This window comes from Algoriphagus sediminis (assembly GCF_030403435.1).
Lineage (GTDB): Bacteria > Bacteroidota > Bacteroidia > Cytophagales > Cyclobacteriaceae > Algoriphagus > Algoriphagus sediminis.
In genome coordinates, this window is sequence record NZ_JAUEPH010000004.1 from 288358 (window position 1) to 346028 (window position 57671).

The window sequence follows — 57671 nt, forward strand, 5'->3', positions numbered from 1 at the left end:
CAGCAAAAAATTGTTCGAAAAATGAGAATTTTCTCGTCCGATTGTCACGTAAGCGAACAAATCGATTCAAAAATGAGGAAAGAAAAAGTTGCCAGAGCGACCCATGATTTTCAACTTTTAACTTTAAATTTTTTCTATCCCTTTTTATTTAACCAGATGGGCCAAAAAAAACCTGTACGATTGTGTACAGGTTTGTTCCATTTAAGCACAGAGTTTTGATAAAAATCAAGAATTCTTCAGAGCATTTGAGATCTCCTTGACTCTGGATTTAATATCCATTGATTCAAAATCCAAATTAAGTGAGGTAGCTTCAAGGAAATCTGCAACAGCTCCCTGATGATCTGTGGATTTTCCTTCAGCCAAAGTAACATATCGCATTGTGGACCATAGGACAGTTTTCAATTGCTTCTCAGAATCATCAGTCATAATATACTCGACCACAATGGTATTATGATTATGCCAGATAACTCGACTGAAAATTCTAACCCACTCTCCTACCATGGCAGACCTTACATAGCTGATATTATGATTGTATACCACCCATGCGGCTTTGAAAGTTCGAATTAAATCAATGATTTCCAGCCCATACAGCTTTGGTACCTGATCTTCACGTGCATTGAAGAAGTAATCGAAGTACTTGGCATTATTTAAATGTCTTAAAGGATCACAGTCCTGAAACCGTATAACCACTCGGCTTTCCGTCTGTTTAGGGTAACTTTTCTTTGGATCGTAGTCAAACATATTTTATTCGATTTCCTGGCTGGTAATAATATTAATTCCTTTTGCGACCATTTTCTCAATGGCAAGTTGATCATCATTTTTATTTAGATTCACCGCTCTACTTCCATCTGTAATTAAAAATGTGTCAAACCCCAAATCTATGGAATCCAGAGCCGTAAACTTTACGCAATAGTCCAGTGCCAAGCCGACCACAAATACTCTTTGGACACCTATCTCCTTCAAATAGGTATTCAGCCCAGTATCGCCCCGTCTAGCATTATCAAAAAATCCAGAGTACGAATCGACATTCTCGTTCAATCCTTTTCGGAATATTTTGAGCCAGTTTTTTTGTTCCAACTGATCTGAGAATTCCGATCCAAAACTCCCCTGCACACAGTGAGTCGGCCAAAGAACCTGATCCAGACCATCCAACTGAATCATTTCTCCAATTTTCTTTCCTTCATGATTCGCTGCGAAACTCTTGTGTCCAGGAGGATGGAAATCCTGGGTAGCTACTATTTTTTGAAATTTAGACTGAAGCTTATTCACTATAGGAATAATTTGATCTCCTTCCTTTACAGCCAGCGAGCCACCGGGCAGGAAATCATTCTGAATATCCACCAGAAGTAATACGTCTTTTGCTTGGTCAATCTGCACCATTTTCTTCTTTTGATTTTAAGATAAGCTCCATTCTCAAGTGATGAAGGTTCTCTTCCAGGCCTACCGGATACAAATGAGGGTTCACCAATCTTTTATGTGTCTTATCAAAGGAATCCAATTGTTTTTTTGCTTTAACCTTTATCTCATCCAGACTCGGTAGTTTATATTTCTTCTTTCCTTTTTTAAATATTGGCTTAAGCAATTCCTCCTCCTGATAAAACGCAGGCATGATTCTCTTTCTTCGGGTTTGATCACTTGGATCAATAATCACCAAGCTACCTTTAGTATACTCCTGCCCTTCCAGATGGATCATATCAGCAACTGCTTTATCCTTGGAATAAAATCGTTTTACGGTATGATACCCAGGGATATTGATCTTCAGTGACTGCTGGGAAAGCTTAATCTTTGGTTCCCATTCTCCCTTAGAGTTTTTCAAAGCTGCCAGCTTATAGACAGCTCCAAGAGCCGGTTGGTCATATGCAGTGACTAGCTTTGTTCCTACTCCCCAAACACTAATGGACGCCTCCTGATTTTTTAAAGAGCTAATAATGTGCTCGTCTAGATCATTGGAGGCAACGATTTTGGCATCTGGAAATCCAGCTTTGTCAAGCAAGGTTCTCACTTCATTTGAGTAATAAGCTAAATCACCTGAATCCAAACGTACCCCGAGCATTTCCTTTCCTTTTTCACGTAGCTGAAGACCGACCTTTATGGCATTTTTCACTCCATTAATCGTGTCGTAGGTATCAATCAGAAAAGTAGTCTTATCCGGGAAGGCACCTGCATAAGCTTCAAATGCTTCCAGTTCACTTGGGAATGCCATGATCCAACTATGTGCGTGAGTTCCAGAAACAGGGATCCCAAATAGCTTTCCAGCCATTACATTACTGGTGGAGGAACAGCCTCCAATGTATGCTGCACGACTTGCTGCCAACGCACCATCAATTCCTTGTGCCCTTCTCAAGCCAAATTCCAGAACAGATTCGCCCTTTGCTGACAGGTTGATTCTGGCCGCTTTGGTGGCTATTAAAGTCTGGAAATTAATAAGGTTTAAAAGAGGAGTTTCCAGTAGTTGGCATTGAATAAGAGGGCCTTTAACCCTAATCATAGGTTCATTTGGAAATACAACAGTTCCTTCCTCCACCGCATCAATATCACAGCTGAAGTCCATTTCTTTCAAATAGTCCAAAAAGGCCTTGTCAAAGACTCTGGAACCATCCTGGTTTTTCATGGCCCCCAAATAGTTTAGATCTTCCTTAGAGAATTTAAAGTTGGAGCAAAAGTCTACCACATATTCCAACCCTGCGGCTAGCGTAAAACCTCCATTGAATGGGTGCTTCCGGAAAAAAAGATTAAAAACCGCTTCCTCCTCAGCCTTACCGGATTTCCAATAAGCGTAGGCCATGGTGAGCTGGTAATAATCCAATAGTAAAGTGAGCGAGCCTTGGTAAAGATCTTTAGTGATTTTCATAAGCATCAACTTTACTTCAAAATTAAGGGAGTAAAGGCGGCTTTCAGGATTTTTGGGTTCTTTTTTCGGTTTAACCCCTGACCTACTTTGTTTTTATGTTCAAAAGTATTCCCAATACCACAAGCCCCATTCCTATATAAGAGCCCAAAGTAAACGTCTCATCAAAGAAGATAAAACCAAAAATCAAGGCGTAAATCATCCCCAAATAAGTAAGGCTGGAAACCTTAGAAACATTTGCATTTTGATAAGCTACAGTCATAAAGTATTGGGCACTTTGGGTACAAACCCCAATCCATAATAATAGAACCCAATCCCAGCCTTCAGGGTTTACCCAATTGAAAAAACAAATTACGGTCGCGATCGGAAGAGTAACTAAAGGGAAGTAAAAAATAATTACCAGAGGATGCTCCGTATTCTTCAGCTTGCGGATAACGTTGTAAGCCAAACCAGAGAAAAGAGCCGAAGTAACCCCCACCCCTGCCCATATTAAATCCACTCTGGTATCAAAGCCCTGTACCACAATCACTCCCACAAATGCCATCCCAAAATAGAGGAATTGAATTGGCTTAACTTTTTCCCTAACCAGGAAAATCCCAAGGATGGTGGTGAAAATCGGAGATAAATACTGAATGGTCACAGCACTGGCAAGTGGAATGTTTTGAAGGGTGTAGAAAAAGGTAATGAGCCCAATGGAGCCTACTATTCCCCGGACCACCAGCAACTTTTTATTGTTACCAAAAACATTGATTTTTTGACTCCTCAGGTAAACCAAACTGAAAATCAAACTAAATATGGAGCGGAAGAAAATTATCTCTATAGCCGGAATGTGAGGCAGGAACTTTACAGAGACATTCATCAAGGCGAAAAATATCCCAGCCAAAATCATGGACTGTACACTTGAAAGCTTCAAACTTTTCAGAATTTGAGTTGTAAAGGCAAATTCAGGAAATAAAGTTTAAAATTCTGATTAAGAATTACAGATTTGAAACTTTTGTGGATTCACCCTGTTAGTGAAAATAAAAATTATGGCATTAGGCATAGGAGCAAAAGCCCCGGATTTCAAACTTCCATCCACTTCTGGAAAAAATCTTTCCAAATCAGAAGATTTAGACGGAAAACCCTTTATCCTTTACTTTTATCCAAAGGATTTTACTCCTGGCTGTACCGCAGAAGCTTGCGAGTTCCGTGATCAGTTTGAAGCTTTCCGTGATCTGGATATCCCTGTATTCGGTGTGAGTAGAGATAGCATAGATTCTCACTTAAAATTCAAGAAGCAACATAGATTACCATTTGAGCTTCTTTCTGATAGGGATGGAAAGATTTGTAAGGCGTATGATGCTTTGATTCCCTTAATCAAGATGCCAAAAAGAATTACTTACCTCATTAATGACAAGCATGAAGTCGCCGCAGTTTTTTCGGAAATGTTTGAGTCAAAAGGCCACATTGAAAGTATGTTGGCCTCTTTGAAAAGCTGATCAGACGATCAAACCGTCCTTCATGGTAACCTTTCTGTCAGAGAGATCTGCAAGTGAATCATTATGAGTGACGATGACAAAAGTCTGATTAAGCTCGTCGCGAAGGGTGAAAAACAGCTGATGAAGGGCTTCTGCATTTGAAGTATCGAGGTTTCCACTAGGCTCATCAGCCAAAACAACTTTTGGTGAATTGATCAAAGCCCTTGCCACTGCCACTCTTTGCTGTTCGCCCCCTGACATTTCTGATGGCTTGGCATCAAGGCGATGAGTTATTCCCAGAATCTCCGCAAGTTCTTTCACTCGCTTATTCAGCTCTCCCAAATCAGTTTTTCGGATAAGACCAGGAATCTGAATATTCTCAAATGCAGTAAATTCCGGAAGTAGATTGTGAAACTGAAAAATGAATCCCAACTCGGAATTCCTAAAATCTGCCAGTTTATCCTTTTTTAGTTTCCCCAATTCCAAACCATTCATCAGGACATTGCCGCTATCGGCCTTATCTAGTGTACCTAAAATATGGAGAAGCGTACTTTTTCCGGCACCTGAAGAGCCAACTATAGAAACCACCTCCTTTTCTCTAATTTCTAAATTTACACCTTTCAAGACATGAAGGTTTCCGTAAGATTTATGGATGTTTTTGGCTATCAGCATGCTGCGATTTTCTAAGAGGCCTTAAAATTAGAACAATTGATTTAAATCGAATCAAAAGCTCTTTTTTTTGGTAAAAAAGAAGATTACCCGGTTTGATAAATGAGGCATTGACCTTAACTTCGGGCAAAAATTTTGACAGGATGAATATTCACGAATATCAAGCAAAAGAAGTACTAAAAGGCTACGGCGTAAAAATCCAGGAAGGCATTGTTGCCGATACTCCTGAAGCGGCTCATGAGGCTGCCGTAAAATTAAATGCAGAAACAGGTACGTCTTGGTATGTGATAAAAGCCCAAATCCACGCAGGCGGTAGAGGAAAAGGAAAGATCAACGAAACCGGTTCTAATGGAGTAGTTTTGGCCAAAAGTCTTGATGATGTTTCTTCAAAGGCAAAAGATATTTTGGGTGGAACTTTGGTGACACACCAAACCGGTGCAGAAGGCAAAGTGGTAAATAAAGTTCTCATCGCTGAAGATGTGTACTATCCAGGTGAATCAGAGCCTAAGGAATACTATCTATCCATCCTTCTGGACAGAGCATCTGGCAGCAATGTGATCATGGCCTCAACTGAGGGTGGAATGGATATCGAGGAAGTAGCTGAAAAGACTCCTGAGAAAATCATTAAGGAGTGGATAGACCCTAAAGCAGGACTTCAGGGCTTCCAGGTAAGAAAGGTTGCCTTTAAGCTTGGCCTTACCGGCAAAGCTTTTAAAGAGATGACCAAATTCATAGCGGCTCTTTACAAAGCCTACGAAGCTACGGACTCTTCTCAATTTGAGATCAATCCAGTGTTAAAAACTTCTGATGATAAAATTTTGGCGGTGGATGCCAAAGTAAATCTTGATGACAATGCAATGTATAGGCATCCAGATCTTGCAGCTTTGAGAGATTTAGCTGAAGAAGATCCTTTGGAAGTCGAGGCTGGTGAATCAGGATTGAATTATGTGAAGCTGGATGGAAACGTTGGTTGTATGGTGAATGGAGCCGGACTTGCAATGGCTACCATGGATATGATCAAGCTTTCAGGTGGTGAACCTGCAAACTTCCTTGATGTAGGTGGCGGAGCAAATGCAACAACAGTTGAAGCCGGTTTTAGAATCATTCTTCAAGACCCAAATGTGAAAGCTATTCTTATCAACGTATTCGGTGGAATCGTAAGATGTGATAGAATCGCAAACGGTGTGGTGGAAGCTTATAAAACGATTGGAGATATTTCTGTGCCAATTATCGTAAGACTTCAGGGTACCAATGCAGAAGAAGGTGCTAAAATCATAGACGAGTCAGGGCTGAAAGTTCAATCCGCGATTACTCTAAAAGAAGCAGCTGAGAAAGTTCAAGCAGTTTTAAATAGCTAAAAATAAGCACGCGTAGTTCAACTGGATAGAATATCGGATTTCGGCTCCGAGGGTTGAGGGTTCGAATCCTTCCGCGTGTACAAAGTCCTGGTTTTGCCAGGGCTTTTTTTTTGCACTTTTCAAAGAGGCACAATAAAAAAGCAGGAGAAAATCTCCTGCCCTTTATTTGAAAACTAAACCAACTATTATTTAACTACCACAATGAATTCAAATATATTATAAATATTAAAGAATCAAAACCCCAAATAAAAAATTGTACTTTTTAATTATTCCTCAGGAAAGGTACTTCGCTTAAATGCAATGCCCAAAGCAAGTCCCTGGCTAAACTGAATAGCATTATCCTGATCTAAATCATAAATCATCAAACTCGTCAAAGAAACATTTATCAGATCAGAAACTTTGGCCGTTAAGGCCAGGTCCAAACGGTGATCTATTGCGTTGAAAGCGAAATTCTGGTAATTCGCATACATCTGGTATCGGGTCACGAAAGTCACGTTTTCTGATAATTTTTTATTCCAATCCAGAAGCAAACTGAACGCAGCTGCTTCAGTCCTTACGGTTTCGCCGATTTCCACCCCATAATTCTCAGGAACATTTAGATAGAGCTCTGTATCGGTCACAAAGGTCCATCTCGGGGAGAAAGGAGATATCCTCAGGCTAAACTCGTCATTTGGTTTGTATTCAACCCCTATCGCTGTCGTCAAATAAGCCGGATTCATAAACTTGGAAATCAACGTTCGATCGTTATCAGAGAAGTCATATCCAGGAGCAAACTGAGAAAGAAAATTAAGTGATACGAAATAATTCCATTTTGAATTGATTGCAAGACCGACCTTGCTGTCTAAAAATATTCGGTCATTGGATTTCCGTACATCCTCTCCTTGGTTACGAACCACACCATAAAGTAAGTCAAGGGTATTATCCCAGCTCCACTTATCTTTTTTGTAGTTTCTTCTAGCGAAAAAATAGGTGCCTAAGGCGATAGAGTTCACACCACCACCGGTCCAGTTTCCACTAAATGAGGCTTGATTTAAATTAATACCTCCAGAGGTTTCCTTAAGCCAATAAGTGGTATCCTGTTTGGTTTCTTCAGCTGTGACTTCATCCTGAGCCTGTACTGCAAAAAGGACAACTAATGATAAAAATGCGGTTGTAAAGAGTCTTTTCATAATTTATCTAAAATTTCAAGCCACAAATATTAAAAATAGACGGAAAAAATTGTCTGATTTCTAGAGATTTATCCATAAAAAAAGGAGGCCGAGGCCTCCTTTCAAGCAATTATTAATCTCTTAAGTGTCAATTTTAGCGTATTTCGCATTTTTCTCTATGAACTCACGACGTGGAGCCACATCATCTCCCATAAGCATACTGAATAAATGATCTGCCTCTGCAGCAGAATCTATGGTCACCTGCTTTATGGTTCTGAACTCAGGGTCCATAGTGGTAGTCCATAGCTGCTCAGGGTTCATTTCTCCAAGACCCTTATATCGCTGAATACCAACGCTCTCTTCTTTACCGTCTTTGGCCATTTCTTTCACCAAAGCCGCTCTTTCTTCTTCAGTCCAACAATAGCGCTCATCCTTTCCTTTTTTCAATAAATAAAGGGGTGGAAGCGCAATGTAGATATAGCCTTTTTCGATTAGGTTCCTCATATACCTGAAGAACAAGGTTAAAATCAAGGTACGGATGTGCGAACCATCGATATCAGCATCCGTCATGATGATAATTTTATGGTATCTGAGACCTTCCAGATTCAATTCTTTATCATCCTCTTCTGTACCGAACTTGACTCCGAGTGCAGTTAAGATATTTTTGATTTCATCGTTATCGTAGATTTTGTGCTCCTGAGCTTTTTCTACATTAAGAATTTTACCCTTTAGTGGAAGAATAGCCTGGAAATCTCTATCCCTTCCCTGCTTTGCGGAGCCACCTGCAGAATCACCCTCCACAAGGTATAATTCGCAAACGGATGGATCACTATTAGCACAGTCAGCTAGCTTACCTGGAAGTCCACCACCTCCGAGTACATTCTTCCTTTGAACCATTTCTCTGGCCTTCCTGGCGGCATGTCTGGCCTGTGCGGCCAAAATCACCTTACCGACAATAGTCTTCGCTGATCTTGGGTTCTCTTCAAGCCAATGCTGCAGAGTTTCCGAAACGGCTGAATCCACTGCACCAGAAACCTCAGAGTTACCAAGTTTGGTTTTGGTTTGACCCTCAAACTGAGGTTCAGCGACTTTGACCGAAATAACTGCAGTCAGACCTTCTCTAAAGTCATCACCAGAAATATCGATCTTCACCTTATCCAGCATTCCGGATTTATCGGCATAAGACTTTAAAGTTCTGGTTAGTGCTCTTCTGAACCCGGTCACATGCGTACCGCCTTCATAAGTATTGATCGTGTTTACGTAGGAGACTACATTTTCTGAAAAGGAATTATTATAGCTCATCGCAACTTGAACGGGCACCTCCCCATCATTCGACTCAATGTAAATTGGAGCTTCAATAATTTTTTCTCTGCCAGCGTCCAGATAATCAACGAATTCAATAAGACCTCCTTCAGAGAAAAATTCATCAGACTTGAAACTTCCGTCATCTTCTTTTTCCCGAAGATCTTTCAAATGGATTCGAATACCCGCATTCAAAAAAGCCATTTCTCTTAGCCTATTGGCAACGGTCTCGTACTTATACTCTGTGACCGTAAAAATACTGTCATCAGGCTTAAAGTGGATGGTGGTACCTCTGCGATCGGTTTTACCTACTTCTTTGGCAGGATATTGTGGTACACCAATTTTAAATTCTTGTTCGGTAATTACACCATTTCTGTAAACAGTTGCCTTCAAGTCAGTGGACAAGGCATTAACACAAGAAACACCAACTCCGTGAAGTCCACCTGAAACCTTGTATGTGTCTTTATCAAATTTACCACCGGCATGAAGAACGGTCAAAACTACCTCCAAAGCAGATCGTTTTTCTTTCTCATGCATATCGGTAGGAATACCTCTTCCGTTATCCTCTACTGTTATGGAATTGTCTTCATGGATGGTAACTCTTATGGTGTCACAGTGACCGGCAAGTGCCTCATCTATGGAGTTATCTACCACCTCCCAAATCAGGTGGTGAAGCCCTTTCACACCAATGTCTCCGATGTACATGGCAGGACGTTTTCTTACCGCTTCAAGACCTTCTAGTACTTGAATATTACCAGCTCCGTAGTCTGCTGGATTTTTTGCTTTTTCTTCGCTCATAAGTTTAAGAAAAATGCCTTAATAATGGCTTTCAAAGGTGATTTTTTGACATTTGAATTACTATGCAAGATAAGCAAAAAAAGTCAGTAGATCGATAAAATTCAAACGAGATAAACCTCATTTATTGGATTATGAGTTTGGCTATTTTTTCAAAATTTTCTTTTGTTTTTGCAAAATTCAATGAAATGAAAGAAGATTTTCATTTACAATAACACGGGGTTCAAATGCCATAAATACCCATTGAAACCGTTTTGTTTAATTATGAGGCTTTTTGGTTAAACAAATTATATTCTGTTTCTCTTATCAGTGTAGTATCCAAACTAATAACTAAAATATTATGAACTTTACCATCGCTGCTGATCTAGTCAATCTTGACAGGATCATTAATGCTGACCCGATCGCCATTACCTTCTTTATTGGGTACATGGCCATGTTTGCATCCGCTGTCTTTTTCTTTGTAGAAAGAGGTTCAGTGGAAGGGAAATGGAAGATGTCGCTACTTGTGTCAGGTTTGATAACAGGTATTGCTGCAGTCCATTATTACTATATGAGAGATTTTTACCTGGCTACAGGTGAAAGCCCTACTGCCTTCAGATATGTTGACTGGACACTTACTGTGCCTTTGATGTGTGTGGAGTTTTACTTACTTACAAAGCCATTTGGTGCGAAGGGATCAACTCTGTTTAAATTGATTCTTGCCTCTTTAGTAATGCTAGTAACCGGTTTTATCGGCGAAACATCAGGAATCGAGAGCAACGTAATGTGGGGAATCCTTTCAACAGTGGGTTACTTGTACATCGTTTATGAAGTGTTTGCTGGAGATGTGGCAAAACTTGCTAAGGCGTCAAACAGTGAAGCCCTAGGACGAGCGATGTTCCTTCTAAAGATCTTTATTACTCTAGGATGGTCTATTTATCCAATTGGTTACATGGTACTGCCTGGAAACCTTCTTTCTGGAGCGTTTGAAGTAAGTTCAATTGACTTATTCTATAACCTTGCAGATGCTATCAATAAGATTGGATTTGGACTGGTAATTTATTCAGTAGCTATCGCTGAAACCGCTAAGGCTAAAGCCGCCAAAGCTTAATCAACCAAAATTTAAGAGCCGTTCTCTCTGAGAACGGCTCTATCTTTATGAAAGAATTTGATTACATATTTGCAGGAGCAGGTTGTGCTGGATTAAGCATGATTTACCATGTGCTGAATAGTCCATTAAAGGACAAACGAATTCTTTTAATTGACCCACATTTTGGGGAAATACCAAACAAAACCTGGTGCTATTGGGCAAAAGAGGCTCTCCCAATCCATCCAGAAAAATCACTCAATCAACACTGGTCTAAGTTTTCTTTAGGAACTAAAAACCAAAATCGTACTTACGAATTTGATCAGCTCAAATATTGGCATATCAACTCGAAGGAGTTTTATGAATTTATTCTACCTCAAATTAATTCCTCAGACAGCATAGAAATTGTTCAAGACTCGGTAGTTGAAATATATGAAAATGATTCAGAAGCATTTGTAAGAACGAAGAGCGAATCATTTTCAAGCAAATACGTTTTTGATTCAAGACTCTCCGAGAAAAATAATCAAAACAGTAATTCTTTAAAGCAGGTATTTGCAGGTTGGAGAGTTGAATTTGATTCGCCAGTTTTTGACCCTACTACATTCAGCCTAATGGAGGTGGATGATAGTTCATCAAAGGACTTTAGCTTCTTCTATGTCCTACCCCATTCAGATCGCTCTGCCTTAATTGAGTTTACCAAATACGACACGGACCGGACAAGCCTGAAGGAATTAAAAGGCGCGATAAAAGATTACATCTCTGACAAGTTCGGGGATATTGAGTACAAAATCACCTTCGAAGAAGATGGGATAATTCCTATGTCAACCCTCCATAATTCAATCCACTCTGAGCGTTTAATTCCAATTGGCACAAGAGCAGGTTGGACCAAGCCTTCAACCGGTTATACATTCTTTACCATTCAAAAGAATTGTGAAATTCTATTAGAAAAACTCCAAAATGGTGAGCCTCTTTCATTAACTCCGAAAGAGTCTCGGTTTAAATTTTACGACAATATTCTCCTCAACATTGCCCATAATTGGCCTAGCCAATTAAAAACAGTGTTTTTAAATCTATTCCACCAAAACCCTCCAGATCAGGTGTTTAGATTCCTTGGAGAACAAACTTCTTTAAGGGAGGAGTTTCAAATTCTAAGAAGGCTACGGTTTGGGATCTTTATCAAAAGTCTAATTACCTATGGCAAGTATTAGTATCATCGGGAAGAGTGTAGGGTTAATCATCGCAATAGCCTATTCAGTTATTGGATTTGATTACCCAATACTTGATTATGCGCTATTTGGCTTGATTCTGCTGCTTGTAGGCATACCTCATGGTGCTATTGATCATCTTACCTCAAACCCACATACTTCAAAGTCCACTCTCCTGCCTTTTCTTATACAGTATGTGACAATGATACTTTTCTACTCCGTAGTTTGGTATTTCTTACCTCTACTGGCTCTTATCCTTTTCTTAGGAATGTCTGCTTATCATTTTGGGCAAACTCATTTTATTAAAAGAATTGAAGTTAGCTCAGCAAAAACAGCATTGCTTTACCTTTCCAGAGGAGCATTTTATTTAGCCATAATTATCCTTGGAAGCTTCGAAGAATCTCAGTCTATTCTTGCTTCAATTATTGATATCACACCCCTCTACCATCTTCAATGGTATGTGATTTTTTCACTCTTCTTTCTTTCTCTAATTATGCAAAGAATCTGCAGAGTGAAGTTTTCGTCTGGTGATTTGCTGGAACTCACTGCACTACCTTTGCTACTTTACTTTACACCACTTGCCATCAGCTTCATCCTTTACTTCGGAATCTGGCATTCTATTCCCAGTATGGTGGCCGAGTACAATTACTTGAGGCAATATCCTTGCTGTCAAAATTTGGGGGATTTTGTTAAACAGCTCTTACCATTTACATTTTTAAGCTTAGTAGGTATTTCTTTAATTCTATGGGCAGGGCTAACTTATTTGTCCAGTGAGGAAATCGTATTGCTTTTCTTTGTACTTATCTCCCTCATTTCTTTTCCCCACATTCTTTACATGGATAACTTTATAAAGAAAAAAATCAATACTGACCGGTATTAATCATGACCAAAGTGCAAGCGTTAATGGCTTCAATTCCAGCTTCTGAAGCCTTCCTCGTTAACCTTGGGTTTTGAGCACCAGGGCTAAAAATAATTCTCTCCGGTTTTAGAGAAAGCAAATAATCTTCCCATTCCTCCTGGTGTCTTTCATTCATGTACATAGTAATTGTATGCACGTTATCCAGGTTTGGCTTTGACCGAAGGTCAAGAATTTTTTCCCCTAAAACAGTACCTTTTTTGATGGAAATGGGAATAAAAGGTTTTCCTGCCCTCTTTAAAAATTCAGCGGCAGCATAAGCATATCGCGTAGGATTTGTGGTGGCCCCAACAATCAGGGTTTTATCCTTATTCATGTCTGCTCCCGAAGTGTCGATCCCTCTCAAAGGTATCCATGTGCCTATGCTTTTTGGTCTCATAGATATCACCAAGACGAATCATAATTCCTGTCTCCTCCACTTCTCCAAATTCATCATTTAGCGCAGTACCAAAAGTCATCATCGTAGGAGAGAGGTTCATGTAGGTATTGATTAAAGGGGGAATATTCTCTCCACGAGCCCGAACTTCAGAATTCAAAAGCTTGTATCCAGCTTTATAATCTAAACCTTCAAAGGGATTCTTTTGATTAGGTAAATCAGTTTTGTAGCCTAATTTCAGTTTTGGCTTTGGGGTGACCAAAGAATCATTATCGGGGAAATAGTGATTCATAAAAATCAAAAGTAAATCTCTTGCCTCCGCATCGAAATGAGGATACATGGTTACTTTTCCAAATAGATACTTTACATCTGGATTCAAAAGAACCACGGCCCCAAGACCATCCCAAAGATTATCCAAACTGAAAATTCCTTTACGATTATCTATGCTTGGTTGATATTTTGGCTGAACAAAGGATCTGCCCAACTCAATGGTATAAGGGATAAATTCATTGATGAATCGTTCAGAGAAATCAAATAGATGCATGGTGGAGAGGTTCAATTCCCCATCTTCCGTAAGGGCGTTTTTACAATGAATAAGCCTGTAGCCAGCCACAATTTCATCATCCTCAGGACTCCAGGTAATCAACTGATCATAACAATTTTCACAGGTATCATTATCATCTAGATCCATGGCCATTCCTGTACCTCCCCCAGCTGATCGAAAAGTAAGTTCACGTAACCTACCAATCTCCTTAACCACATTGGGTGAATTATGATGATTCACGAGGTAAACAAGATTGTCTCCATTATTGGTGTATCTCAAAAACTTATCTTCTGTAAGTTCTTTTTTCAGGATTTCCCGATCAATTGGCGCTATGATGTCTTCTACTTTATTCATTGTTTTTCACCCATATCATAAACCACGTTCTTCATGTGATCAGCCCATTGTCCATCATTTTTACTATCGTCAAAATAAGTATAAGGCACTTGCTCTCCTAATCTAATGGTAATCTTCTTTCCTCTTTGGTTATACATTTCATCTGCTAGATAAAACATCTCAAGGTTGGCCTGAATACCCAACCGCTTTCTCCACCTCGCTAGATTATAAAACCAATTTGAGTTCTTTCCGGTGGTATAACATGGGATAATGTTTTTCTCATATTTTTTTGCTTTGGTGATAAAACTCTTTTTCCACTGCAAATCACGGATTATCCCATCTTCTCCCTTTCGAGAGACCAGCCCTGCTGGGAAGATTAAAACCACATAATCTTTTTGGTAAACCTCATCGATAGTATTCAAAGCGTTCGCAGAGTTCTTTCCGAATTTATTCACCGGAACAAAATATGGCTGGAAATTACTGAATTGCATGAGCAGATCATTGACTAGAAAGCGAACATCTTTCCGATGTTTAGTAATGGCATAAATTAAGGCTACCCCGTCCAAGGCTCCTAGAGGATGATTTGAGGCAATGATTACGCCCCCTTTTTTTGGGATGTGTTCCGCACCAATTAATTCCACCTCAAGGTCAAAAACGTCTATCACCGCATTTACAAAGTCATGTCCCTGATAAACATGAATCTTCTCCATGGTATCATTAATCCATTTTTCATGGGTCACCCTTTTAATATAGTTCAGAGCAAAGCCCGGCAACCACTTCAAAAGTGCCGGATTTTTTGTGGCAATTGCTTTTTCTACATCAATAAACTTTTTGCCCATCCTACGGATTATAGCTTTGATTAAAGGTGATTGGAAGGTCTAAATTAACCGTAAAATTTAAAATTCATATCTTCTCCTAAGAGCAAGACAGCTTTCAATGCCCTAGTTCTTTGATTACAAAATACTTACCTCTTATTAAATTTTACACAAATGAAAATACTTCTTACAGGATCGACCTCAGGGATTGGTTGGGAAACTTTCAAAGATCTATGGAGTGAGGGACATGAAATGATTTTGCCGGTCAGGAACGTCAAGAAAGCTGAAGGAATGCTTCACAATTTCGGGGTGAAGGAACGGATATATGTTTATCCAATGGATTTAGCAAATTTGAATTCAGTTTCTGAAGCAGCCGGAATGATCATAAAAGATCATGATCAAATAGAGGTAATAATAAATAATGCAGGTGGAATGTATCCCCAGCAGAAAAAGTCAGATGACGGAATCGACTTGACTTTTTCTGTAAACCATCTTGGCCATTTTTTACTGACCACCCAGGTATTGAAAAAGCTAAAAAAGAGCCCTTCTAAAGTAATCAATGTCAGCTCTGAAGCTCATAAAATAGCTAAGGTTCGAAAGGATGATTTGGGTCTTATCAAATCTACCAGTGACCTTACCTCCTACGCAAATGTAAAGCTCTATAATATCCTGTTTACCATAAGGTTAAAGCAAAAATATGGAGAAAAAGGATTAAATGTTTTTTCTCTCCACCCTGGAGCTGTTCGCACGAACTTTGGCAGTGACTCAGGTCCTATATCAAAAGCGATAATTCAACTGAGCCAGTTATTTTTTATTTCAGCCAAAAAAGGAGCACAAACCACCTTACATTTGGTAAAGCAAGACAATTCTAAATTGGTGAATGGGGCCTATTATAAAAAGCAGAAACCAGCCAATTCAAGTAAAACGGCCAAGGATATGGAGCTAGCTAAGGCACTTTGGGACTATAGCGAAGGTGAAATCGAAAGAATCCTCGGATGATTTCTTATTTTTGGACAACACCACGGCATTTCAGCACCCCACTTTTGTAATCTAATTTCAATTTATTTGAATGAATTCCAGACAATTATTCCTTCAACATCTCGCCCAAACCACCGATTTCCCATTACTTATAGAAATCGAAAAAGCAGAAGGAATCTACATGTTTGGCCCTAATGGGCAAAAATACATAGATCTTATTTCAGGAATTGGAGTGAGTAATGTAGGCCACCGCCACCCTGAGGTAGTAAAGGCTGCAAAGGATCAGATGGACAAATACATGCACCTGATGGTTTATGGAGAGTATGTGCAGAGCCCACAATCACTTTTAGCCAAAGCTCTGACCGACACCTTGCCAAAAAAGCTGGACAATGTTTACCTCGTAAACAGTGGTTCAGAAGCCATCGAAGGCGCAATGAAATTAGCTAAACGCCATACGGGAAGACCTAATATAATTTCCTGCGTGGATGCTTACCACGGAAGTAGTCATGGGGCCTTGAGTGTGGGTGGAAATGAGATTTTCAAAAGAAATTACAGGCCGCTCTTACCTGGAATTAGTCACATCGTTTATGGTGGATTTGCAGATTTAGAAAAAATCGATAAAGATACTGCCGCTGTATTCATAGAAACGATTCAAGGAGAAGCCGGAATCAAAGTAGCTCGCAAGGAATATTTTCAGGCCTTGCGAAGAAAATGCAATGAAACCGGAACCCTACTGGTATGTGATGAAATCCAATGTGGGTTTGGAAGAACAGGGAAATTCTGGGCTTTTGAGCATTTTGACATCATTCCTGATATAGTTTGCTGTGCAAAAGGAATGGGTGGAGGAATGCCGATAGGAGCATTTATTGCTCCAAAAGAGATCATGCATACCTTCGCCAATAACCCTATTCTGGGCCATATAACCACTTTTGGCGGACATCCGGTAAGTTGTGCAGCATCGCTAGCCACCATTAAAGTTCTTCAGGATGAAAAGCTGATCGAAGGGGTTGAAAATAAAGCTAATTTGTTCAAAGAACTGCTGGTTCACCCTTCTATCAAATCCATCCGAAACAAAGGCCTCATGATGGCGGTGGAGTTTGAGTCTTTCGAGGTTTTAAAACCAATTATCGATACTGCCATCGAAAATGGAGTGATCACAGATTGGTTCTTATTCTGTGATGATGCAATGCGAATAGCTCCGCCATTAATTATTACCGAAGATCAAATCAGGGAGGCATGTAAAAAAATTCTTGATGCAATCGCAATCCATAGTCAACCCAAATAATCCAGCAAATAATAAAGATCTTTATTCTAGATGCGAAAAGTTTTAATAGTCCTAGGCTCTCTCTTCTTAATTGCCATTTTTGCCCTTCTCTGTGTCATCACCACGCATACTCCTAAATATGATGGAGATTTAGATCTTATTGGGCTGGAAAATCCAGTAGAAGTTCTTTTCGATAATTATGGTGTGCCTCATATTTATGCTGAAAATGAGTTGGATGCCTATAGAGCTTTTGGCTATGTCCATGCTCAGGATCGCCTTTTTCAATTGGAAATGATGAGAAGAGTAGGAACAGGTACTCTCTCTGAATTCTTAGGTAATAGTTTACTCGACACAGATAAGTTTTTCAGGACTCTGGGAATCTCAAAACAGGCGACCATAAGTACAGACTTCTGGAATAATCAAGCCAATTCTCCTATAAAAGAAGCCACAAATGCCTACATAGACGGAGTGAACCAATTCATTCGGGAAGGCAATTTACCTATTGAATATGTTTTATTGGGTGAAAAGCCCAGAGAGTTCACCGTGAATGATATTCACGCCATTACTGGCTACATGGCATTTTCTTTTGCCATGGCTGTCAAAACAGATCCCATTCTTACAAAAATTCAAAGGAAATTAGGCAATGATTATTTAAAAAGTCTTTCTATCAATACCCTACCAGATCATGTAACTATTCCCAATTTTTACCCTCCTAGCCTATCTGATTCAAATCAAACTAGCGGAAACCTTCAGGCAATGTTGAAAAAGCTGCCTGTTCCACTACTCAAAGGTTCAAATGCATGGGTAATTTCAGGGGATAAAACAGAGAGTGGAAAGGTGATTTTTGCCAATGACACACATATTGGCTTTTCATCACCAAGTGTTTGGTACGAGGCGCATTTAGAATATCCAGGCCACTCCTACTATGGCAATCATTTGGCAGGAATGCCATTCGGGTTGGTAGGACACTCAGATTTTCAAAGCATAGGACTTACCATGTTTGAAAATGATGATCAGGATTTCTTTGAAGAAAAACTGAATCCAAATAACCCTAATGAGATATTAATTGGGAATAACACCTCCCCAATTAGAAGTAGAATTGAGATCATCAAGGTTAAAGGAGAAGAGGATGTGGAATTTGAAGTCAAAGAAACTATTCATGGACCCATTATGAATTCTGTGGTTCCTGAAATAGCTGAATTGACGAATAATCCTGTCTCCTCATGGTGGGTGTATCTTCAGGAGCCAAGTCGGGCACTGGAAGCAACTTACAGAATGAATAGAGCCAAGTCAATTGATGAAGTCGCTCTCGCGGCAGAATTGATTCATGCTCCCGGTTTGAATATCATGTATGGAGATGCAGAAGGCAATATCGCATGGTGGGCCGCAGCAAAACTTCCTATCAGGAATAAAAACTCAAACAGTAAATTTTTCCGTGATGGAAGCGACCCAGCTGAACAACCCACAGGGTGGCTCCCATTCTCCAGTAATCCCCAAAGTATCAATCCCATGTGGGGCTATGTGGTTTCCGCAAATAACCAAACTGATACTTTGTCCACAGGGGATTATGTCCCGGGTTATTTTTACCCGGGAGATCGGTATGATCGGATAGCCAAAACCCTTGAACAAAGAGATAATTGGACAGTGGAAGATCTCAAGGAGTTACAAAATGAGGTCATAAATCTTACGCATCCCAAAAATGCAAAGCTAATGTTAACGGCTGCAAGACTTGACGAATTCCCTGAATTCGAGGGTCTTTTTGATGAAGTGCAAAATTGGGATGGCAGTCATAAAATAGCTGAAATAGCCCCTACACTTTACTATAAGTGGCTATATCATAGTTTTAGAATGGCGATGTCCGATGAAGTGGGGCAAGAAACTTTTGAAAGCTTTATTCAAACATTTGCCATGATCCGAAGCACTAATCTGTTTCTGTCAGATCCTGAAAATAAGTGGTGGGATGATGTCTCCACAGAAGGGGAAGAAGGAAAATCAGACATTCTTACTTTGGCCCTCGGCCAAAGCTTAAAGGAGCTTCAGGCCCAACATGGAAATGACTGGAAAAAGTGGTACTGGGAAAAATCCATTGTCTCTGAACACCCACATCCACTTGGGTCCCAAAAGCCCCTAGATAAGATTTTCAATGTAAAAACCGAGGCTCTTCAGGCAAATGCAGAAGCTGTTAACAAGCTTGCTTTCAGTTTGAATGGAGACGGTGTTTACACGGTCAGATCAGGTCCTGCTATGAGGATTCTTTTAGATTTTTCTGATGTGGAAGGTTCTATATCTGTTTTGCCCACCGGGCAATCCGGAAACCGTTTTAGCCCCCATTATAAAAATCAGGCAAAACTATACACCAGGGGAGAATATAGACCTCAATTGATGAACCGAGTAGAAATTGAAAATGATTCAAAAGACAGGTTAATCTTTACCCCTGAAAATTAACTCATGATGAATTTGTATAACCTGTAAAGACCGTAAAAGAAGCCGAAAGTCAAGGCTAAAAGTGATAACGATACGAGTGTAATAATAAGGTTTATCTTCGATCCAACGATCAAATAAAGCATGCCTGTAAAACCCACCTCAGCAGCGTAGTTTGATTTAGAAAAAGCTAGTAGACCCCAATCAATATTTCTATCAAAAGTCACATAATTGCTGAACCCATCTGATAGGCCGGTGTTGGTATAAAACTCGTAGTCTCCTACCTTCATCTTAGAAAGATCAGAATTATCGCTCTTCTCATCTCGTTCGATTGGATTCAGAAGGTTATTCATATTTTCTTCAGAAAGCCCAACTCCATTCATCACGCCTGACATCCATTTTGAATAATCAATGAGGTTACTTTGAAGATTGAATTGATGGTCCGTATTAAATGCATCAGACGAAGTGATTAATTGGGTTTTGCTCATTCCCAGCGGCATAGCTACCTTTTGTTGAAAAACAGAATCCAGTTGATCAAAGCCAACCTTTTCCACTTCCATAATAGCTTCCATAAGATAATTGAGGCCAATTTCCGCATCTGATGATTCTTTTCCCGGCTTTATTTTATAACCCACAATCCCATCCTGACCTGCACTCGATAGCATTTCCAGTCCAGTTTTATTCGCAATAACTGACCGGGTAGTGATTCCTTCGAGACCAGAATCATTCACGACTTCGGCCATTTCTATGTATTCGGATAAGGGCTTATCTAAGTCCAAACTTCCGTCCTCGACCAAAGTCATTGCAAAGTAGAATAGAATGGGTCTAGAACCGCTATTTAGAAGAAAACGTGTAGAATCACTTGCAGCCGTTTTCGATCCCTCCTCAATAACTCCCTGGTGATAAGTATAAACTAATTCACCATTATTTATTAATCCTAAACTCAGACTTTTTTCTTCCCTACCAGCTAGTTGGCCTTCGAAATATTCATCCAGATCCCCTTTATCAATATTCCAACCGATGATGGTCTTCACTGAATTTTCAGATTCTGAACTGCATGATGAACCACCTAGCAGAAGTAAAACTGAACCTAGGCAAAATAAAAAAGATTGATGAAAATTTTTCATAATACTCCTTTTTCAGGATGACGAGGAGTCACTGTCCTTCCGAATTCTTTCATCTTTTCAATCTCCTCATCCATATCACCTTCTAAAGTAAACATCGGACCCACTCCTGCTTCTTTCTTTTTATAATCCAAGTACCCGATCACGACGGGCACACCAGCCCCTTTCGCTACATGATAGAAACCTGTTTTCCATCTTTTCACCTGACTCCTGGTACCTTCTGGCGTTACCATAATCACCAGATCATCAGACTCTTTTAGCATATCAATCATAGCTTGAGTATAAGTCTGTTTTTTCCCACCTGGAATTCTTTTTCGGTCAATGGCTATTCCACCCAAGCCTTTGAGAAGCCAGCCTAATGGGCCCACCATCAATTCCTTTTTTATAGTATAACGAACCGGAATATCCATCAAATAAAACCCTGCACGGGCATATAGTAAATCCCAATTTGATGTGTGTGGCACTGCTATCAATACGGCCTTATTAACCCCCTCTGGCCAGTCTCCTCGGAAAGTCCAGCCAGTTATCCAAAAGACAAACCTCGATAATAACTTCATCATGCTGTCAAAGATTTGCTACCACTAACCAAATCTAAAATGGAGGGATTTTTCTCCATGTACTCCATTGCGGTATCATAGCCAGCCTTAAAAATCTGTGGAGCTTTACGAATATCAAGCACTCCATATTTACCTAAACCAGGAGCCTCGATAAAATAATCACACTTGCTTTGTCTGGAATAGACGTTGTAATTCATGGACATAATTACGGAACGCTCGATCAAAACTCTCATGTTTTTGACGTTACTTTCTTCTGGAAGATGGTTACAATTCACTCCAATAATTGTATCACAAACTCCATCCAGGGGCTCCACCGGAAGATTATTCAACACTCCCCCGTCTATTAAAAATTTATCCTCATACTCTATAGGTTCAAACATACCCGGAATACATGAAGAGGCCAGCACGGGCTTAATAATTTCTCCTTCTGAAAAGTATACCACTTTTCCCTTTTGAATATCTGTAGCGGCTACAGTCATTGGAATTTGAAGCGACGAAAAGTCATCAGTCTTAATATAAAGTTTCAACAACTTTTCAACTTGACTCATGGTCAATATTCCTTTCAGGGAGATTGCCGGGCGAATAAATTTGAAATAATTGGTGTCAACTATTATCCTGAGGATTTCTTCGGGTTTATACCCAGAACAGTACATAGTGCCCGCGATTGCACCTGCTGAAGATCCACTCAAGCGTGTGGGATAAATATCAGCCTCATTTAATGCTTTTAACACTCCAAGGTGGGAAATACCACGAACCCCACCTCCTGATAAAGCAAGTCCTATTTTAGGATTAGATTTCATCCAGTCTGAAAGTTTGATCGAGACGTACTCCTTTTTCGGTCATTTTCACCGTGCAACATTCATTTACAGGGTCATGTTCCAAAAACAAAATATACTTTTCCCTGGCTGCCTCTTCCAGAAAAGCTGCTTTTTCCTGTAAAGTCAGTAAAGGACGCGTGTCATATCCCATCACGTAAGGAAGCGGAATATGGCCCACTGAAGGAAGTAAGTCTGCCATAAAAACCAAAGTGTGGCCATTATATTGAATTTTTGGAAGCATTTGTTTGTCAGTATGACCATCTGCCGTAATCACCTCGAAGCCCAATTCTGCTGAAGCTTTTATTGGTTCCACATATTTAAGCTGACCACTGTCCTGCATTGGTAAAATATTTTCCTTCAGAAAGCTCGCCTTCTCTCTTGGATTGGGTTCTGTTGCCCATTTCCAGTGATCTTTATTTGACCAGTAGTCAGCTTTGGGGAAAGTCATCTGAAAACTGTTTTGGTCGATACCATATTTCACTCCTCCACCGCAATGATCAAAATGAAGATGAGTAAGGAAATTATCAGTGACATCGTCAAAGCTTACCCCAAGTTTATTCAAATTTTTCTCAAGGCTATCATCACCATGCAAATAGTAATGAGAAAAGAATTTTGCATCCTGTTTATCTCCTATTCCATTATCTATCAGAATAACCCTGTTTCCTGTAGTTACCAAAAGAGATCGCATGGCCCAGGTGCAAAGATTTTTTTCGTCTGCAGGATTGGTTCTGCTCCAAAGAGACTTTGGCACCACCCCAAACATGGCTCCTCCATCCAGTTTAAAAAAACCAGTATTGACAACGTGTAATTCCATAGAAATAAAAAACCCGAACACTTATGCATTCGGGATTTGCTTATTCGACTACAACCCCCATCGAGCAAAACTTATCAATTCGCTGATCGATTCGCTTCTCAGGTTTAATCTTATCGAGTTCTTTTAGTGATTTAAGAATGAATTCCTTTAGAGTTTCCGACATGGATTTTAGGTCTTTATGGGCTCCGCCCAAAGGCTCAGGAATAATTCCATCGATCAGACCATTTCCTTCCATATCCATCGCAGTGAGTTTCAATGCTTCCGCCGCTTGTTCTTTGTAATCCCAGGATCTCCAAAGAATGGAGGAGCAGGATTCCGGAGAAATCACTGAATACCAGGTGTTTTCAAGCATGAAAACCTTATCACCGATCGCAATACCCAAGGCACCACCTGAAGCTCCCTCACCAATAATGATACAAATTACAGGCACCTTCAGCATAAACATTTCCTTAAGGTTTCTGGCGATAGCTTCACCTTGTCCTCTTTCTTCTGCTTCCAGTCCAGGAAATGCCCCAGGAGTATCAATTAAAGTTACGATAGGCTTGCCAAACTTTTCAGCCATTTTCATAAGTCTCAAAGCCTTTCGGTAGCCTTCAGGGTTGGCCATACCAAAGTTTCTATCCTGGCGCTGCTTGGTATTCCTACCTTTCTGCTGGCCAATAAACATTATACTCCTACCATCAATGTCTCCTAGACCACCGATCATCGCCCTGTCATCACGGACGTTTCTGTCGCCATGAAGCTCTATGAATTCATTGGTGAGTTCGAAAATATAATCAAGTGCATATGGTCTTTCCGCATGTCGGGAGAGCTGCACTCTTTGCCATCTGGTCAGATTTTGAAAAGTTTCTTTCTTCAAGGCGAGGATTTTTTCTTCCAAAGACTCAATATCGGAACTTAAATCGATATTCCTTCCCTTTGCCAATTCCTTCATTTCCTTGAGTTTCTGCTCGAGATCAACTATGGGTTGTTCGAATTCTAATATCATTTTATGTGATTTTGGAAGAAACAAAGATAAACAATATCTCTCCAAGACAAACTGATTAGCTCTCCTCAGCTCGGAGAATTAATTCTTAAAATTATCTGACTGAATGCTAATTAGATAGAGAGAAGAGTAAAAAAATTTTCTGGTAGGGTATTGCAGAAAAAAAGCAAATACCTACCTTTGCATCACTTCAAACGAGAAGGATAGCCTGAAAGGCAAATAAATATAAAAGGAGCGGTAGTTCAGTTGGTTAGAATGCCTGCCTGTCACGCAGGAGGTCGCGGGTTCGAGTCCCGTCCGTTCCGCATCAAGCCCCAATATTTGGGGCTTTTTTGTTTTGTACTGATTGAGAATGCCAGTCCAGATTACTTGGGAAGGTCACATGTTTCTAAATAACTAATGGATCTCCTGATTTTTGATTTTTTGTTTCTGAAAATTTGAAGATGATCTAGTCTCGTACAAACCATTCAAAAAGAATTTATTGACAGATGCCATACAATTGGCTAACTCGCTATGGTAAAACCTTATTTGAATGAAAAAACATATCACCTCCTTTATCATTCTGGCACTTTTTAGCTTTAACATCATGGCACAAGACCGAGTTACAGGTAAAAATTTCGCCACCAGATCAGAAATCTTAGCTCAGAACGGTATGGCTGCGACAAGTCAGCCTTTAGCCACTCAGGCAGCTTTGGATATTTTAAAAAAGGGCGGTACCGCAATGGATGCAGCAATTGCTGCCAATGCCATGCTTGGATTAGTAGAACCTCATGCCTGTGGAATTGGCGGAGATGTTTTCGCCATTGTCTGGGACGCGGAAGATAAAAAGCTTTATGGCTTCAATGGAAGTGGTCGTGCGCCAGAATCTTTAACCATGGAGGTTTACAAAGAAAAAGGATTGAATTATGCTCCCTTTCTTGGTCCCCTACCTATAACCGTACCGGGAACGGTAGATGGATGGTTCCAGCTACATGAGAAATTTGGTAAGCTTTCTATGCAGGAAATCCTACAACCAGCTATCGATTATGGAAATAATGGTTTTCCGGTTTCTGAGATTATAGCATGGCAAATGAATGATGACTGGCCTAGAATGCAGGACATCCCTGGATTCCGAGAGACCTATATGCCTAATGGCAAATCAACTCCGGTCAAAGGAGAAGTATTCAAAAATCCAGATTTGGCCAAAACCTACGATATGATAGCCAAAGGTGGTCGGGATGCATTCTACAAAGGTGACATAGCTCGAACCATAGACGAATTCATGAAAAAACACGATGGCTATTTGAGCTATGAAGACCTGGCAAAGCATGAAGGAGAATGGGTTGACCCTGTAAGTACAAATTACAGAGGATATGATGTGTGGGAACTTCCCCCTAATGGACAGGGAATAGCCGCCTTGCAGATGCTCAATATTCTGGAAGCCTATGACCTTAAAGCTATGGGTTTTGGTTCTGCTGACTATTTACATGTCCTTACTGAAGCAAAAAAGCTAGCCTATGAGGACAGAGCCAAATTTTATGCTGATCCAAATTTTAATAAAATCCCTGTTGAATACCTGATTTCAAAGGAATATGCGGCAGAACGAAGAAAACTTATCAATATGAATGAAGCGGCAGACGAATACCCGGCTGGCGATATTGAAAAGGGAAATACCACCTACTTGACGGTAGCCGATAAGGATGGAAATATGATTTCCTTTATTCAAAGTATTTATGATGAGTTTGGATCCGGTATGGTTCCAGATGGACTTGGCTTTGTGATGCAGAACCGTGGTCAAATGTTTAATGTACAGGATCCTGATCATTTCAATTCACTTGCCAAAGGTAAAAGACCTTTTCACACCATTATTCCAGCATTTGTCACAAAGGATGGAGAGCCGTTTATGAGCTTCGGCTTAATGGGCGGAGCGGTTCAGCCTCAAGGTCACACCCAGGTACTGGTAAATATTATAGATTTTGGAATGAACCTTCAAGAGGCAGGTGACGCTCCACGAATGCGCCATGTGGGATCTTCACAACCCACAGGTTCCCAAATGAGAAATGGGGGGTCACTTAATTTGGAAAGTGGTTTCTCTTATGAAGTAATCCGAGAGTTAGAAATCAGAGGGCATAGAGTTCAGTTTGGAGTGGGGCCCTATGGAGGTTATCAAGCTATAGGTTATGATCCAGTAAACAAAGTTTATTACGGAGCATCAGAATCAAGAAAAGATGGCCAGGCGGCAGGATACTAAAAGAAAAGACCATCAAATTGATGGTCTTTTTTTATAAACTCTTTTGCCAATTCCAGCTATCCCTCATTGAATCATCCAGGGACTTCTTGGGATACCAACCAAGCAAATCATTAATCTTGGTGGTGTCAGCCCATACTTTTATCACATCTCCTGGTCTTCTTGGCCCTATTTCATAATTGAGCTTCTTACCACTTACCTTTTCAAAGCTTTGGATCACCTCCAAAACTGTGTTTCCTCGTCCCGTTCCCACATTAAATACGTCATAAAAATCCTGAGTCTGTCCTTCTAAGTATTGAATGGCTCTAAGGTGGGCATCTGCCAAATCTACCACATGGATATAATCGCGGATACAGGTTCCATCCGGTGTTTCATAATCCCCCCCAAAAACGGTGAGTTTTTCACGGATTCCGGCGGCAGTCTGAGTCACGAAAGGAACTAGATTGTTCGGTTTTCCTTTGGGAAGCTCACCAATTTTTGAAGATTCATGAGCTCCTACCGGGTTAAAATATCGAAGAGAGATGACTCTCAGACCCACTTTACTTTTGACAACGTCTACGAGAATATCTTCACAAATTTTCTTGGTGTTTCCATAGGGACTTTCGGCATCTTTTCTAGGAGTATCCTCAGTTACTGGTAGTGTATCTGGTTGGCCATAGACCGTACATGATGAAGAGAAAACAATATCCCGGATGTTATTTTCCTGCATAAAATCCAGTAAGGAAATCAGCCCACCAACATTATTTCGGTAATACTTTAAAGGCTCTTCGGTACTCTCTCCCACCGCTTTGAATGCAGCAAAATGAATAACTCCGCTAATTTGGTGATCCTCTGAAACTTGGTTCAAAAGAGCTTTGTCACCACAATTCCCCTTATAAAAAGGCAATTCCTGACCGGTTATTTCCTTCAGCCGATCTAGAACACCGATATCTGAATTTGATAGATCGTCAATAATTATAGGTAAAAAACCCGCTTTTACGAGTTCAACTGCGGTATGAGAACCTATGTAGCCAGCTCCACCCGTTATTAGTATTTTTTTCATTCTAAAAATTTTGACAAAACTATTCAATCAAAATAATTCCTAAAGGATTATTGAAGAATTATCTTACTAAAGTAAAGTTACCTCTCTCCAGTTCATTGTAAGTTTGTCCGCCTTCTTGATATTCATATTCTAATTTGAAAGAATAGACTCCAGATGGCGCCTCTTCACCCGAAATGTTTCCATCCCATCCCTCGTTGCCAGTGTACACGAGTTGACCCCATCTATTCCAGATCATCAGAGAATAATCTGCTCCACAAAGAATTATTGGAGCATAGAGGCCGTCTTTAGGAATAAAGCCAGTTGGCATTCGCACTTGGGGAGTTCCGCGTGAGACTTCGCCGATCCCTTCGATTATACATCCGTTAGCATCAGTAATTGTTACGGCCAGTGGACCTGAAGGTAAACCGGATGCTGTTGAACCCGTTTGTCCGTCTTCCCAGAGATAGGTATATGGAGGCACCCCACCTATTACTTCTACTGTCAGTTCTCCATCTCCTGCACCTGGACAACTTGGGCTGCCCTCTATAAAATTTAAATCAATTACCTGTCCTTCAGGTATGTTTCCAGTTATAGAAACCCCACATCCTTCTTCATCCTGAATAAACACTGAGAAAGGTCCAGCCGAAAATCCAGACATGGTCAAAAACTGACCATCCCAATCAGAATCAAAGTCAAAGGATTGTAATTCACCGGTTCCACCCGATAATTCAACTATGATTTGACCATTATTTCCACCCATGCAAGTAGGTGCCAGGATCTCTGGGCCACTAAGGATTCTAATCGGAGCCGGATCAACTAAAGTAAACTCATAGCTTTCCACGAAGCAGCCACTTGCATCTTTAACCTCAACTGAATAAAATCCTGCGGAAAGGCCTGCGGCCAAACCAGATTCTAATGAAGGGTCGTGAGACCAACTATATTCAAACTCTCCTGATCCACCAGATGGGATGATTTCAATTATTCCATCTGAATCCCCAGAACATGCAGGATCAAAGAAGTTTTCCTCTATCGTAACGGGACCGAAAATCTCTACCGTTAAAACCGCAGATTGCCCCGAACAACTTGCATCGAACTCACTTGTTTCCGTGAAGAACAATTGCTTCAATGGACTATTCTCATCCCAATCCACAGTAACCTGCTCTGTATCTTGCCCAGATACAATGACTCCCCCGGTAATTTGCCAGGAATACTCACGTCCTTCCAGCGGAAAGGGAACAGAATAGGTCAGCCCATTAAAAACCCCATCACAAATCCCAGATGATCCATCAGGAGCTTCTGGTTCTATATCTTCCGTAACTTCAACCTCAAGAACCAACAAGTCTCCATAACACCCTTCATCGGTTAGTGGAATAGCTTCTATAAGTCCCACACCAGAATTTACCCAATCAACGGTAATGGTACTATCAGTTTCAGCAATCACATCTCCACCTTGAACATCCCATATAGCTCGCTCAAAATTGACCTTTTCGCTTATTTCATAAGTGATCTCACCATTATCGGGACACACAGATGAAGGTCCTGAAATAACTCCAGACACTTCCTTCACTTCAACTTCGAAGGTGAACTCGTCTTCCTTATCACATCTATCTTCTCCAGTAGATGCAAAAACTTTGACCTCAAAAGTACCAGTTTGTGTGAATGTATGTGCCACATTTTGGCCATCTTTTAGCTCAGAGCCGTCTCCAAAATCCCACGTAAATGAATTGAATTCTGGATTATCAGGCAAAATGGTCCACAACCCTTCCTGATTAAAGCAGGCTACCCGGTCCCCCTCCACCTCAAATTCGTATTCTGACTCTGTTTCAAACTGAATGCTTTCTAAGCTTGATCCAATGGAAAAACCATACGATTCAATAGAACCAGATCCATAAACATAACCTATCAAACCTTCCGGATTTGAAATACTATTCACCCCATAAGGAACTTCAATCTTGGCATACGAAAAACCACTATTTAAGGCAGGCTGAAATTGGCCTCCAATATTCTGACCATTTAAAACCGTCTGATTAGCGGCCTCACTATCCACCAAAACAGTTAAAAAATGAACTATATCCTGATTGAATGCCCCAATAAGTTTCCCAGTAGAAAAGGTAATATTTTCGATCTGCTGGTTATTTGGCGTTAAAAGAAACAAGGTGGGATCTCCTAATGGAGCAACACCAAACTCATTACAAGCGGCACTCTTAGCAATGACGGCAACAGATGTTGGTTTGGAAGTCTCAATAAGAGCTAATTCATCTTTGGCAAATTCGAATCTCGTCCACTCCCCTGCATCTAGGGTGGCTTCCAGGCTTCCATTAATCCTTACTTGAGTACCATCTTGAGAAGCCAGGACTTTTACAATTTCCCCTGAAGTTCGCCCAGCCAATGGAACATGGATATACTCTTTCCCCCAAGTATCCAGAGGATAAGCTTGCTGAAAAATGTGATCACCACTTGTACCGCAATCGCCAGCACTACTGGTTTTATTCCCGCCGAAAACGGCTAAAAGCTTACAACTACCCTCATCCTGATTTAAAACTCTGACTCTGGATCCTGATAAATCAGCCTGAGCTTTGATTTGATAGCTTTCTCCGGCATTCAGGGTTATTCTGATTGGTGCTCCTGCCGGAATGGTGTTTACTGTGGTGGCAGCAGGAATAATCTCCACCTCTGTATTGTTCTCAACGGCCATCACCAAAAAAGTACTTTCAAAATTCTGATTGCTACCTGGGTCAATACCGGGTGGAAAATTTTCATAATGAGCCATTACCATATATTCAGAACTCAGAGAGTTCAAGGGTAGAATCACCGTACCATCTGAACTATACTCCCTCCCATTTAAGGCGTGAACCGTAAGATCACCTGAACTGGTAATGGTTAAAGGCTTAAAGTCTACAGCACCGCTTCCTCTATGGATCAATCCTTCTCCATCTCCATCAAACTCTTGAATCAACTGTTCTCCAGCCTCCAGATCAAAAGTTATTGTTTGTCTTGGTGTCTGGATGGTTCCTGCTGCTTTCTCCACAGCCGTCATGAATATCACAACACGATCAGGCTGAGAATCTCGTCGATTATTATCCATAAAACCGATGTAAAATTCCCTCCCAATGGTCGAAACCTGTGCGGAAATTATCTGTGGCAGGATAATTAGCCCAAAAAGAAAAACATATTTTATCAGGCGCTTTTTCACATCAAATTCTAAACACTAACTGTTTTACCTGATTAAAGTGAATGTTCCACGTTTTTGTTGTGTTTGCGGGACTTCTTCTATAGTATATGAGTATGAAACCATATAAGAATACGTCCCAGTGGGAGCATCATTCCCATTTATCTGACCATCCCACCCCTCATTGCCGGTGTAAATAAGCTGACCCCAACGATCATAAATCCAAATTTGGAAGATTACTTCACAATTTGAAACACCTTGATATAATGGAGCATTATTTTTTGGATCAAAGCCGGTAGGCATCCTTATCTGAGGTGCTCTTTCTACCACACGGCCTCTTCCCAAACTCACACAACCATCGCTGTCAAGCACAGAAACTTCATACTGGCCTCTACCCAATCCAATCAGGTTTGCACCACTGGAACCTTCATCCCAGCTATAAACATATGGGCCATTGCCACCTGTAGGGATGGCAATGAGCTCTCCATTAAATCCACCAGGGCAAGCCGGCCTTTCCAACCGAACATCCACTTCAAGCGGTGCCGGTGAGGTTATTTCAAATTCCACTAGAATTATACAGCCATTGGCATCCACTACGTCCCAATTGTAAACACCCATCTCTAAATCGGTGAAATTTACCGAGCCTGATGAATTAATACCATCTCTGAAATCAATGGAGTAAGGAGCGACTCCTCCGGTAATTTGCAAATCCAATGTACCATCTGCCTTACCAAAGCAGCTTGTTCCCTCAAAAGCTATTGATGCAATAGCCATAGCCTCAGGCTCAATCACTTCTATGTCTGAAATTAACCTCTCACATCCAATTGCATCTATCACTTTGACTGTATAAAAACCTGCAGAAAGGTTTTCAGCAGTTCCTGAATCTAAACTTCCATCATGTTCCCATTCAAAAGAATATGGTTCGACCCCTCCTTGAACATCGATTTCAATTGTTCCATTAGAATCTCCGTTACAAAGCAATAAAGGGTCATTCGAAACAGTGGCAATAAATTCTTCTGTCACATTAATATCTATAAAATCAGAGACCCCCTCACAGCTTTCATCTACGAGACTAGAAACCGTATATCTGATTCTGCCGGTTATTCCTGGGTTGTTCCAAATTGCCTCAATTTCTGAAGTACCGTTTCCACTCAAAATTTCTCCACCTTCAATTTCCCAATCATAAAATCTTCCGCCCACTGGGTTGCTTACTTGATAAAAATGAGATACTGCGGGATCAAAACATATATCAAGGGGCCCTTCAGGCAAGGAAGCTTGCAGTTGATTGTTGATTAAAACATCGAGGATTATTTCATCACCTGGACAGCCATTCTCCGCAAATGGTTTGGCGATAACTCTCGCATTTGGATTTGCTGGCCCCCAGGCCACCAAAATAGAATCACCATAGTTCTCCAGGATGGTCCCTCCTTCTACTTCAAACTCCACCAAACCTATGTTCTCCTTTTCTCCAATTTTGTAAATGACCTCCTCGATATCAGGACAAACGCTGCTTTCACCAAACAATTCAGCAGAAAGTTCATTCACTTCAATTTCGAAATCAATATTCTCCTGCTCCTCACATGTATTTGGGCTTAGAGCCGCACTTACACTGACTGGGTAAGTACCCGGCTCAGAATAAATATGGGTTACTGTTTGACCTACAACCGGGTCGCTCCCATCTCCAAAATCCCAAACAAAATAGGTGTAATCGGGATTCTCAGAAACAATTGACCATTCTGCCTCTTCGTTCAAGCAGGCCACATTTATACCATCTACTTCAAATTCATAAGCCGCCTCAGTCTCAAAATTTAAATTATCCAAAGCGGCGCCAACAGCAAATCCATAAGATTCCAAAAATCCAAATCCATAAACATAGGCCGTGAAACCTTCCGGATTGGACAATTGATGAACGCCCTGGGAAATATTCATCCTTGCATATGAAAGGGATGGATCACTAAGTAAAGGAGAGAACCTTCCTCCCACATTCTGGCCATCCAAAATGGTCTGAGGGGCAGCCGCAGTACTCACTACTACGTTGACATAATGGGTAACAATGGATGGCAAATCCAAGGCATTGAATCGAATGGACTTTAACAGCTGCTCATTTGGGCTGTAAGAAATCATAAAGGGATCCCCATTCTCATAGTTTGGAGCATTTGGCTGATTACATTCCTGACTCTTCGCAAACATGGTCACGGAGCTTGGTTTGCTTGTTTCTATTCCTGCTGACTGATTGATTCCAAACTCTAAAGAAAGAAACTCTCCTGCATTGATGGTTCCTCGGCTTGTCCCATCCACAAATACTTCGGTTCCATCTTCAGCAGCCAAAACTTTGACAAGCTCACCTGAAGTTCTTCCCGAAAGTGCTACATGCACAAAGGAAGTACCCCATGTGTTGACAGGGTAAGCCTGCTGAAAGAGATTATCATTTGCGGCACCGCATTGACCAACAGAAGTCCATTTATTTCCACCGAAAACAGCAATCCTTTTACAATCATCTGCATTATCCCCAACCACTCTAACACGGGTTCCTGTCATATCCGATTTTGATTTGAGCTGGTAACTTTGACCCCGATCAAGAGAAATGGTAAAAGGCACATTTGCTGTGCCACCGCTTAGAGTGTTTACGGTGGGTGTGATTTCCACATTGGTATTATCCTCGGTAGCAATCACAAGAAGTTGACTCTCATCATTTATGTTGCCATTATAATTAACTCCGGTTAGCACCTCATAATGCGAGGTAATTCTGTAATCTTTTCCCAGAGCTCCTATCGGCAACACCACAGTTCCATCTGCACTCCTAAATCGCTCATTAAAAGCATAAACGGCGACTTTTCCATTGGATAAAATATAGACCCCCTTATTCTCCCTTAATCCGCTGACCCGGTGGAGCAAGTCTACCTCAGTGGATGGAACCACATGGGTGAACTGCTGGCCCTGCTGCAAATCAAAGTCTATGGTTCTTCCAAGATATTCTATGGTACCGCTTGCATCTTCATTTGCAGAGATAACAATTACTGCCTGATCAGGAGCATCCGGAAGTATCCGGTTATTATCCATAAAACCCACCCAAAACTCCTTTCCAACCGTCGAGAGTTGACCAAAGGCAATATTTTGTAAACTGCTAATTAAAAAAGTGAAAAGAAATGCAAGTAGAAGTTTCCTCATTCAGGGGTGTTTAGCTTTGAAGATTTTAATATAATTAACCCCTTTTAGAAAATAGCTTAAAACCGCAAAAGGATAGTAGAAATAGAACCTGAAAGACCTTCTTAAATTCAGGGGATAGAATTTAATTTCTATCTTTGCGGCTCATTTTAGAGCAAGAAAAATCAATGATATCAGTAGATAATCTTTCCTTAAAATTCGGTAAGCGGACCCTATTCGAAGATGTTAATTTAAAATTCACTCCAGGTAACTGCTATGGAGTAATCGGAGCAAATGGAGCGGGTAAATCCACTTTCCTGAAAATCATATCAGGAAAACAGGACAGCACTACAGGATCCATAAATATTACTCCAGGTCAGCGAATGGCTGTACTGAAGCAAGATCACTTCGAATACGAAGATATAGAAGTGCTTAAAGTGGTTCTGATGGGGCATAAAAAGCTTTTCTCCATCATGAAGGAGAAAGATGATCTTTACATGAAACCTGACTTCTCTGAAGAAGACGGGATCAAAGCGTCAGAATTAGAGGCTGAATTTGCTGAAATGGATGGTTGGAATGCTGAGTCTGATGCAGCAGCTTTATTGTCGGGCCTAGGAATCTCTGAAGACCTGCACTATCAGCCTATGAGTCAACTTGCTGGTAACCAAAAGGTAAGAGTCCTTTTGGCTCAAGCCTTGTTCGGAAATCCTGATATTCTAGTACTTGATGAACCTACAAATGACCTGGATGCTGAAACCATCGTTTGGTTGGAGAATTTCCTTGTGAACTTCAAAAATCTTGTCATCGTAGTTTCTCACGATAGACACTTTTTGGATGCCGTGTCAACCCACATCGTAGATATTGACTTTGGGAAGATTAAGATTTATTCTGGAAACTACACCTTTTGGTATGAATCCTCTCAGCTAGCGCTAAAGCAAAGAGCAGATCAGAATAAGAAGGCGGAAGAAAAAAGAAAGGAGCTTCAAGCCTTTATTGATCGTTTCTCGGCGAATGTAGCTAAATCAAAGCAAGCCACATCAAGGAAGAAAATGCTCGAAAAGCTTAATGTTGATGATATTGAGCCTTCAACAAGGAAATATCCAGGGATTATTTTCAAGCCCGAAAGAGAAGCCGGTGATCAGATATTTATGACAGAAAATCTGGAACTGATTGAAAATGGGGTTACCTACTTTACGGATGTGAACCTCATGGTCGACAAAGGCGACAAAATCGCTTTCATTTCAAAAACCAAACAGGCTGTAAATAAATTCTTCCAAACGATAATGGGGGAAATTCCTGTGCAAAGTGGAAGTTTTAAATGGGGAGTCACTATCAATAAGGCCTATCTTCCCAATGATAATTCTAAGTTTTTCAATAACGATCAAAATCTTATCGATTGGCTAAGCCAATACTCTGATAATCAAGAGGAAGCTTATGTGAGAACTTTTCTTGGGAGGATGCTTTTCACGGGTGAAGAAACTTTTAAGAAGTCATCAGTCCTTTCTGGTGGAGAAAAGGTTCGATGCATGATTTCAAGAATGATGCTGCAGAACCCTAACCTTTTGGTAATGGATGAGCCAACCAATCACCTTGATCTTGAATCCATCACAGCTTTCAACAATGCGGTGGTAGATTTTAATGGAACAGTTCTAATGTCCTCCTATGATCATGCTTTTGTACAATCTTCCGTAAATCGAATTATTGAGTTCACTCCAAAAGGAACCATCGATAGAAGGATGGAATATGATGATTATTTGGAAAGTGAGCAGGTAAAGTCTGTTCGTGAAGAAATGTACGCATAGACTCAATTAGCGGATGGACTCGATTCCCGAATTAAAACTTAAAAAAGGCAAGGAGATTTCTCTCAGAAGGCGTCACCACTGGGTGTTTTCAGGGGCTATTTCCTACAAAGATCCAACACTCTCCTCGGGGGACTTGGTCAGGGTTTTATCATCACGGGATGAGTTTTTGGGTCTTGGCCACTATGCTAAAGGCTCTATCATGGTCAGAATCCTCAGTTTTGAGGATATCAATATTGATCAGGGATTTTGGGACCAAAAGATTTCTGCAGCTATTCAACACAGAAAGAAAGTAGGGTTATTAGACTCCGAAAAAACCAACGTTTTTAGATTGGTTCATGGTGAGGGCGATGGCATACCAGGATTAATCATCGACTTTTACAACGGGACAGCTGTGATTCAGTGCCATGATCCGGCTTTACTCAAATACAGAGAAGCTATCGCTAAAGCTTTAAAAAATGGTCTATCTGAAAGGCTTCACGCTGTTTACGATAAAAGTCAGGACGTTTTGCCCAGAGAGTATCAGCATGAAGTAAAAAGGTTTCTCCTTGGCGAACCAAAAACAGACCTGGTAGTAGAAAATGGCTGCAAATACAAGATAGATTGGGAAAAAGGTCAGAAAACCGGATTTTTCATTGATCAAAGAGAGAATCGGGCTTTGCTCGGAGAGTATTCCAGAGGAAAGAAAGTATTAAATACCTTCTGCTATTCCGGCGCCTTTTCAGTTATGTCCCTACTCTCGGGTGCCAGTGAGGTTCATTCCGTTGATATTTCAGAAAGTGCTATCAAATTGACTGAAGAAAACCTTGAATTGAATCCTGAGTTCAAAGGCATTCACAAATCTATCCAAGCAGATGTGGTCAAATATATCCGGGAGATAGGAAATGATTTTGATGTGATAGTTTTGGATCCACCCGCTTTCGCTAAAAACATGAAAGCCAGACACAATGCCGTTCAGGCATATAAAAGATTGAATTTAGAAGCCCTGAAAAAAATCAAAACAGGGGGAATCTTGTTTACCTTTTCGTGCAGCCAAGTGGTGGATAAGGCTTTATTCAGAAACACCATCGTGGCGGCAGCTTTAGAATCGAAACGTGGCATTAAAATTCTACATCAATTAAGCCAACCAGCTGATCACCCGGTAAATATATATCACCCCGAAACCGAATATCTAAAAGGGCTTGTTCTCTATGTAGAATAGGCCAAGATTGATAAAATATAACAAGAACCTCACCTTTCAACAAAACACAACATGTATACCGGCCTTCTTCATTTACATTCAGGAGTAGCGTATTTAGCCTTGCTTGCTTTAGCGATTGTCTTCATCTATGCCCTTTTTGGGTCTCTCAGTGGTAAAGAATTCACCGAGAAGGATAGAAAAATAGCTATGGTTGCGTTCATTCTTTCTCACATCCAATTGTTGGTCGGATTGATTTTGTATTTCGTGAGTCCGCTAGGTTTCCAGCTGTTGACATCAGAAGGCACTATGTCTAACTCTGCAGCCAGGCTCACTGCTTTGGAGCATCCTCTCATTAACATTTTGGCGATTGTAATTATTTCCATAGGATATATTCGAGCCAAAAAGATTTCCTTGTCCAGAGCCAAGTTTAGAAGCATTTACATGGCATATGCCATTGGCTTGGTTTTAGTTCTTTCTAGAATTCCTTGGGGTTCTTGGTTGGGTTAAAAATTGAACTTCTAACACAAATCTAGAGCATGATCTATTTGAGAAAAATTGGGCTTATTATACTAGGCCTTTCAATTTTTACATTGATTGGTTGTGATAGTGATGACCCTGCTCCTATTCAGCCTGTCAGAGGTACCATTACGGATTTGGAGCTGAACTTCGAGGAATTGGATGATATGGGAAACCCAACGGGAACAACTCTGACTTTCAGTGCATCTAATCCCAACGGAATTGAAATCAATCAGACTCCACTAGAAACCATCAGAATCGATGAAGGAAAGTCTTATAGACTTAGACTGCAGCTCACAGATACAAGAGACAATATTGACATCAATGCCCAGATTCTTAACGATCCGGAAGATTACCAGTTTTTCTTCTTAGGCTCTACTTTAATAGGGTCCTCGGCCACAATGAATTATTCTTACAATGATGATCAGATCGGCTTGGATGGTGATGTGAGCGTTTCTTTTACTTCCATTTTTGCAGGGCAGATGCGCATAGTTTTGCGCTATGAACTAAATAAAGATTGGCCCGGAGCAGACGATCCTAATTTTCAGAATTTTGAGGATGCAGGTGGACGAACTGATTTAGATTTAACTTTTCCGGTTGAATACAACTGATACAAAAAAAGGCAACCGATTGGTTGCCTTAATTTTTTTAACCAGTGTCAATCACTCTGGTGAACAAAGCGTGATTTTATTGACATCTATACCCATTCCTGCCGTATAATTCATACCGATATTTCCTGAAACTAAAATAGTTTCATAATCGGGACCATCAGCTGCCAGATGAATTTTTATATGTCCGTCAAAGCTTTTGAAGTCTTCAAAAGAAAGATTCTCCCCATCGGTTAAAGTGCTTAACCTCGTCGAACTTTCTAGTGTGCTACCGCCAACGGGATTTAGCATATAAGCTATTTCAGCCACCGGCGCGTCATAAGCACCGAAATGCAAATGAGCGGGAAATGAAACTCCTGGTGCAGATGCCCCTGTCAAACTGATATTGAGCTCGAGATTTCCGTCCTTCAGTTCAACTACCTCCAGTATTCCATTGTATTCAAAATCACTGCTTTGAAATAGCTCAAATCGTAATGAATTTGCTACGGGATCTGGATCTGGATCACTATCACAAGCCATGAACACCATCGGGCTTAAGAGAACTAGGAGAAAACATTTTAATCTATTCATACTATTATAAACGCAAAGCTTTGCAAAGCTGTTCATTTGCCCTTCCAATTTGTTCAAAAATTAAAACAAATTCTTAAAAAGGGGGTAATTTTAATCGAATGCTACACTTTGCACAACTAATTTCAGCACTTGACGTATCCAATAAAACCAAGGATAAAATCACAGCCTTGACGCAATTTTTTGATGAGGCAAGTAATGAGGATAAGGTCTGGGCAATCGCCCTTTTCACTCATCGAAGACCCAAAAGACAAGTAAAAACCAATCAATTGAGAGAATGGTGCATTGAAAAAAGCGGAATTCCCCACTGGCTATTTGAAGAATCTTACCACACAGTAGGCGACCTTGCTGAAACAATCGCCCTACTTTTACCACACCCAAGTACAAAATCAGATCTAGCCTTAGCAGAATGGATTAGGTATCTAATGGACTTAAGTGATAAAGAAGAAGCGGAAAAGAAAGAAAAAATTCTATCTGCCTGGTCAAAACTGAATAAAACTGAGTGCTTTATTTTCAATAAAATTCTCACAGGAGGATTTAGAATTGGGGTTTCTCAAAATCTCATCACCCAAGCTCTATCTGGTCATTTAGAAATGGAAAAATCAACAGTGTCCCACTGTCTGATGGGAGACTGGAATCCAGCGGAGATTACATATGAAGAATTGCTGAGTACGGATAGTTCCAAAAAAGATTTATCTAAGCCTTATCCTTTTTTCCTCGCTCATCCATTGGAAAAAGATGTTAAGGACTTGGGGCTTGTTTCGGATTGGCAAGTAGAATGGAAATGGGATGGAATCCGCGGTCAATTAATAAAAAGGAGCGATGAAGTATTTGTTTGGAGCCGAGGCGAGGAATTGGTAAACGATAAATTTCCTGAACTCGTCAGTCTCGGAGAAAGCCTACCTAACGGAACGGTCCTGGATGGAGAGATTTTGGCTTTTCGGGATGGAGGCCCTTTACCCTTTAACCTGCTTCAGACGAGAATTGGGAGAAAAACAGTCGGCAAAAAACTACTCCAGGATGCCCCAATTAGTCTTCTAGCTTACGACCTTTTGGAGTTTGATGGAAAAGATCTTCGATCAAAGCCCTTACACCAAAGAAGGCAAACCCTAGAAAATCTAGTTATCCAAAACCCTCATCCAAATCTTGAAATCTCTTCTCCTATCGTCGGTGAAAGCTGGGAAGAGCTGAAGGATCTTAGGGAAGAGTCCAGAAAGTATTTTGCAGAAGGCTTCATGCTAAAGGAGAAATCCTCAAGTTATGAAGCGGGACGAAAAAGAGGAGGTTGGTGGAAATGGAAAATTGATCCGCTGACCATAGACGGAGTAATGATCTATGCTCAAAAAGGACATGGTCGAAGAGCAGATTTATATTCTGATTATACACTGGCCGTATGGGACGGTGACGCTTTGGTGCCCTTCGCCAAGGCATATTCTGGACTTACAGATGCCGAGATGAGAGAAGTAGATGCTTTTGTAAAGAAGAATACAAGAGAGCGATTTGGGCCTGTGAGAACAGTAACGGCCGAGTTGGTTTTCGAAATTGCTTTTGAAGGAATTCAAAAAAGCTCGAGGCATAAAAGTGGAATTGCTCTTCGATTTCCAAGAATTTCCCGCTGGAGAAAGGATAAACCAAAGGAGGAAGCGAATAGCCTTGAAGATCTGAAAGACATGCTGAATCTTTATGGAGGATAAAAGATTTGAAGTTGCCCTTGAGTATTTCCGCTCAAAAGGATGGAAACCTTTTCCCTTTCAAATTAAGGCATGGCAACAATATCTGGATGGGAAATCAGGGCTATTAAATGCTCCCACGGGATCTGGCAAAACCCTGGCCCTTTGGTTTCCTGTAATTTTGAGTTATATCCTAAAACACCCTGAAGACTGGCAAAAGCCCAGAAAAAATGGAATTCAAATTATTTGGGTTTCGCCGTTGAGAGCTTTGGCACAGGACATTCAGCTTGCCATGCAGGAAGTTTGTGAGACCGTAGGGTTGCCTTGGAAGGTTCAGGTGAGAAATGGAGATACGGATCCAAAAACCCGCAATCAAATCAAAAGAAACCCTCCTGAATGCCTGATTACTACGCCTGAAACACTGCACGTGCTGATCGCACAAAAGGACCATAAAAGGCTTTTTAAAAATATCGAAGCAGTCATTGTTGATGAATGGCATGAACTAGTGGGAAATAAACGTGGAGTTCAGGTCCAACTGGCATTGAGCTACATTCAAGCTATTTGCCCTAATAAGTTTAAGCGTTGGGCAATTTCTGCCACTTTGGGAAATCTAAAAAATGCAGGTGAAGTTCTACTAGGAAATAAACTCCCTCTAAATATTGTCAAGGCTGAAATTGAAAAGGAAATTATCATTCATTCGGTTTACCCGGATGAGATCGAAAAGTATCCTTGGACGGGTCACTTAGGAATCCGAATGCTAGATAAAGTAATCCCGATCATTGAAGAAGGTCAGTCTGGGTTGCTATTCACGAATACCAGATCACAAACTGAAATTTGGTATCAAAAAATAATTGAAGCCAGACCTGATTGGGCGGGTTGGGTAGCCATGCACCACGGTTCTCTGGATATGAAAGTTCGTGCTTGGGTAGAAAATGCATTGCATGAGGGGAAACTTAAGTTGGTGGTTTGCACCTCGAGTCTCGATCTTGGGGTGGATTTCCGACCGGTGGATAGGGTGATTCAAGTGGGAAGCCCTAAAGGGGTTTCCAGGTTTATGCAAAGAGCTGGTCGTGCAGGGCATCAACCCGGATTGCCTTCAGAGGCATATTTTGTTCCTACCAATGCCCTTGAGTTAATAGAAGCTTCAGCTTTACGAAATGCCATTGAAGATAAAGATATGGAGTCCCAAAGCTCCCCTACTCTTTGCTATGATGTCTTGATCCAGTTTTTAGTCACTTTGGCTGTGGGAGAAGGATTCAGACCAGAGGAAGTTTACCCTATTATAAAATCCACCCATGCCTATGAAAAGCTAAGCAGCAGGGAAATGAAATGGGCGCTGGACTTTATCACTCTAGGTGGTGAATCCCTTAGCAGCTATGAGGATTTCCGAAAGGTAGAAATCATGGAAGATGGGCTTTACAGAGTCAACAATAGAAAAATTGCTATGAAGCACCGACTTTCTATGGGGACCATCGTTTCTGAAGCTTCGCTGAAAGTGAAGTTTAAAAATGGGATGTATCTGGGATCTGTCGAGGAGTATTTCATTACAAAACTAAAAATTGGCGATCGCTTTTTCTTTGCTGGCAGGAGTCTTGAGCTTCTACAGATTAAGGATATGAGTGCTATTGTTAAGGTCTCCGATAAGAAGTCAAATAATGTCGTGAGTTGGATGGGAGCGCGGATGTCTTTGTCTTCGAAACTAGCAGATAAGATTCGGGATATTCTGGTAGAGTACAATATGGGAATCAGCAATTCTGAAGAAGTGAAGCAGGTTTTACCTATTCTTGACTTACAGTCAAAGCTATCCATAGTCCCGGATAAAGATCAGTTTCTTATTGAATCACATCAGTCTAAAGAAGGTTACCATCTCTTCTTTTATCCTTTCGAAGGAAGAATGATTCATGAGCTGATGAGTGCCATGGTTGCCTACAGAATCTCAGTGAGCTATCCTGTTTCTTTCAGTATTGCTATGAATGATTATGGGTTTGAGCTCCTTTCAGACACCTATCTGGATATCGAGGAATTGCTCGCAGAGGATCTTTTCACTACCAAAAATATGAAAGAAGACATTCTGGCCTGTGTAAACGAAAGCGAAATGGCCAGGAGAAAATTCAGAGAAATTGCAGGGATATCCGGATTGGTATTTCAGGGGTATCCTGGAAAACCCATGACATTCAAGCACATTCAATCCAATTCCAGCCTGTTATTCCAGGTTTTTGAAACATATGACCCTGATAATCTCCTTTTGCGTCAAGCCCAAAATGAAGCCATAAATGATCAAATGGAGGAGAATAAAATGTTTGATGCGCTTTCAAAGATCAATAATCAGAAAATAGAAATAAGAAAACCTGTACAATTTACGCCCTTCTCCTTCCCTATCATGGTGGATCGTCTGAGCCGAACCAGCATTTCATCCGAGAGCATTGAAGATAGAATCGCCAAGATTCAGGCAGAATTCAGCGTACAGGATTAATTTGTTCTCCAGAAGAAAGGAGTGAACAAAATCAAGATGGTGAACAATTCAAGTCGCCCCAGAAGCATTATAAAGGACAAAAAGACCTTTGCGAAAGGAGAGAAAAAACTAAAGTTATCTACCGGCCCCACCTGTCCAATTGCCGGTCCTACATTTCCGAGTGAAGTTGCTACTGCCCCTAATGAAGTGGGTAAATCATAACCGATCAGTGACATCACTAATGCTCCAAGAACGAAAGTGAGTAGATAAATTAAGAGGAAGTTCATGATGTGGGTAATGATCCGTGTAGTTACTCTATCCCCATTGATTAGAAGAGGCACTACAGCCCGAGGATGGATCAATCGCTTAAATTCCAACCAGGAATTTTTTATAAAAGTCAGGTGTCTCACAAACTTAATCCCACCAGCGGTGGATCCCGCTGAGCCCCCTAGGAATAAAAGCATGAAACATAAAAAAGTGACGCCTTGACCGTATTGGGTGTAATCATCTGTCACATAGCCTGTTGTTGTAATTAGGGAAACCACTTGAAAAAGAGAAGTTCTAAATGCTTCCTCTCCAGAGAAATCTGCCCTTTGGGCAATGGGGTAATACAGAATAACCGAAATACCGAGAAGGAAAAAAGCATAAGTTTTAAACTCATCGCTTCGAAATACCCTTTTAAACCTACCAAGAAGTCCAAAGTAGATCACCGTGAAGTTAGTACCGGCCAGGAACATGAAAAAGATGGCAGTATACTGGATAAAGGCCGAGTCATAGAAAGCCATGCTGGCATTTTTGGTCGAGAATCCACCTGTGGCCAAAGTAGTCAATGCATGATTGATGGCATCAAAAAATGTCATACCTCCAGCCCAATATAAAAGCATTGCAAGAAGAGTGAGTCCTACATAGACGTACCAAAGTCTTTTCGCTGTTTCTGAGATTCTCGGATGAACTTTATCTGATGTTGGGCCAGGAGATTCCGCTACAAAAAGCTCAATGCCTCCAATTCCCAACAGTGGAAATATAGCCACCGTAAGTACGATGATTCCTAAACCGCCAATCCATTGAGTCATACTTCGCCAGAAAAGAAGGCCTTTAGGCATGGCTTCAATATCTGTCAGAATCGAGGCTCCAGTAGTAGTCAAACCTGACATGGTCTCAAAAATCGCATCGTAAAAAGAAGGAATTTCTTTGCTTAGAAGATAAGGCAGCATTCCAAAAATTGCCATTACCAACCAACTCAAGGACACAATCAGGTAGCCTTCCCTTTTTCTAATATTCCTATCATCCTTCGAAAAGGAGAAAAAGAGAATCAAGCCAATAACAAGCGAAATTGATGCGGAAACAACTATGGGAAAAATGGTCTCACCATAGTGTAAGGAAAAGGCTGCCCCCGGAAGCATCAATAGACCAATGAGCACCATCAGGGCTCCCATGATCTTCGCAATTTCCTTGAAATGAATCATGTGTTAATGGAAAAGTTTTTCCAAGGTATTCCTTGCTTGTGGCAATGCCAAAACGATGGCCTTATCATTTAGCTGCAAATTGAAATCTCCATCCGGGATGAACACTTCCTCGCCTCGGATTACACCCGCCACAATGGCTGAATCAGGGATATGAAGATCTCTCAAAGGATGCTTTGTGAGTCTGTTATTTTTACAAACACTATACTGAATAAATTCCGCATCCACCCCATAAATTCCAGACACCGCTTCTACGGTACCTTTTTTAAGAAAGCGAGAGATCTCATTGGCAGCTACCAATTTTTTATTGATCAGGGAATCCACCCCGATACTATGGGAAATATGGATATACTCACGAGTATCCACGTGGGCTATGGTTTTGTAAACCCCATGATTTTTTGCGGAAAGACTGGTGATAATATTGGTTTCAGAAGAATCCGTCAAAGCTAAAAAGGCATCCATCTGCTCGAGGCCCTCTTCGATTAAAAGCTCGATATTTTTATAATCACCTGTAATTACGAGGGTGTTTTTCAGATGCTCAGCAAGCCATTTACACCTTTCCTTGTCTTTATTCACCAAGGTCACTCTGAATTTGTCTTCAAGCCTTAAAGCGGTGGTGAGAGCCATATCATCGCCTCCGATGATCATTACATTCTTTACTGCTACCTTTTTCTGACCTACCAATTCCAGAACACTTTCCGTATTCTTTTTATTCGAAATAAAGAAAACGTGATCCCCATTTCGAATAATGGTACTTCCCCTTGGAATAATTGTCTTTTGATCTCTTAAAATTGCTATGATTCTAATATCATCGAAAATAGGATCAGAACTCATATCCATAATCCTTTGATCCACAAGAGCATTGGATTTATCCAAGGTGATCCCAACAATATTCAGCTTTCCACCTCCAAAATCGAAGACCTCAGTAAAACTGGAATTCTCAATCATATTGAAGATTTCCCGGCTACAGAGCATGGTTGGAGAAATTAGATTATCAATTCCAATATTCTCGAAATACTTGATATTCTCTTCGTTCAGGTAACTGTGATTTCTGACTCGCGCCATTACACGCTTTGCACCAAGCTGCTTAGCTAATACGGCTGTTACGAGATTGGTTTTCTCTGAGGTTGTTACAGCCAAAACCATACTTGCATTGGCTACATCTGCTCTCTGCAAAACCTCAAAGGAGGTTGCGTCTCCCTGGACGGTTAAAACGTCCAGCTTTGAAGAGACATAATCCAATACCTCTCTGTCAGTATCTATAAGGATGATGTCCTTATCATCGTAACTTAATTGCTCAGCCAAATGATATCCCATATCCCCTGAACCTGCAATTACTATATTCTGCCCCATGTAGGATTGTACTATTTCGAAGCCAAAATTAACATCTTTATCAATGTCAATAAGACTTTGAACAGTTTCTTTTTGATTTCAGAGACAAAACCATGATCATGACCCAATAATTCATTGTGCGCCAGCAATTAACAAATCTTAATCTAGAAGCTTAGAGCGTTCATCTTCAGTGATTTCCTCCACATCTTTTAGCTTCCTCTGAATAGCCCTTGTCCTGGTTCCGATTAGCTTATCAAGTTCGGAATTCGCCTCATTCAATTTTCTTTGAGTCTTATCCAAAAGATCTCCAAACTTGGAAAATTCAGTTTTCACAGCTCCTAGAATTTGCCAGACTTCAGAGCTTCTTTTTTGAATGGCCAAAGTTTTAAAGCCCATCTGTAAACTATTCAACAAAGCCGTCAAAGTGGTGGGACCTGTGATGACCACCTGATAATCCATTTGAATTTTCTGGACAAATCCCGGTTCACGAAGGAGTTCCGCGTACAGGCTTTCCATGGGCAGAAATAAGATCGCAAAATCAGTAGAATGCGGAGGCTGAACATACTTATTGCGAATATCAGAAGCTGCTTTCTTTACACTTTGAAATAACTCGAGCCGATAAGCATTAATCAATTGATTGTCAGTGCTTTCATAAGCATCAACCAAGCGGAGATAAGATTCTTGTGGAAATTTAGAATCAATGGGCAATAGAACCGGATGATTATCTCCTGGCATCTTAATCGCAAATTCTACCCGCTCCCTGCTATTGGGAAGAACTGAAGTGTTTACGAGATATTGTTCTGGACTCATTACATTCTCCAAAATTGCCTGAAGCTGAAACTCACCCAGAATCCCTCTTGACTTAACATTGGTTAGAACCTTTTTTAAATCTCCTACTCCCTGAGCCAAATTCTGCATCTCACCCAACCCCTGCTGAACCGCTTGGAGTTGTTTATTTACCATTTCAAAGGATTGACCTAGCCTTGCTTCCAGAGTCTTCTGAAGCTTTTCATCCACAGTCTCTCTGATTTTTTCCAGGCGTAGCTCTGTGGAACTTAAAAGGTCTCTCTGATTTTGATTTAATTCTGTAAGCTTTTCCTTTTGGGCTTTATTTAGTGACTCAACGTTTTGCTGGAAGAGCTTTCCAAAATCCTTTAACCCATCTGACTGATTTCTCGAATTCCTGTCCAAACTATCCAAAACCAGAGCAAATTGCTGGGTAAGGTTACTTTGGGATTCCTTCCTTAGTGAGGCTAGCTCCGCGCTTATTTCCCTACGTAAAAGGGCAAAATCTTCATTTAATAACCTCTGGGACTGCTTATTCCTTGATCTGATAACTAGAAATACCAGAATGAAAATTTGAAAAATAAGAATAGCAATCAGTAAGAAATCACTCATTTGAAGAAATCAGTTTAGGGGAAGAAAAGTAACCGTTTCTGATCTCTACCCCTAAAAAAGCTAAATATTCTCCGACAGATTCCGTCGGAATCTCCTCCATGGGTACATGTCCTGCATTTTCGAAGACTTTCAATTTTGACCCTTTAATAGAAGTCTGCAAGGCTTGCCCATTTCGAAGGGGTATCCAATTATCATACTTCCCCCAGGTAATTAAAGTAGGCATAGTCAGATTGTCGTAATCAATAGTTGTTTCCCTTGGAGCCATTAGTCGATCCAGTGTAGCTTGTCTATTTCCTTCACGAAGCATTAATTCATAATAGCGATCAATCACTGCCTCTGAAATTTTTGTTTCATCAAAATAAACCTGCTCCATATTCATTTGGAAAAGAAATTTTGGGGTACACTTCAAAAGGAGCTTTGAAAAGACAGGGTTTCTGGCAAGCTTGAAAATAAAGGCTTCGTCCCTTCCAGAATCTTCATTGGAATCCAATGTTCTGGGTTCCTCAACCCCTTTAGGAGCTGCAGATGAATTCAGTAAATTCAAGGATTTAACCAGTTCAGGATGATCACTGGAAAGCTGCATGGCCACTGCTCCTCCCATAGAATTACCAGCAATATGAAAGCTTTCCAAATCCAATTTTTCAGCGATTCTTCGAATCAAAATGCTGTAATCTTTCACTGAGTAATGCTTACCCTCACTTGGTCCAGTCAGTCCATGTCCTGGTAAATCAAGAGAAATGGTCAGAAAATATGGGCTTAATTCTTTTTGCCAGATGTCCCAGGTGTGAAGAGAGGAAAAACTCCCATGCACCAAGATCACAGGTTCCCCTTCGCCCATGAGGCGTAAATGAACCTGCTGGCCATCTACATCAAGAAATATGGATTCCGCAGTTTGATATTTTTCCTGAACGTACTCAGGAGAAAGATCCGGACGATAAAGGGTTAGCAGAAAAAATATTACTGCTAAAACCAGAAAGACAATAACTCGAAGTGCCTTTTTCAACATAAATAAAATTTAGAATATCATAAGTTAAACAGAGATTGTACCATAATTTCTATTTTTAGTAAAATCGAGTCCTTGAACATCAAAGAAATTTTTAAATCCATCGGACCAGGCCCCATCGTGGCTGCCGCATTTATTGGGCCAGGCACAGTCACAGTTTGCACACTCGCTGGGGTTAACTGGGGATACAGTCTAATGTGGGCTATGCTCATCTCCATCCTAATCACCGGCTTTTTACAGGAAGCCTCTGGACGGCTTGGGGTGATCACAAAAAAAGATTTAAGTGAAATCCTGAGAGATTCTGATTTGGGAATACTACTAAAGTGGTTTGCTCTTCCTTTGGTACTACTGGCGATAGCCCTTGGAAATGCCGCCTATGAATCCGGGAACCTTACTGGTGCTGCTCTTGGTCTGGATGTGATTATTAACCCTACAAAGGTAATACCTGAAACCTTTTCCATCAAGCCAACTAACCTGCTGGCGGGTGTTCTGGCTCTTGCTCTTTTATGGTATGGTTCATTTAAAACCCTGCAAAACGTACTGACCGGACTAGTCATCGTTTTATCTGTCTCCTTTTTGGTCACTGCTTTTATGGTTTTACCAGAAATTACCACTCTAGCAAAAGGCTTTATACCAAGGGTAAACTCTGAAAACCTATTGCTCATCGCCTCTATAATTGGAACGACCGTGGTACCCTACAATCTCTTTCTTTACGCCAGCCTGGCAAAAAAGCAGTGGGAAGCCGCTTCTGAAATAGGAGCTATGCGCAAAGACATCTGGATTTCTGTTGTTCTAGGTGGGATTGTCTCAATGGCAATTATAGTCGTTGGAGCCTCGAACCCCAGTACTGAGATCAATTCTGTTGTGGATCTTTCGAAAGGATTGGAATTAACCTTAGGAAAAACTGCCAAATATTTAACTGCTATTGGCCTATTCGGAGCAGGAATCACCTCTTCTATCACAGCCCCTTTGGCCACAGGTCTGGTGGTTTGCGGATTATTTGGGTGGGATCAAAATATCTCCTCAAAACCCATGAGATGGGTTATGATTTCTACAGTCTCTCTTGGTTTAATTTTTTCTTCATTTGGAATCACACCGGTCCAACTAATAGTCACGGCACAGCTGGCAAATGGAATATTGCTTCCCTTGGTGAGTGGTTGGATACTTTGGCTTTCAGCCCAAAAAGGGATCTTGGGAAAGTACGCCACCAGAAGAAGTGGGCTTATTTTTGGGGTTTTGATTTGGTTAATGACCCTGGCCTTAGGTATAAAAAGTGTAAGCCTGGTTTTTGCTTAGACAGAATTAAAGATCGGCCTGGCCAAATGTATCTCCCTGACTTAAATCTCCAGTAGCAAAACCTTTTGAAAACCAAGCCATACGTTGTTTGGAGGTTCCGTGAGTAAAAGAATCTGGAACCACTCTTCCTGTGGCTTGTTTTTGCAACCTGTCATCCCCTATAGCATTTGCTGCATTAAGAGCCTCCTCAAGGTCTCCTTGTTCCATCATTGCCGCAGTCTTCTGACTATGGTGTGCCCATACACCTGCCAGAAAATCAGCTTGCAATTCAAGCCTGACAGAATATTCATTGTACTCTTTTTGACTCACGCTACCCCTCAATTTTTGCACTTCATCGGTTATCCCCATTAAATTTTGAATGTGATGCCCTACTTCATGGGCTATTACATACGCCCATGCAAAATCACCCGGGGCATTTAGCTTAGTTTCCATTTCTTTGAAGAAGCTGAGATCGATATAAAGCTTTTTGTCCGCAGGACAATAAAAAGGACCCGATGCACTTGAAGCCATTCCGCATGCCGAGGAGACAGAATTTGTAAACAACACCAGCGTGGGCTCTTCATAATTATCTATCAAACTGCTCCAAACCACTTCAGTATCATATAAAATGGTGGCACAGAAATCAGCCATTAATTCCTCTTCAGGGCTGGGTTGGTAGTCTGTAGCAACTTCAGTAGGAACACCTGTACCTCCTACAAATCCCCCTATGAATGATAATGGATTCGTTCCTGTCAGGAAAGAGATGACCAGCAGAATTCCTACAATGACCAGTCCGGTTTTTGAAAAGAGAAATTTAATCAGGGGTACAATAAGGTAGGGGTTAATACCACCACCTGGGCGTCCGGCACTCTGGCCACGACGATCCTCCACATTAGTACTTTTCCTTCTACCCTGCCATTTCATGCTTTATAAAATTCTGAGGTAATAAAATTAAAAAATACGCTAAATAATTGTTGCACTAGCCTTAAATTACTTTCTAAAGTTAATAACCCAGTAGATAACCATGAAAAATACTTTCCCGAAACTCTTATTTTCTCTTATTCTAATTTCTTTTACCGTTCCGGCTTGGAGCCAAATTGGTGTCGGTGCAGAACCCATAAAAGGTGCAAAGCTATATATGGATGGCACCCGCGAAATGCTTGATAAGCATTGGGAATATTGGGAAGGCCCAAGATTCTCCACAGAAATGCCAATTAAATGGTTGGATGCCAAAGACCCGGTTACTGGAGAGCCCGTGATTAGCAGTAATGATCCTGCGGCAGCTGGTGGGCTTTACGGTGCAGCAGATATTGTAACCAAGGATAAATTCGAAGACTTTCGTGCCCATGTGGAATTTTTGATCAATGAAGAAGGTGGCAACTCTGGTGTTTATCTCCAAAACCGTTACGAGGTTCAGATTTTAGATGGCGACTATGGAATTCATGGAATGGCGGCATTAATTAATGAGCACCTTCCTTCAGAAGAAGCTTACAACGGCGTTGGAAAATGGAACTCGTATGATATCATGTTCCGTGCGGCCCGATTCAAAGATGGGAAACTGGTCGAGAAACCAAGAGCTACAGTTTATTTCAATGGAGTAAAAATCCATGAAGACAAAGAAATTCAGCAGGTTTGGGGCGGACCCAACTCTGGATTGGATGGTGGAAATGACGGTGGCAAAGGGATCACTGATCGGCCAGGAGGATTAAAACTACAGGCTGAGGGATATGACGTTATGTATCGAAACATCTGGATTAAAAAGATGAAGCTAAAGGCTCCTGATACAAACTTTTAAACTTTTGTTTAAAACAAATTAAGAAGGCTTTCCCCATCGGAAAGCCTTCTTAATTTTTAATCCAGGAAATGGAGCAGGTATCCATTCCAATCATTTGCCAATCTGCTACTTCTAAATCTAAGTTTGCTAAAGTCCCGGGAGACATATTTCTGTAATCCGATCCCGTGAGCTGCGCTAATAAAAGAGAAATGATAGGATTGTGTCCTACCAATAGACATGAATTAACCCTTTCCGGTAATTCCTCGATCATCGAAAGAAGGTCTTTCAACTTCCCTGAGTAAATCTCCTGACGATATTCTTTCTCCGTAATGGATATTCCTTCCTCAATGACCTGAGCAGTCTGTCTGGTTCTTTGCGCCGTAGAACAAAGCATATAATCAATACTCGGAACTTCCTTGGCAACTTCAAGGGTGAGTTTGATCAATTGATGAATTCCATTAGGTGTCAATTCCCTATTGAAGTCTGTGGTCTTTGCAAAACCAGCCTCACCGTGTCTTAATAAAAATAGTTTTTTCACTCCCTGTATCTAAGATAAACTACACGATTTAAGCATCAAAAACTCATCCAATTCCTTTGCTCGGCGAACTATTAATTTGGAGGAGAAAACAAAGCCGTCTATTTTTGGCTTGTTCAATCGGATAAAATTCCGGAATAAAAAACCGCACAGATGTCAAAAAACCTAGTAATAGTCGAGTCCCCCGCCAAAGCGAAAACCATTGAAGGTTACCTTGGAAAAGACTTTAAAGTAGTGTCCTCATATGGCCATGTGCGTGATCTACCAAAGGGTGATAAAGCAATAGATAAGGAAAATAAATTCAAGCCGACCTACGAAGTTACGCCTGACAAAAAGGAAGTAATCAAAAACCTAAAAAAACTAGCTAAGGATGCAGAGACAATCTACCTGGCAAGTGATGATGACCGTGAAGGAGAAGCCATTTCATGGCATTTAAAGGAGGTTTTGAATCTAAAAGATGAGTCCACCAAAAGGATTGTGTTTAGGGAAATCACGAAAAATGCAATTTCTAAGGCGATCGAAAATCCCAGAGGGATTGACTATGACTTAGTGAATGCCCAGCAGGCAAGAAGAATCCTAGATCGATTAGTGGGCTTTGAGCTCTCTCCTATACTTTGGAAGAAAATAAAAACAGGACTATCTGCGGGAAGAGTTCAATCTGTAGCAGTTCGACTGATCGTAGAACGTGAGCGGGAAATTGAAAAGCATAAAGCGGTTTCCAGCTTTAAGATTACAGCCATTTTTACCGCTGATGGAAAAAGCTTTAAGGCAGAACTTCCTAAGAAATTTGAGACGAAAGAGGAAGCTGAAGAATTTTTAAAGAAATGTCTCGACGCCAATTTCTCCGTAGAAAATCTTGAGAAAAAGCCTGCAAAGAAATCCCCTGCTCCTCCATTTACTACTTCAACCATGCAACAAGAGGCGAGCCGAAAGTTATATTTTTCGGTTGCTCAAACTATGTCTGTTGCTCAGAAGCTATATGAAGCGGGTAAGATCACCTACATGAGAACAGACAGCCTGAACCTTTCAAATGAGGCTATGGCTTCTGCGGAGAAGGAGATTAAGAGTGCTTATGGTGATGATTTTCATAAGCCAAGAAAATATAAAAGCAAGTCTGAAGGTGCTCAGGAAGCTCACGAAGCCATCAGACCTACCGATTTCTCTACATTGCAGGCTTCAGGAGACAGAAACGAACAAAGGCTATATGAGCTTATCTGGAAAAGAGCAATTGCTTCTCAAATGGCAGACGCCAAACTTGAGAAAACTACGGTAACCATTGGGATTTCAAATCAACCCCAAAAGCTCGTTGCGAATGGTGAGGTGATTAAGTTTGAAGGATTCCTTAAAGTTTATTTAGAGGATACGGACGACGAGGAAGATGAGAATGAAAAGTCAGAAAAGGGTATTCTTCCTCCTATTCAGGTTGGTCAAAACCTTGATTTAGTAGAGATGAAAGGGCGAGAATCATTTACCAGATCAGCCCCAAGATATACCGAAGCTTCTCTTGTGAAAAAGCTTGAAGAACTTGGTATAGGGCGACCCTCTACTTATGCACCTACCATCTCTACTATACAAAAACGAGATTACGTCATTAAGGAATCAAGGGACGGTAAGGATCGTGATTATGTAGAAATGTTGATTGCCGAAGGCAAATTCAAAGAAGAGAAAAAGACAGAAATCACAGGAGCGGAAAAGAATAAACTTTTCCCTACCAATATTGCCATGGTGGTAAATGACTTTTTGGTGGATCATTTTCCAAATGTGATTGATTTTAATTTCACAGCCAGAGTAGAAAAGGAATTTGACGATATCGCCCATGGAGGGGTGGTATGGCAGGATATGATCGACAACTTCTACGGTAAGTTCCATCCTAAAGTAGAGGAAACCGAACAGGTAGCTAGAGAGGATATCAAATCCAGTCGATTGATCGGTAAGCATCCTGAGAACGGCAAACCAGTCACGGCCCGGCTAGGCAGGTTCGGACCTTTGGTTCAGATTGGGGATAGCGAGGATGAGGATAAAAAATTCGCAAGTCTCAAGAAAGGTCAATTCATAGAAAACATTACTCTTGAGGATGCTTTGGAGCTCTTTAAGCTCCCTAGAGATGTTGGGATGTTTGAGGATAAAAAAATGGTCGCAGCTATAGGACGTTTCGGTCCTTATATCCGACATGACGGTTCTTTCGTTTCCCTTCCAAAGGAATATGACCCCCTAAGCGTAACAGAGGAAGAGGCGATTGAGTTAATCAAAGCAAAGCGTGAGGCAGATGCCAAAAAGCATATCAAAACCTTTGACGAAAACCCGGACATCCAATTGCTAAATGGTAGATGGGGGCCCTACATCAAATTCGGAAAAAAGAATTATAAAATTCCAAAGGATAAAGTAGCTGAAGATTTGACTTATGAAGAGACGGTTGAAATAATTGAAAACCAACCGGAACCGAAAAAACGAGGTCGATTTGCCAAGAAAAAATAAAAGCTCAATGAAAGAAAAAAGGCCAGCAAAACTGTTAAAAACGCTTTTGTTGGCCTTTTTTTTATTTCCTGTTTTTCAGGCCTTCGCCCAAAACAAATTCTATGGGCGAGTGGTAGAGGCCAAATCCAAAACACCGGTTCCCTATGTTACGATTTACTTGAATAATACCACTTTTGGGGCTGTTGCTAATCTGGAGGGGGAGTTTGAGATAGATGTGCCTGATGGAAATTATGAAGTCATCGTGAGACTTTTAGGCTACGAAACGCTTACATTTTTTATCAATACAAATCAATTAGCACCACAAGGTTACAGAGTTGAACTTTTGGAAAGTGAACAGGAGCTGGAGGAAATTCAGGTAGAGGAGGAAAGGGATCCCAGCTGGTATAGAAATCTTAAAACCTTTAAAAACAACTTTCTAGGATCTTCAATTAATTCCAGAAAAACAGAGATTCTTAATGAAGAATCATTGATCCTTAATGCAGAAAGCAGCCCAGGAGAGCTTGTGGTCAGTTCAACTGAGGTTCTAAAAATTGTGAATGAGAACCTTGGGTACCAAATAGATTATATTCTGAAACAGTTTAGTTTATCGAGAAAAGAGGGAAGAGTTGTTTATGGTGGTAATGCCCTATTCAGAAATGACGAAAGTTTAAATAATAGGAAGCTCAAAAGAGTCATTAAAAATAGGGATCGGGCTTATTACGGAAGTATTCAGCATTTAATGCAAGCGCTATACTTTGGGAAAGCAATAGAACAAGGGTACATTTTCAAAGAAATCAGAAGAATACCCAACCCTGAAAGACCGTCTCAAGAGTTGATTGATGAAGCGAAGAAAATATACTCAGCATCAGAAAATCAAGAAGTTAAAGACTCACTTAGAATTAATTTTCTCAATAAGGAAAAATTACCTGAGTTTGCCCGTCAGTTGATTGATACTGAAATTAGCCCTGACTCCTTCATTCGCCGAACCGATGATGGAAGGGTTTTTCTGGAGATTAAAGATTTGATTCAGGTGTCTTATCTTAAGGAAAATGAGGAAATAAATTATGTAGGATCAGCGAATGCAAAGAATGTTTCATTTCAAAAAAGCATAATCGACCAGCTTAATTCTGATTTTGAAATATTCCCAAATGGTACGTATTCTGACACATTTGGCTTACTTTTCGAAGGATACATGGCATGGGAAAAGGTAGGAGATTTGATGCCATTGGACTACTTGCCCGAGAATATTCCTTGGAGGGCTGAATATTAAGGTTACCTTCCCCCGGTGAGTAATATCTAATTTTTTCCCCATCTTAGAAGGTATCATTTCTCTTTTTAAGTGAAAAATAAAAACACATCTATTGTCTCTATTGCACTTATAGTAGCACTGGGAGGACTTTTAATGGGGTTTGATGCTTCTGTTATCTCAGGAGTTGTAAAATTCATTGAACCAGAGTTTAACTTAAGCTCCTTAGAGCTAGGTTGGTCCGTAGCATCCTTAACACTAACAGCGACTTTGGCTATGATGCTAGCTGGACCATTAAGTGATAAGCTTGGCAGAAGGACAGTTCTAAGGTATGCAGCGATTCTTTATGCTATTTCGGCTATCGGATCTGCCTTGGCACCCACCTTCATTTGGCTAGTAGTAGCAAGGATGGTTGGCGGTTTTGGTGTTGGAGCATCTTTGATTTTAGCTCCCATGTACATTGCCGAAATTTCTCCTCCTCAACTTCGGGGACGTATGGTTTCTTTCAACCAATTGAATATTGTAATAGGTATTTCGCTGGCATTTTTCACCAATTACCTGATTCTCCAATTAGGAAAAAGTGATGCAGAGTGGGCATTGGCCCTAAAGTTTGATGAAAATAACTGGCGATGGATGCTTGGGTTAGAAACCCTACCGGCTGTGCTTTATTTTCTGGGATTATTTTTTGTTCCGAGAAGCCCGAGATGGTGTGTTATGCATGGAGAAATGAAGGAAGCTTACAAGACCATTTCTCGATTGGCCAGTGAAGAGGTAGCCAAAAAACAAATCAAGGACATTACTTTAGCGATTGCTTCGGAAGCAAATGAAGACAAAGGAAACTTCGTAGACCTCTTTGCTCCTTCTATGCGGTTGGTTCTCACCATAGGAATAGTTGTGGCTATCCTCCAACAAATCACAGGAATAAACTCTGTGTTTTTCTATGCTCCATTAATTTTTGAACAGAGTGGATTAGGAACAGATGCGGCCTTTGTACAAGCTATTTTAGTAGGGTTGGTGAATTTAGGTTTCACCATTTTGGCCATGATATTCATTGACAAGCTAGGTAGGAAACCTCTCCTTACCTTCGGAGTGGCAGGAATAGCGATTGCTATGTTTTTGTTATCCTATGGCTTCCAGAGTGCAACTTTCACGCTCCAAGAAAGTGTCATTTCCACTCTTCCCGAAGGAGTGAGAAGCTTTGAATGGAATGAAATAGTGGGCAACACTTATGAATCTGAAGGAGAATTTCAATCTGCAGTTGAATCCATAATTGGCAAGGAACTTTTTATTGAAAACAAAACTGACTTAGTCAATTCGTCCATTCAGATGAATACTATGCTGATTTTATTCGCAATCCTAGGGTTTGTAGCGTCGTTTGCAATTTCAATTGGACCAGTAATGTGGGTGCTTTTTTCAGAATTATTCCCAAATAGAATACGTGGAATCGCCATTTCCTTTGTAGGATTGATTAATTCAGCAGTAAGCTTTTTAGTCCAGTGGATTTTCCCTTGGGAATTAGAGGTATTGGGCAGTTCAATAACCTTTCTCATTTATGGAGTTTTTGCGGCGTTTGGATTGGTCTTCATTGTTAGAGTAATCCCTGAAACGAAAGGAAAATCATTGGAAGAACTAGAAGAAGAATTGGTAAAATGAAGCAAAAAATGGTCGTGCTTTCTGGGGCAGGTATTTCCGCTGAAAGTGGAATAAAAACTTTCCGTGATAGCGGCGGACTTTGGGAAGGTCATGATGTAATGGAAGTAGCGTCCCCTCAAGGCTGGGCAAGAAATCCAGAGTTAGTTTTGGATTTCTACAATCAAAGGCGAAAACAGGCACGTAATTGCAAGCCTAATGGGGCTCATCATGCCTTGGTAGAATTGGAAAGGGAATTTGATGTACACATTATAACCCAAAACGTAGATAACCTTCATGAGAAAGCTGGTTCATCAAAGGTTTTACATCTTCATGGAGAACTGTTTAAAGCCCAGAGTTCACTTGATCCCAAACTCATTTATGACCTGTCTATCATTGACATAAACCTTGGAGATAAATGTGAGAGAGGAAGTCAACTTAGACCAAATGTAGTATGGTTTGGAGAGCCGGTTTTTGCTATGGATCCCGCTATTGAAATTACCAGAAAAGCCGATCTGTTTTTGGTAATAGGAACATCCCTTCAGGTTTATCCTGCCGCCAGTTTGATAGATTTTGTCCCCAAATCTAAACCCATTTACCTAATTGATCCGCAACCGATTACAACCTACAATCGCCAAAATGTAATACAGATCCAAGATAAAGCGGTAAATGGCATGGAAAGGTTTAAATCCATACTAAATAAGAGGTAGTGGTTTTAAACAAACTTCATTTCTTATAAATTACACGTTCATCATTTTTAACAGGTAAATATGAAGTGGCCTGAAATCAAATTCGAGGAGAGCGAGAATACTTTTGAACTTCTCCATCAATGGACTCAAATAGTTGGTAAAGTCAGACTGAAGCTTTCACCAAGAAAAAATCATTCATGGCATGTCACCTTATACCCCAATTCAGAAGGCCTCACAACTGGCCCCATACCATATGAGCCAGGTATTTTTGAAATTAAATTCGATTTTAACAGGCATGAGTTGAAGATTAAAACCAGCTCAGGACGTCAGGATAAATTTGCTTTGGCGGGTCAGACGGTGGCTAGCTTTCATGAGCAATTGATGGAAAAGCTGGATTATCTGGGAGTGAAAGTAAAGATTAACAACACCCCAAATGAAATTCCCAATGCCATACCGTTCCCAAAAAACACCAAGAGAGTTCCATATAATCCCACAGCGGCCAAAAATTTCTGGAAAGCTCTGATTTGTATAAAAAGGACTTTCTTGGAGTTCGGTGAGAATTTCGCCGGAAAATGCAGTCCCATTCATTTCTTTTGGGGATCGTTTGATTTGGCATTTACGCGATTTTCAGGAAGACTTGCCCCAAAGTTTGAGGGTGTTTTACCCAATATGCCGCAAAGCATAATGCAGGAAGCATACTCCCATGAGCTCTTTAGTGTAGGTTTCT

The 57671-nt window shown here is 40.7% G+C and carries 47 protein-coding genes and 2 tRNA genes (1 of these 49 running past the window's edge); 24 read left to right on the plus strand and 25 right to left on the minus strand.

Annotated elements, in window-relative coordinates; translation table 11 throughout:
* Positions 1 to 225: 225 nt before the first annotated feature.
* From QVH07_RS10595 to QVH07_RS10610, 4 genes are all read right to left on the minus strand, one after another.
* The gene (locus tag QVH07_RS10595) at positions 226 to 741 is read right to left on the minus strand and encodes an acyl-CoA thioesterase (protein ID WP_290000240.1); all 516 of its coding nucleotides are present in this window, start codon (positions 739 to 741) and stop codon (positions 226 to 228) included.
* A 3-nt stretch (positions 742 to 744) separates the two neighbouring features.
* On the minus strand, positions 745 to 1380 hold the full coding sequence (gene pncA / locus QVH07_RS10600; RefSeq protein WP_290000241.1) for a bifunctional nicotinamidase/pyrazinamidase: 636 nt from the start codon (positions 1378 to 1380) through the stop codon (positions 745 to 747).
* A complete protein-coding gene (locus tag QVH07_RS10605; RefSeq protein WP_290000242.1) occupies positions 1367 to 2851 on the minus strand; it encodes a nicotinate phosphoribosyltransferase in 1485 nt (494 codons plus the stop codon). Before QVH07_RS10605 ends, pncA begins: the two co-directional genes overlap by 14 nt.
* 82 nt (positions 2852 to 2933) lie before the next feature.
* Entirely contained in the window at positions 2934 to 3737 is an 804-nt protein-coding gene (locus QVH07_RS10610) for a DMT family transporter (RefSeq protein WP_290000577.1), read from the minus strand.
* A 139-nt stretch (positions 3738 to 3876) separates the two neighbouring features.
* Here QVH07_RS10610 and QVH07_RS10615 point away from each other — a divergent pair, with 139 nt between their 5' ends.
* On the plus strand, positions 3877 to 4326 hold the full coding sequence (locus QVH07_RS10615) for a peroxiredoxin (RefSeq protein WP_290000244.1): 450 nt from the start codon (positions 3877 to 3879) through the stop codon (positions 4324 to 4326).
* On the opposite strand, the gene QVH07_RS10620 is transcribed toward QVH07_RS10615, so the two are convergent.
* A complete protein-coding gene (locus QVH07_RS10620) occupies positions 4327 to 4977 on the minus strand; it encodes an ABC transporter ATP-binding protein (protein ID WP_290000246.1) in 651 nt (216 codons plus the stop codon).
* Between the two features lie 140 nt (positions 4978 to 5117).
* Between QVH07_RS10620 and sucC the strand changes: the two genes are divergently transcribed.
* Both sucC and QVH07_RS10630 read left to right on the plus strand, forming a co-directional pair.
* Positions 5118 to 6332: an ADP-forming succinate--CoA ligase subunit beta gene (gene sucC / locus QVH07_RS10625; protein ID WP_290000247.1), complete on the plus strand. Its 1215-nt coding sequence runs from the start codon at positions 5118 to 5120 to the stop codon at positions 6330 to 6332.
* Positions 6333 to 6338: 6 nt separating this feature from the next.
* Positions 6339 to 6412 (plus strand) — tRNA-Arg (locus QVH07_RS10630).
* Positions 6413 to 6598: 186 nt separating this feature from the next.
* Here the strand turns inward: QVH07_RS10630 and QVH07_RS10635 are convergent.
* Entirely contained in the window at positions 6599 to 7501 is a 903-nt protein-coding gene (locus QVH07_RS10635; RefSeq protein WP_290000248.1) for a DUF3078 domain-containing protein, read from the minus strand.
* A 120-nt stretch (positions 7502 to 7621) separates the two neighbouring features.
* Positions 7622 to 9580: a DNA topoisomerase (ATP-hydrolyzing) subunit B gene (gyrB, locus tag QVH07_RS10640; protein ID WP_290000249.1), complete on the minus strand. Its 1959-nt coding sequence runs from the start codon at positions 9578 to 9580 to the stop codon at positions 7622 to 7624.
* 337 nt (positions 9581 to 9917) lie between these two features.
* Here gyrB and QVH07_RS10645 point away from each other — a divergent pair, with 337 nt between their 5' ends.
* Genes QVH07_RS10645 through QVH07_RS10655 form a run of 3 tightly spaced genes read left to right on the plus strand, consistent with a single transcriptional unit; the run spans position 9918 to position 12728 of the window.
* Positions 9918 to 10667 carry a bacteriorhodopsin gene (locus QVH07_RS10645; RefSeq protein ID WP_290000251.1) on the plus strand — a complete coding sequence of 250 codons (750 nt, stop codon included), beginning with the start codon at positions 9918 to 9920 and terminating at the stop codon, positions 10665 to 10667.
* Between the two features lie 47 nt (positions 10668 to 10714).
* Positions 10715 to 11851, plus strand: coding sequence for a lycopene cyclase family protein (locus QVH07_RS10650; protein WP_290000252.1), 1137 nt, complete (start codon positions 10715 to 10717; stop codon positions 11849 to 11851).
* Complete coding sequence (locus QVH07_RS10655) at positions 11838 to 12728, plus strand: Brp/Blh family beta-carotene 15,15'-dioxygenase (protein ID WP_290000254.1); 891 nt, start codon at positions 11838 to 11840, stop codon at positions 12726 to 12728. Before QVH07_RS10650 ends, QVH07_RS10655 begins: the two co-directional genes overlap by 14 nt.
* Here QVH07_RS10655 and QVH07_RS10660 read toward each other — a convergent pair.
* From QVH07_RS10660 to glsA, 3 genes are read right to left on the minus strand one after another with little or no spacing between them, the layout of a single operon-like run.
* Positions 12709 to 13080: a CoA-binding protein gene (locus QVH07_RS10660; protein ID WP_290000256.1), complete on the minus strand. Its 372-nt coding sequence runs from the start codon at positions 13078 to 13080 to the stop codon at positions 12709 to 12711. The two genes, QVH07_RS10655 and QVH07_RS10660, sit on opposite strands and share 20 nt — an antisense overlap.
* On the minus strand, positions 13073 to 14038 hold the full coding sequence (gene glsB, locus QVH07_RS10665; RefSeq protein WP_290000257.1) for a glycine N(alpha)-acyltransferase GlsB: 966 nt from the start codon (positions 14036 to 14038) through the stop codon (positions 13073 to 13075). Before glsB ends, QVH07_RS10660 begins: the two co-directional genes overlap by 8 nt.
* Positions 14035 to 14856, minus strand: coding sequence for a 1-acyl-sn-glycerol-3-phosphate acyltransferase (gene glsA, locus QVH07_RS10670; protein WP_290000258.1), 822 nt, complete (start codon positions 14854 to 14856; stop codon positions 14035 to 14037). The genes glsB and glsA overlap by 4 nt, the downstream gene beginning before the upstream one ends.
* 150 nt (positions 14857 to 15006) lie before the next feature.
* Between glsA and QVH07_RS10675 the strand changes: the two genes are divergently transcribed.
* From QVH07_RS10675 to QVH07_RS10685, 3 genes are all read left to right on the plus strand, one after another.
* Positions 15007 to 15831: an SDR family NAD(P)-dependent oxidoreductase gene (locus tag QVH07_RS10675; RefSeq protein ID WP_290000259.1), complete on the plus strand. Its 825-nt coding sequence runs from the start codon at positions 15007 to 15009 to the stop codon at positions 15829 to 15831.
* Between the two features lie 70 nt (positions 15832 to 15901).
* On the plus strand, positions 15902 to 17095 hold the full coding sequence (locus tag QVH07_RS10680) for an aspartate aminotransferase family protein (protein WP_290000260.1): 1194 nt from the start codon (positions 15902 to 15904) through the stop codon (positions 17093 to 17095).
* Between the two features lie 30 nt (positions 17096 to 17125).
* On the plus strand, positions 17126 to 19519 hold the full coding sequence (locus QVH07_RS10685; RefSeq protein WP_290000262.1) for a penicillin acylase family protein: 2394 nt from the start codon (positions 17126 to 17128) through the stop codon (positions 19517 to 19519).
* On the opposite strand, the gene QVH07_RS10690 is transcribed toward QVH07_RS10685, so the two are convergent.
* The 5 genes from QVH07_RS10690 to QVH07_RS10710 are packed head-to-tail and all read right to left on the minus strand — an operon-like array spanning position 19516 to position 23796.
* The gene (locus tag QVH07_RS10690) at positions 19516 to 20622 is read right to left on the minus strand and encodes a serine hydrolase (RefSeq protein ID WP_290000265.1); all 1107 of its coding nucleotides are present in this window, start codon (positions 20620 to 20622) and stop codon (positions 19516 to 19518) included. The two genes, QVH07_RS10685 and QVH07_RS10690, sit on opposite strands and share 4 nt — an antisense overlap.
* Positions 20619 to 21179 (minus strand): 1-acyl-sn-glycerol-3-phosphate acyltransferase, encoded by a 561-nt coding sequence (locus tag QVH07_RS10695; RefSeq protein WP_290000267.1) that lies wholly within the window; start codon positions 21177 to 21179, stop codon positions 20619 to 20621. Before QVH07_RS10695 ends, QVH07_RS10690 begins: the two co-directional genes overlap by 4 nt.
* Positions 21176 to 21976, minus strand: a complete 801-nt coding sequence (locus tag QVH07_RS10700) for a patatin-like phospholipase family protein (protein ID WP_290000270.1) — start codon at positions 21974 to 21976, stop codon at positions 21176 to 21178. Before QVH07_RS10700 ends, QVH07_RS10695 begins: the two co-directional genes overlap by 4 nt.
* Positions 21966 to 22808, minus strand: a complete 843-nt coding sequence (locus QVH07_RS10705; RefSeq protein ID WP_290000273.1) for an MBL fold metallo-hydrolase — start codon at positions 22806 to 22808, stop codon at positions 21966 to 21968. The genes QVH07_RS10700 and QVH07_RS10705 overlap by 11 nt, the downstream gene beginning before the upstream one ends.
* Before the next feature lie 40 nt (positions 22809 to 22848).
* Positions 22849 to 23796 carry an acetyl-CoA carboxylase carboxyltransferase subunit alpha gene (locus QVH07_RS10710; RefSeq protein WP_290000274.1) on the minus strand — a complete coding sequence of 316 codons (948 nt, stop codon included), beginning with the start codon at positions 23794 to 23796 and terminating at the stop codon, positions 22849 to 22851.
* Positions 23797 to 24024: 228 nt separating this feature from the next.
* Here QVH07_RS10710 and QVH07_RS10715 point away from each other — a divergent pair.
* Both QVH07_RS10715 and ggt read left to right on the plus strand, forming a co-directional pair.
* Positions 24025 to 24098 (plus strand) — tRNA-Asp (locus QVH07_RS10715).
* Between the two features lie 227 nt (positions 24099 to 24325).
* Positions 24326 to 26023 carry a gamma-glutamyltransferase gene (gene ggt / locus QVH07_RS10720; protein WP_290000275.1) on the plus strand — a complete coding sequence of 566 codons (1698 nt, stop codon included), beginning with the start codon at positions 24326 to 24328 and terminating at the stop codon, positions 26021 to 26023.
* 31 nt (positions 26024 to 26054) lie between these two features.
* Here ggt and galE read toward each other — a convergent pair whose 3' ends face one another.
* Genes galE through QVH07_RS10735 form a run of 3 tightly spaced genes read right to left on the minus strand, consistent with a single transcriptional unit; the run spans position 26055 to position 33378 of the window.
* Positions 26055 to 27062 (minus strand): UDP-glucose 4-epimerase GalE, encoded by a 1008-nt coding sequence (gene galE / locus QVH07_RS10725; protein ID WP_290000276.1) that lies wholly within the window; start codon positions 27060 to 27062, stop codon positions 26055 to 26057.
* 58 nt (positions 27063 to 27120) lie between these two features.
* Positions 27121 to 30234, minus strand: a complete 3114-nt coding sequence (locus QVH07_RS10730) for a PKD domain-containing protein (protein WP_290000277.1) — start codon at positions 30232 to 30234, stop codon at positions 27121 to 27123.
* A gap of 24 nt (positions 30235 to 30258) precedes the next feature.
* A complete protein-coding gene (locus QVH07_RS10735; RefSeq protein WP_290000278.1) occupies positions 30259 to 33378 on the minus strand; it encodes a PKD domain-containing protein in 3120 nt (1039 codons plus the stop codon).
* A 164-nt stretch (positions 33379 to 33542) separates the two neighbouring features.
* On the opposite strand from QVH07_RS10735, the gene QVH07_RS10740 reads away from it, so the two are divergent.
* The 4 genes from QVH07_RS10740 to QVH07_RS10755 are packed head-to-tail and all read left to right on the plus strand — an operon-like array spanning position 33543 to position 37460.
* The gene (locus QVH07_RS10740; protein ID WP_290000279.1) at positions 33543 to 35156 is read left to right on the plus strand and encodes an ABC-F family ATP-binding cassette domain-containing protein; all 1614 of its coding nucleotides are present in this window, start codon (positions 33543 to 33545) and stop codon (positions 35154 to 35156) included.
* Positions 35157 to 35169: 13 nt separating this feature from the next.
* Positions 35170 to 36354: a class I SAM-dependent rRNA methyltransferase gene (locus QVH07_RS10745; protein WP_290000280.1), complete on the plus strand. Its 1185-nt coding sequence runs from the start codon at positions 35170 to 35172 to the stop codon at positions 36352 to 36354.
* Positions 36355 to 36405: 51 nt separating this feature from the next.
* Entirely contained in the window at positions 36406 to 36840 is a 435-nt protein-coding gene (locus tag QVH07_RS10750; RefSeq protein WP_290000281.1) for a hypothetical protein, read from the plus strand.
* Between the two features lie 29 nt (positions 36841 to 36869).
* Complete coding sequence (locus QVH07_RS10755; protein WP_290000282.1) at positions 36870 to 37460, plus strand: cupredoxin domain-containing protein; 591 nt, start codon at positions 36870 to 36872, stop codon at positions 37458 to 37460.
* Positions 37461 to 37511: 51 nt separating this feature from the next.
* Here QVH07_RS10755 and QVH07_RS10760 read toward each other — a convergent pair whose 3' ends face one another.
* The gene (locus QVH07_RS10760) at positions 37512 to 38063 is read right to left on the minus strand and encodes a hypothetical protein (protein WP_290000284.1); all 552 of its coding nucleotides are present in this window, start codon (positions 38061 to 38063) and stop codon (positions 37512 to 37514) included.
* A 62-nt stretch (positions 38064 to 38125) separates the two neighbouring features.
* On the opposite strand from QVH07_RS10760, the gene QVH07_RS10765 reads away from it, so the two are divergent.
* On the plus strand, positions 38126 to 39718 hold the full coding sequence (locus tag QVH07_RS10765; protein WP_290000285.1) for an ATP-dependent DNA ligase: 1593 nt from the start codon (positions 38126 to 38128) through the stop codon (positions 39716 to 39718).
* Positions 39708 to 42167, plus strand: coding sequence for a ligase-associated DNA damage response DEXH box helicase (locus QVH07_RS10770; RefSeq protein WP_290000287.1), 2460 nt, complete (start codon positions 39708 to 39710; stop codon positions 42165 to 42167). Before QVH07_RS10765 ends, QVH07_RS10770 begins: the two co-directional genes overlap by 11 nt.
* On the opposite strand, the gene QVH07_RS10775 is transcribed toward QVH07_RS10770, so the two are convergent.
* The 4 genes from QVH07_RS10775 to QVH07_RS10790 form a co-directional block, all read right to left on the minus strand.
* Positions 42164 to 43612 (minus strand): TrkH family potassium uptake protein, encoded by a 1449-nt coding sequence (locus tag QVH07_RS10775; RefSeq protein ID WP_290000289.1) that lies wholly within the window; start codon positions 43610 to 43612, stop codon positions 42164 to 42166. The two genes, QVH07_RS10770 and QVH07_RS10775, sit on opposite strands and share 4 nt — an antisense overlap.
* Before the next feature lie 3 nt (positions 43613 to 43615).
* Positions 43616 to 44962 carry a Trk system potassium transporter TrkA gene (gene trkA, locus QVH07_RS10780; protein ID WP_290000290.1) on the minus strand — a complete coding sequence of 449 codons (1347 nt, stop codon included), beginning with the start codon at positions 44960 to 44962 and terminating at the stop codon, positions 43616 to 43618.
* Between the two features lie 138 nt (positions 44963 to 45100).
* On the minus strand, positions 45101 to 46339 hold the full coding sequence (locus tag QVH07_RS10785; protein ID WP_290000291.1) for a DNA recombination protein RmuC: 1239 nt from the start codon (positions 46337 to 46339) through the stop codon (positions 45101 to 45103).
* On the minus strand, positions 46332 to 47345 hold the full coding sequence (locus QVH07_RS10790) for an alpha/beta fold hydrolase (RefSeq protein WP_290000293.1): 1014 nt from the start codon (positions 47343 to 47345) through the stop codon (positions 46332 to 46334). Before QVH07_RS10790 ends, QVH07_RS10785 begins: the two co-directional genes overlap by 8 nt.
* A gap of 72 nt (positions 47346 to 47417) precedes the next feature.
* On the opposite strand from QVH07_RS10790, the gene QVH07_RS10795 reads away from it, so the two are divergent.
* Positions 47418 to 48638, plus strand: a complete 1221-nt coding sequence (locus tag QVH07_RS10795) for an Nramp family divalent metal transporter (protein ID WP_290000295.1) — start codon at positions 47418 to 47420, stop codon at positions 48636 to 48638.
* Between the two features lie 6 nt (positions 48639 to 48644).
* On the opposite strand, the gene ypfJ is transcribed toward QVH07_RS10795, so the two are convergent.
* A complete protein-coding gene (gene ypfJ, locus QVH07_RS10800) occupies positions 48645 to 49541 on the minus strand; it encodes a KPN_02809 family neutral zinc metallopeptidase (protein ID WP_290000298.1) in 897 nt (298 codons plus the stop codon).
* Positions 49542 to 49641: 100 nt separating this feature from the next.
* On the opposite strand from ypfJ, the gene QVH07_RS10805 reads away from it, so the two are divergent.
* Entirely contained in the window at positions 49642 to 50412 is a 771-nt protein-coding gene (locus QVH07_RS10805; protein ID WP_290000300.1) for a 3-keto-disaccharide hydrolase, read from the plus strand.
* Positions 50413 to 50461: 49 nt separating this feature from the next.
* On the opposite strand, the gene QVH07_RS10810 is transcribed toward QVH07_RS10805, so the two are convergent.
* Positions 50462 to 50929, minus strand: coding sequence for a SixA phosphatase family protein (locus QVH07_RS10810; protein ID WP_290000302.1), 468 nt, complete (start codon positions 50927 to 50929; stop codon positions 50462 to 50464).
* A 150-nt stretch (positions 50930 to 51079) separates the two neighbouring features.
* On the opposite strand from QVH07_RS10810, the gene topA reads away from it, so the two are divergent.
* The 5 genes from topA to QVH07_RS10835 form a co-directional block, all read left to right on the plus strand.
* Entirely contained in the window at positions 51080 to 53401 is a 2322-nt protein-coding gene (topA, locus tag QVH07_RS10815; RefSeq protein ID WP_290000305.1) for a type I DNA topoisomerase, read from the plus strand.
* Positions 53402 to 53408: 7 nt separating this feature from the next.
* A complete protein-coding gene (locus QVH07_RS10820) occupies positions 53409 to 54650 on the plus strand; it encodes a carboxypeptidase-like regulatory domain-containing protein (RefSeq protein ID WP_290000306.1) in 1242 nt (413 codons plus the stop codon).
* Positions 54651 to 54719: 69 nt separating this feature from the next.
* Positions 54720 to 56279, plus strand: coding sequence for a sugar porter family MFS transporter (locus QVH07_RS10825; RefSeq protein WP_290000307.1), 1560 nt, complete (start codon positions 54720 to 54722; stop codon positions 56277 to 56279).
* Positions 56276 to 56965 (plus strand): SIR2 family NAD-dependent protein deacylase, encoded by a 690-nt coding sequence (locus QVH07_RS10830; protein WP_290000309.1) that lies wholly within the window; start codon positions 56276 to 56278, stop codon positions 56963 to 56965. The genes QVH07_RS10825 and QVH07_RS10830 overlap by 4 nt, the downstream gene beginning before the upstream one ends.
* A 60-nt stretch (positions 56966 to 57025) precedes the next feature.
* Positions 57026 to 57671: the 5' portion of a DUF5996 family protein gene (locus tag QVH07_RS10835; RefSeq protein ID WP_290000311.1), read on the plus strand. The gene runs 257 nt beyond the window's last position; the window shows 646 of its 903 coding nt (coding positions 1-646); the start codon lies at positions 57026 to 57028; the stop codon falls past the right edge of the window.

What these genes read in the sequence shown, in the direction of transcription:
- pncA (WP_290000241.1), bottom strand. Translation starts at nt 1,380, where the DNA reads ATGGTGCAGATTGACCAAGCAAAAGACGTATTACTTCTGGTGGATATT.
- QVH07_RS10635 (WP_290000248.1), bottom strand. Translation starts at nt 7,501, where the DNA reads ATGAAAAGACTCTTTACAACCGCATTTTTATCATTAGTTGTCCTTTTT.
- ggt (WP_290000275.1), top strand. Translation starts at nt 24,326, where the DNA reads ATGAAAAAACATATCACCTCCTTTATCATTCTGGCACTTTTTAGCTTT.
- ypfJ (WP_290000298.1), bottom strand. Translation starts at nt 49,541, where the DNA reads ATGAAATGGCAGGGTAGAAGGAAAAGTACTAATGTGGAGGATCGTCGT.
- QVH07_RS10710 (WP_290000274.1), bottom strand. Translation starts at nt 23,796, where the DNA reads ATGATATTAGAATTCGAACAACCCATAGTTGATCTCGAGCAGAAACTC.
- QVH07_RS10760 (WP_290000284.1), bottom strand. Translation starts at nt 38,063, where the DNA reads ATGAACAGCTTTGCAAAGCTTTGCGTTTATAATAGTATGAATAGATTA.
- QVH07_RS10605 (WP_290000242.1), bottom strand. Translation starts at nt 2,851, where the DNA reads ATGAAAATCACTAAAGATCTTTACCAAGGCTCGCTCACTTTACTATTG.
- QVH07_RS10745 (WP_290000280.1), top strand. Translation starts at nt 35,170, where the DNA reads ATGGACTCGATTCCCGAATTAAAACTTAAAAAAGGCAAGGAGATTTCT.
- QVH07_RS10705 (WP_290000273.1), bottom strand. Translation starts at nt 22,808, where the DNA reads ATGGAATTACACGTTGTCAATACTGGTTTTTTTAAACTGGATGGAGGA.
- QVH07_RS10765 (WP_290000285.1), top strand. Translation starts at nt 38,126, where the DNA reads ATGCTACACTTTGCACAACTAATTTCAGCACTTGACGTATCCAATAAA.
- QVH07_RS10775 (WP_290000289.1), bottom strand. Translation starts at nt 43,612, where the DNA reads ATGATTCATTTCAAGGAAATTGCGAAGATCATGGGAGCCCTGATGGTG.
- trkA (WP_290000290.1), bottom strand. Translation starts at nt 44,962, where the DNA reads ATGGGGCAGAATATAGTAATTGCAGGTTCAGGGGATATGGGATATCAT.
- QVH07_RS10675 (WP_290000259.1), top strand. Translation starts at nt 15,007, where the DNA reads ATGAAAATACTTCTTACAGGATCGACCTCAGGGATTGGTTGGGAAACT.
- QVH07_RS10790 (WP_290000293.1), bottom strand. Translation starts at nt 47,345, where the DNA reads ATGTTGAAAAAGGCACTTCGAGTTATTGTCTTTCTGGTTTTAGCAGTA.
- QVH07_RS10620 (WP_290000246.1), bottom strand. Translation starts at nt 4,977, where the DNA reads ATGCTGATAGCCAAAAACATCCATAAATCTTACGGAAACCTTCATGTC.
- QVH07_RS10820 (WP_290000306.1), top strand. Translation starts at nt 53,409, where the DNA reads ATGAAAGAAAAAAGGCCAGCAAAACTGTTAAAAACGCTTTTGTTGGCC.
- QVH07_RS10595 (WP_290000240.1), bottom strand. Translation starts at nt 741, where the DNA reads ATGTTTGACTACGATCCAAAGAAAAGTTACCCTAAACAGACGGAAAGC.
- galE (WP_290000276.1), bottom strand. Translation starts at nt 27,062, where the DNA reads ATGAAAAAAATACTAATAACGGGTGGAGCTGGCTACATAGGTTCTCAT.
- QVH07_RS10805 (WP_290000300.1), top strand. Translation starts at nt 49,642, where the DNA reads ATGAAAAATACTTTCCCGAAACTCTTATTTTCTCTTATTCTAATTTCT.
- QVH07_RS10830 (WP_290000309.1), top strand. Translation starts at nt 56,276, where the DNA reads ATGAAGCAAAAAATGGTCGTGCTTTCTGGGGCAGGTATTTCCGCTGAA.
- QVH07_RS10645 (WP_290000251.1), top strand. Translation starts at nt 9,918, where the DNA reads ATGAACTTTACCATCGCTGCTGATCTAGTCAATCTTGACAGGATCATT.
- QVH07_RS10785 (WP_290000291.1), bottom strand. Translation starts at nt 46,339, where the DNA reads ATGAGTGATTTCTTACTGATTGCTATTCTTATTTTTCAAATTTTCATT.
- topA (WP_290000305.1), top strand. Translation starts at nt 51,080, where the DNA reads ATGTCAAAAAACCTAGTAATAGTCGAGTCCCCCGCCAAAGCGAAAACC.
- glsB (WP_290000257.1), bottom strand. Translation starts at nt 14,038, where the DNA reads ATGAATAAAGTAGAAGACATCATAGCGCCAATTGATCGGGAAATCCTG.
- sucC (WP_290000247.1), top strand. Translation starts at nt 5,118, where the DNA reads ATGAATATTCACGAATATCAAGCAAAAGAAGTACTAAAAGGCTACGGC.
- QVH07_RS10735 (WP_290000278.1), bottom strand. Translation starts at nt 33,378, where the DNA reads ATGAGGAAACTTCTACTTGCATTTCTTTTCACTTTTTTAATTAGCAGT.
- QVH07_RS10650 (WP_290000252.1), top strand. Translation starts at nt 10,715, where the DNA reads ATGAAAGAATTTGATTACATATTTGCAGGAGCAGGTTGTGCTGGATTA.
- QVH07_RS10750 (WP_290000281.1), top strand. Translation starts at nt 36,406, where the DNA reads ATGTATACCGGCCTTCTTCATTTACATTCAGGAGTAGCGTATTTAGCC.
- QVH07_RS10660 (WP_290000256.1), bottom strand. Translation starts at nt 13,080, where the DNA reads ATGAATAAGGATAAAACCCTGATTGTTGGGGCCACCACAAATCCTACG.
- QVH07_RS10770 (WP_290000287.1), top strand. Translation starts at nt 39,708, where the DNA reads ATGGAGGATAAAAGATTTGAAGTTGCCCTTGAGTATTTCCGCTCAAAA.
- QVH07_RS10700 (WP_290000270.1), bottom strand. Translation starts at nt 21,976, where the DNA reads ATGAAATCTAATCCTAAAATAGGACTTGCTTTATCAGGAGGTGGGGTT.
- QVH07_RS10740 (WP_290000279.1), top strand. Translation starts at nt 33,543, where the DNA reads ATGATATCAGTAGATAATCTTTCCTTAAAATTCGGTAAGCGGACCCTA.
- glsA (WP_290000258.1), bottom strand. Translation starts at nt 14,856, where the DNA reads ATGGGCAAAAAGTTTATTGATGTAGAAAAAGCAATTGCCACAAAAAAT.
- QVH07_RS10615 (WP_290000244.1), top strand. Translation starts at nt 3,877, where the DNA reads ATGGCATTAGGCATAGGAGCAAAAGCCCCGGATTTCAAACTTCCATCC.
- gyrB (WP_290000249.1), bottom strand. Translation starts at nt 9,580, where the DNA reads ATGAGCGAAGAAAAAGCAAAAAATCCAGCAGACTACGGAGCTGGTAAT.
- QVH07_RS10610 (WP_290000577.1), bottom strand. Translation starts at nt 3,737, where the DNA reads ATGATTTTGGCTGGGATATTTTTCGCCTTGATGAATGTCTCTGTAAAG.
- QVH07_RS10690 (WP_290000265.1), bottom strand. Translation starts at nt 20,622, where the DNA reads ATGAAAAATTTTCATCAATCTTTTTTATTTTGCCTAGGTTCAGTTTTA.
- QVH07_RS10695 (WP_290000267.1), bottom strand. Translation starts at nt 21,179, where the DNA reads ATGATGAAGTTATTATCGAGGTTTGTCTTTTGGATAACTGGCTGGACT.
- QVH07_RS10655 (WP_290000254.1), top strand. Translation starts at nt 11,838, where the DNA reads ATGGCAAGTATTAGTATCATCGGGAAGAGTGTAGGGTTAATCATCGCA.
- QVH07_RS10755 (WP_290000282.1), top strand. Translation starts at nt 36,870, where the DNA reads ATGATCTATTTGAGAAAAATTGGGCTTATTATACTAGGCCTTTCAATT.
- QVH07_RS10685 (WP_290000262.1), top strand. Translation starts at nt 17,126, where the DNA reads ATGCGAAAAGTTTTAATAGTCCTAGGCTCTCTCTTCTTAATTGCCATT.
- QVH07_RS10680 (WP_290000260.1), top strand. Translation starts at nt 15,902, where the DNA reads ATGAATTCCAGACAATTATTCCTTCAACATCTCGCCCAAACCACCGAT.